At 70.2% G+C, this 41319-nt stretch carries 30 protein-coding genes and 1 pseudogene; 21 read left to right on the top strand and 10 right to left on the bottom strand.

Going from position 1 to position 41319, the window contains the following annotated elements:
• Nucleotides 1–201 precede the first annotated feature (201 nt).
• From ACLQ2O_RS41810 to ACLQ2O_RS41785, 6 genes are all read right to left on the bottom strand, one after another.
• Complete coding sequence (locus ACLQ2O_RS41810) at nt 202–855, bottom strand: hypothetical protein (protein ID WP_425843440.1); 654 nt, start codon at nt 853–855, stop codon at nt 202–204.
• Nucleotides 856–1299: 444 nt separating this feature from the next.
• Nucleotides 1300–4755, bottom strand: a complete 3456-nt coding sequence (locus tag ACLQ2O_RS41805; RefSeq protein ID WP_425843438.1) for a chromosome segregation ATPase — start codon at nt 4753–4755, stop codon at nt 1300–1302.
• Entirely contained in the window at nt 4752–5405 is a 654-nt protein-coding gene (locus ACLQ2O_RS41800) for a hypothetical protein (protein WP_425843436.1), read from the bottom strand. The genes ACLQ2O_RS41805 and ACLQ2O_RS41800 overlap by 4 nt, the downstream gene beginning before the upstream one ends.
• Complete coding sequence (locus tag ACLQ2O_RS41795; protein WP_425843434.1) at nt 5402–6178, bottom strand: hypothetical protein; 777 nt, start codon at nt 6176–6178, stop codon at nt 5402–5404. The genes ACLQ2O_RS41800 and ACLQ2O_RS41795 overlap by 4 nt, the downstream gene beginning before the upstream one ends.
• Entirely contained in the window at nt 6175–7365 is a 1191-nt protein-coding gene (locus tag ACLQ2O_RS41790) for a hypothetical protein (protein ID WP_425843432.1), read from the bottom strand. The genes ACLQ2O_RS41795 and ACLQ2O_RS41790 overlap by 4 nt, the downstream gene beginning before the upstream one ends.
• Nucleotides 7366–7484: 119 nt before the next feature.
• Entirely contained in the window at nt 7485–8510 is a 1026-nt protein-coding gene (locus tag ACLQ2O_RS41785) for a LacI family DNA-binding transcriptional regulator (RefSeq protein WP_425843430.1), read from the bottom strand.
• A gap of 112 nt (nt 8511–8622) precedes the next feature.
• Between ACLQ2O_RS41785 and ACLQ2O_RS41780 the strand changes: the two genes are divergently transcribed.
• The 6 genes from ACLQ2O_RS41780 to ACLQ2O_RS41755 all read left to right on the top strand — a co-directional run bounded on the left by ACLQ2O_RS41780 (nt 8623) and on the right by ACLQ2O_RS41755 (nt 16950).
• On the top strand, nt 8623–10233 hold the full coding sequence (locus ACLQ2O_RS41780; RefSeq protein WP_425843428.1) for a glycoside hydrolase family 13 protein: 1611 nt from the start codon (nt 8623–8625) through the stop codon (nt 10231–10233).
• Nucleotides 10234–10236: 3 nt separating this feature from the next.
• The gene (locus ACLQ2O_RS41775) at nt 10237–11592 is read left to right on the top strand and encodes an ABC transporter substrate-binding protein (protein WP_425843426.1); all 1356 of its coding nucleotides are present in this window, start codon (nt 10237–10239) and stop codon (nt 11590–11592) included.
• Nucleotides 11593–11595: 3 nt separating this feature from the next.
• Nucleotides 11596–12471 carry a carbohydrate ABC transporter permease gene (locus ACLQ2O_RS41770; protein ID WP_425843424.1) on the top strand — a complete coding sequence of 292 codons (876 nt, stop codon included), beginning with the start codon at nt 11596–11598 and terminating at the stop codon, nt 12469–12471.
• The gene (locus ACLQ2O_RS41765) at nt 12468–13343 is read left to right on the top strand and encodes a carbohydrate ABC transporter permease (protein ID WP_425843422.1); all 876 of its coding nucleotides are present in this window, start codon (nt 12468–12470) and stop codon (nt 13341–13343) included. The genes ACLQ2O_RS41770 and ACLQ2O_RS41765 overlap by 4 nt, the downstream gene beginning before the upstream one ends.
• Nucleotides 13344–13371: 28 nt before the next feature.
• A complete protein-coding gene (locus ACLQ2O_RS41760; protein ID WP_425843420.1) occupies nt 13372–15816 on the top strand; it encodes a carbohydrate-binding protein in 2445 nt (814 codons plus the stop codon).
• A gap of 156 nt (nt 15817–15972) precedes the next feature.
• Nucleotides 15973–16950 (top strand): GDSL-type esterase/lipase family protein, encoded by a 978-nt coding sequence (locus ACLQ2O_RS41755; protein ID WP_425843418.1) that lies wholly within the window; start codon nt 15973–15975, stop codon nt 16948–16950.
• A gap of 84 nt (nt 16951–17034) precedes the next feature.
• Here the strand turns inward: ACLQ2O_RS41755 and ACLQ2O_RS41750 are convergent, their stop codons facing one another.
• Both ACLQ2O_RS41750 and ACLQ2O_RS41745 read right to left on the bottom strand, forming a co-directional pair.
• Nucleotides 17035–18324, bottom strand: coding sequence for an SWIM zinc finger family protein (locus tag ACLQ2O_RS41750; protein ID WP_425843416.1), 1290 nt, complete (start codon nt 18322–18324; stop codon nt 17035–17037).
• Nucleotides 18321–21266 (bottom strand): DEAD/DEAH box helicase, encoded by a 2946-nt coding sequence (locus ACLQ2O_RS41745; RefSeq protein WP_425843414.1) that lies wholly within the window; start codon nt 21264–21266, stop codon nt 18321–18323. The genes ACLQ2O_RS41750 and ACLQ2O_RS41745 overlap by 4 nt, the downstream gene beginning before the upstream one ends.
• 67 nt (nt 21267–21333) lie before the next feature.
• Between ACLQ2O_RS41745 and ACLQ2O_RS41740 the strand changes: the two genes are divergently transcribed.
• Nucleotides 21334–22320 (top strand): zinc-binding dehydrogenase, encoded by a 987-nt coding sequence (locus tag ACLQ2O_RS41740; protein WP_425843412.1) that lies wholly within the window; start codon nt 21334–21336, stop codon nt 22318–22320.
• 45 nt (nt 22321–22365) lie between these two features.
• Complete coding sequence (locus ACLQ2O_RS41735; RefSeq protein ID WP_425843410.1) at nt 22366–22719, top strand: hypothetical protein; 354 nt, start codon at nt 22366–22368, stop codon at nt 22717–22719.
• 135 nt (nt 22720–22854) lie between these two features.
• On the opposite strand, the gene ACLQ2O_RS41730 is transcribed toward ACLQ2O_RS41735, so the two are convergent.
• Nucleotides 22855–24144: a diguanylate cyclase gene (locus ACLQ2O_RS41730; RefSeq protein WP_425843408.1), complete on the bottom strand. Its 1290-nt coding sequence runs from the start codon at nt 24142–24144 to the stop codon at nt 22855–22857.
• A 147-nt stretch (nt 24145–24291) separates the two neighbouring features.
• On the opposite strand from ACLQ2O_RS41730, the gene ACLQ2O_RS41725 reads away from it, so the two are divergent.
• Nucleotides 24292–24468 carry a DEAD/DEAH box helicase gene (locus ACLQ2O_RS41725; RefSeq protein ID WP_425843407.1) on the top strand — a complete coding sequence of 59 codons (177 nt, stop codon included), beginning with the start codon at nt 24292–24294 and terminating at the stop codon, nt 24466–24468.
• A gap of 81 nt (nt 24469–24549) precedes the next feature.
• Here ACLQ2O_RS41725 and ACLQ2O_RS41720 read toward each other — a convergent pair whose 3' ends face one another.
• Nucleotides 24550–25788, bottom strand: a complete 1239-nt coding sequence (locus ACLQ2O_RS41720) for an MFS transporter (protein WP_425843405.1) — start codon at nt 25786–25788, stop codon at nt 24550–24552.
• Nucleotides 25789–26179: 391 nt separating this feature from the next.
• Here ACLQ2O_RS41720 and ACLQ2O_RS41715 point away from each other — a divergent pair, with 391 nt between their 5' ends.
• The 12 genes and pseudogenes from ACLQ2O_RS41715 to ACLQ2O_RS41660 all read left to right on the top strand — a co-directional run bounded on the left by ACLQ2O_RS41715 (nt 26180) and on the right by ACLQ2O_RS41660 (nt 41246).
• A complete protein-coding gene (locus ACLQ2O_RS41715) occupies nt 26180–28756 on the top strand; it encodes an MXAN_6230/SCO0854 family RING domain-containing protein (RefSeq protein WP_425843403.1) in 2577 nt (858 codons plus the stop codon).
• A 422-nt stretch (nt 28757–29178) separates the two neighbouring features.
• Nucleotides 29179–29685, top strand: a complete 507-nt coding sequence (locus ACLQ2O_RS41710; protein WP_425843401.1) for a hypothetical protein — start codon at nt 29179–29181, stop codon at nt 29683–29685.
• Between the two features lie 928 nt (nt 29686–30613).
• A pseudogene (locus tag ACLQ2O_RS41705) lies at nt 30614–30688 on the top strand (hypothetical protein); the annotation flags it as partial.
• 159 nt (nt 30689–30847) lie between these two features.
• Nucleotides 30848–31549, top strand: a complete 702-nt coding sequence (locus ACLQ2O_RS41700; protein ID WP_425843444.1) for a hypothetical protein — start codon at nt 30848–30850, stop codon at nt 31547–31549.
• Nucleotides 31550–31959: 410 nt separating this feature from the next.
• On the top strand, nt 31960–33471 hold the full coding sequence (locus ACLQ2O_RS41695; protein ID WP_425843399.1) for an ABC transporter substrate-binding protein: 1512 nt from the start codon (nt 31960–31962) through the stop codon (nt 33469–33471).
• 2 nt (nt 33472–33473) lie between these two features.
• The gene (locus ACLQ2O_RS41690) at nt 33474–34415 is read left to right on the top strand and encodes an ABC transporter permease (protein WP_425843442.1); all 942 of its coding nucleotides are present in this window, start codon (nt 33474–33476) and stop codon (nt 34413–34415) included.
• Entirely contained in the window at nt 34412–35260 is an 849-nt protein-coding gene (locus ACLQ2O_RS41685; protein WP_425843397.1) for an ABC transporter permease, read from the top strand. Before ACLQ2O_RS41690 ends, ACLQ2O_RS41685 begins: the two co-directional genes overlap by 4 nt.
• Nucleotides 35257–36282 (top strand): ABC transporter ATP-binding protein, encoded by a 1026-nt coding sequence (locus tag ACLQ2O_RS41680; protein WP_425843395.1) that lies wholly within the window; start codon nt 35257–35259, stop codon nt 36280–36282. Before ACLQ2O_RS41685 ends, ACLQ2O_RS41680 begins: the two co-directional genes overlap by 4 nt.
• Nucleotides 36275–37153 carry an ATP-binding cassette domain-containing protein gene (locus tag ACLQ2O_RS41675; protein WP_425843393.1) on the top strand — a complete coding sequence of 293 codons (879 nt, stop codon included), beginning with the start codon at nt 36275–36277 and terminating at the stop codon, nt 37151–37153. The genes ACLQ2O_RS41680 and ACLQ2O_RS41675 overlap by 8 nt, the downstream gene beginning before the upstream one ends.
• Nucleotides 37150–38604, top strand: a complete 1455-nt coding sequence (locus ACLQ2O_RS41670; RefSeq protein ID WP_425843391.1) for an aldehyde dehydrogenase family protein — start codon at nt 37150–37152, stop codon at nt 38602–38604. Before ACLQ2O_RS41675 ends, ACLQ2O_RS41670 begins: the two co-directional genes overlap by 4 nt.
• Before the next feature lie 138 nt (nt 38605–38742).
• On the top strand, nt 38743–39552 hold the full coding sequence (locus ACLQ2O_RS41665; RefSeq protein ID WP_425843389.1) for an SDR family NAD(P)-dependent oxidoreductase: 810 nt from the start codon (nt 38743–38745) through the stop codon (nt 39550–39552).
• A gap of 320 nt (nt 39553–39872) precedes the next feature.
• Nucleotides 39873–41246 carry an amidase gene (locus ACLQ2O_RS41660; RefSeq protein ID WP_425843387.1) on the top strand — a complete coding sequence of 458 codons (1374 nt, stop codon included), beginning with the start codon at nt 39873–39875 and terminating at the stop codon, nt 41244–41246.
• Nucleotides 41247–41319: the final 73 nt, after the last annotated feature.

Here is a 41319-nt window from a genome sequence, read left to right as displayed (position 1 = left end):
ACCGGGAGGTCGTGGGAGAGTAGGACGTCGCCGGACATTCACACTGTTAAGGGCCACCCCATCGGGGTGGCCCTTAATATTTCCCCCACCGCTTGTTGGCGCCTAGCGCGGCGCTGCTGGTGGGTATGCGCGGGAACAGGCGATCACCATCGCCGATGGGAACCTTGAGCGGTCGACCTTTGGTCGGCCGCTTCTTTGCGTCTAGAGGTCTTCGGGGGTGATGCCGACGAGGGCGGCCGCGGCGCAGATGTGGACCGGGGAGAGGTCGATCGGGGCTACCGGGGCCTGGAGAAGAGTGCCGCGCTCGAACGGGGTCAGATCGATGTCGATCCCGTGGGCGCCGGCGACCATGCCGCGGACGTACGTCAGCCAGCCCATGGTCGGGATGCCGCGGCGGAAGAGGCCGGCGGCGGTCGCGAGCTCGGTGTCGGCGATGCTGGCCCACTCGGGTTCCCAGATGGTGACGACTGCCCGGAGGACCTGGGCGAAGCGCTCGTACTGGATGAGAGCGTCTTCATCGCTCCAGTGCAGGGTCAGCTGGTCTGACGCGGTGGTCAGAGTGCTGCCCATGGAGAGGTCGAAGAGCCAGGGGAGCTCGCCGGTGCTCTGGAGGTGGAGTCTGGTGGTGCTGGAACCATTGGAGAGGACCTTCGTGGTTGCCTCGACCATCTCCTCGAGGGGAGTGGTGCCGTCGGCTTCCAGTACGTGGTACCCCCAGCGCTCGTCCTGGGTCCAGGCATGAACGTCGGGGAAGGCTACGGCGACTGCGGTGAGTGTTCGGCCGACGCGGAGTGCACGCTGCTCGACGGACTCGTCGCGGTGGGACCACTGGGCGCGCAGAAGCCAGGATGCCATTCACGCCCTCCGATCGGTTACCGGCTGGAGTTGCCCCACGGACGGTACGCCGCGTGATGAGGGGTTGGCCAGATGTGAGCGGTGGAAGCGGGCGACATCCCCGTTCAGCAGACGCATCACAACTCCAGTGTGAACGATCCCCGGTGTGGACCAGACCACCGGGGTGCCTATTCCGCAGTATCCCGCCCTAACCTGCCCGGTCGATGGGGTGGTTCTGGTCGGGTGCCACTTGCGGTCGGCGGCGATGCGGCCGAGGAGGTTGCGGAGGTTGAGGCCGCTCCGGAGAAAGAAGGAGTGGGCGGGGCTGGGTGATCGAGAGCGTGGCGGGCGGGTCGCCGGAACCCTGGTGGTGGGGCGAGGTGGAGCCAGCGGGCGGTGGGGCGCCGGGAATCGTGGTGACGGAAGCGGGCGCATTCCGCCCGCAGGGACGCGCCGCGGGGCGGGTTACGGGGCGTCGAGGGTGGGGGTGGGGAGGTCGAGGGTGGGGGCTGGGCCTCGGTAGGAGTCGAGCCAGGTGCGGAGGAGTTCTACTCGGGCGGCGTAGTCCTCGTTGCCCTTGACGACCGGGGCCTGGTTGTAGGGCATGGTGTCGGAGCTGCGGCGGAGTTTGACGTAGAGGCGGGAGGACGCGAGGGCGTAGCGCTCCATGTCGTCCTGGAGGGCGCCGATGACGGTGATGTTGCGGTCTCGGCCGATCTGTTCGAAGAGGGCTACTGCTTCTCGGCGGTGCTGGGAGCCCAGGTTGCGGCCCAGTTCGTCGAGGATGAGGAGGAGGGGGCGGTCACTGCCGCCGGCCAGGGCTGCGGCGCAGACGAGCTTGACGGCCTTTTCGTCCATCTGGGCGGTGTTGCCCTTGACGTTGAAGGCGGAGAACGGGCCGCCTTCGGAGCGGCGCCACTTGGGGGTGACGGTCCAGCGCCAGGGCTTGTCGGGCTCGGACGGCGGGTCGGGCTCCGGGTACTCGAGCTTCGCGCCGTAGCCGCCGTACGCCTGGTCGAGGCGGTCGAACTCGTTCGAGACGAGTCGCAGGCGGGACTTGATGCCGTCGGCAAGGGACGCGCGGTGGGCGCGGGCGGTGCTCTCGGCCTCGCCGAGGCCTTCGCGGGCGCGTTCGAGGGCCGCGTTGCGCTCGGCGCGCTGGCTGGCGATCTGCTGTTGCTGGAGGCTGTCGAAGGTCTCGTGCTGCGCGAGGTGGCTGGCCAGCGTGCGCTGCAGCGCGGGGACCAGACCGACGCGGGTGCCGAGGGTGCCGGTCGACCAGCCGTCGGGACCGTTCAGGATCTCCCACAGCTCGCTGGGGATCTCCTCCCGGGAGCGCGCGTTCGGGAAGCAACGGCGGATCACGTCGTCGAGCTGCGTCGAGGTCTGGTGGTTCCAGTCGGCCGTCGTACGGCGCTGGGTGTCGGCGGGGAGAGCGAGCAGGAACTCGGACGCCTCGTCGGCGGTACCGCCCCAGGCCGTCGTACGGGAGACGAGGTCGAGGCCGGTCTGCTCCTCGAGCAGGATCAGGCGGCGGCCGCCGAGCTCGTCGAGCAGGCGGTCGTGCTCGCGGCGGGTGGCCTCGAGGTTCTTCAGGCGCTCGTCGCGGACCAGCTGCTGGCCGGCGGCGGCTTCCGCGGACTCCTTCGCGGCCTGGAGCTGGGGAGCGAGGACGTCGCGGTCGGTCTCGTGGCGGTCGTTCTCCTCGCGCAGGGCGAGCATCTGCTCCTGCAGGTCGGAGGCCGTGCCGAGCGCTCGGGCTGCTGCCGTACGGCGTTCGGCCTGCTGGACGCGGGATCGTGCCTGCTCCAGCGCGGCGGAGGCGGCGGCGCGTGCCTCGACGGCGGATTCGACGCGGCGGCGGGCCGCCTCGATGCGGGCGGTGCGCCCGGTGATCGGCTCGTCGTGCTGGCCGACGGAAATGACGCCGGCGGGGTCGTCGATGAGTTCCTTGGTGGCGCGTGAGGCGAGCGCGGTGAAGAAGGTGTCGAGTGCGAAGCGCTTGTCAGCAGATGAAGGGCTAGAGCTCTTCTTCCTGGGAGAGCCGTTGCCGGGGCGGTTGGCCAGGACGAGAAGGAAGCCGGGGTAGCCGGCTTCGGCGAGGGCCGAGGCGGCCAGGGTCGCGTCGTCGGCGTCGACGACCACGGCTTCGCTGTACGGCGAGAGACGCGGCTCCCACTCGGCGCGGTCCCCGGCCGGGAGCTCGGTGATGTCGGTGAGGGCCCCGCAGGCGATGCCGGCGTTCTCCAGGATCTGCTGCTGCGGCGCGGACACGGTCTGGCCGCTCTCGGCCTCGCGTAACTCACCGGAAGCCTGGTCGACCGCGAGGCGGGCCGCGTGGTCGCGGCCGATGTGCTCCTCCAGTACGGCGCGGGCCTCGTCCTGCTCGGTGAGCGCTACGTCCAGCTCGCGCCCGTCGGCCGAGCGGCCGGCGTCGACCAAGCGGCGGTGCTCCTGGCCGAGCCGTTCGAGCTGCTCGCGGACCGAGCGCTGCGCCAGGTCCAGCTCGCGGTCGCGCGCGTCGAGCTTGTCCCGCTCCTGGCGAGTCAGCTGTACGTCGCGGAGGAGGTTCTCCTCGCTGCCGAACGCGTCGATCTCGGTGTCAACAGCCTCGCGCCGGGCCTCCTGCTCGGCCACGCGCTCGTCCAGGCCGGCCAGCTCGTGCAGGATCTCCGTGTTTCGGGCGTCACCGTCGACGAGGTGGCGGGCGCATCGAGCGAGCCAGGACTCCTTGGCGGCGGCCAGGGCCGAGCGGGCCGCGGCGCGCTGCAGGATGCCGGCCTCGACGGTGGCCATCTCCTGCTCCCAGCGCTGCAGGTCTGCGGCGGCCTGCTTGGTCGCCTCGCGCTGCGTGTGCTCGGCGGAGCGGTGGGCCTGCTCCTGCTCGAGCTCGTGGTCGAGGCCGGTGAGGGTCGCGATCGCGTTGAAGATGCGGGCCGGGCCGAGCTCGTTCAGCGGTTCGGCGAGCAGGTTGGCGGTGGGGCTGGAGCGGACGGACGTCGACAGGAACGAGACGCAGCGCACCTGGCCGCCGTACAGGACCTGGGAGAGCTTGTTCGCGTGGTAGTCGGTGCGGCCGTTGGAGTGGGGGAGGGCTGCCCAGAGGGCGTCGGCGCCGGCGGCGCGTTCGGACTCCGTCGCGCCGTAGGGGACGTGCAGGCCGTTCTTCCAGCGGAGGTCGAGGTACGACGCTTTGCGGTTGATGCGGATCCAGACCGTGATCGCGGCGGACTCGATCTCGGCCAGGTCGGTCAGGTCGGGGTCGGAGAAGACGCCGACGATGTAGCCGCGGTCGACGTTCGACCAGTTGCCTTCCTGGCCGGCTGCTTCTGCGGTGAACAGGAGCTCGGCTGCGCCGGGGGCTCCGCTGGTGAGGCGCCACTGGTCGTCGGCGTGGAGGAGGGACAGGGCGGCGATCCAGGAGGACTTGCCGGCGCCGTTGGAGTCGACCGGGCCTTGGCCGGCGACCGTGACGAGGCCTTGGCCGACCATGGGGATGGGGTGGGTCGAGAGGCGGGAGAGGTCGACGACCTGTACGCCGAGCAGGACCTTCGAGCCGAGGATGTCGAAGGCGCCGTCGGACGGACCGTCGGCGGTTCGCCGGGTACTCGCCTTTGGCTTCGGGTCTGCCGACGCGCTCCCGTCCGGGGCCGGCTTCGTGTCTGCCGACTTGGTCGCGTCCGGAGCCGGCTTGGCATCGGCCGTCGCGCCGGCGGCCGGGTCCGCGGCCGTGCTCGGCTCCGCCTTCGCCGACTTGGTCGCGTCTGGAGCCGGCTTCGACTTGGTCCGCTTGGTCGCGGTTGTCGGTTCGGCGGTCGCGGTCGCTGTCTTGGCGTCCGTGAGGGGTGTCTTGGTGGCGGCCGGCGTGCCTTCCGGGGCGCCCGCGGATGGGCCCGGGGGTTTGGATGCTGCGGGGCTCATGCCGCTCCCTCTTCTTCGGTGATGCCTTTGCGGGCGCGGATGGCCTCCGCGATCGGGCTGGCCGGCGCGGCTGCGAGGATCAACTGGTCCTGCAATCGGCGGCGGGCAGCCGGTGTGAGTCGCTGGAGTTGTGGGCCGGGGATGTAGCTCGGTCCGCCGGAGTGGTCGCCGGACAGCTGGATCAGGCCGGCGGCGCGGAGGCGTTGCAGGGCGAGGCGTCGTTCCTCGCCGCTGATCTTGGTTGTTCGCAGCTCGTCGACGGTGGTCGGGCGGGCCGACTTCCAGCTGTCGCCGGTGAGGATTCCCTCGCTGCGGGGGATCGCGACCGAGTGCACGAGGACCAGGACCAGTACGGCGCGGTCGACGGCGGACAGGGGTTGCCAGCCTTGGGCGGTCAGGGTCGCGGCGACGTCGTCGGCGTAGCCGGAGGTCCAGTGGGTGCCGTCGACCTTGACCAGGACGCGGCCGATGAGGGTGAGCATCTTCTGGACTTGACGGCGCAGGGTGACGTCGCGGAGACCGGGGAGCTGGACCTCGGCGACCGGGTTCGCGGAGTACTGGACGGCGCTGAACGCCGCGAGCACCTCGTCGCGCGAGCGGTCGCTGAGATCGCGCAGGATGGGATCGAAGAGGGCGTGCTGCTCGGTCATTCGGCCTCCTCCGAGGACGGAGGGGAAGAAAGCACGTCGTCCTCCGAAGGAGGGGAGGAGAGCACGTCGTCCGGAGGGGAGGAAGGCGCGTCGTCCGGAGGTACAGGGGAGGAGAGCGCGTCGTCCGGAGGGGAGGAAGGCGCGTCGTCCGAAGGTGCAGGGGAAGAGAGCTCATCCTCCGAGGGCAGCGGATCGGCCGGGGTCTCCGGCGCACGCTCGACCAGTACGGCGGCCGGCGGGTCCGGGAGGACCCGGCAGATCTCGCGGAGGGTGGCCAGGTCGCTGGTACCCCAGGTGATGGTCCGAGGACCGAGCCTGACTTCGCCAACCTTCTCGTCCCACAACAGCCAACCCGTCGAGTGAAGCCGGCGAAGGCTGCCGATGATCAGGGTCAGGTCACTCGACTGCTCCGCGCGCCCGCGCATCCCCGCGTACACCGCCTTGACCTGCGCCAACGTTCCAACAACGCCAGGCCACGCAGACCCGTCGCGCTCCGTCCAGCAGCACGCCACGCAGATCGACAGCACCCGCGCTGTCTCGTTCGGCATCTCGACCGCGACCGGCGGCGCACCAAGCTCCTCCAGTACGCCGTGCCCAGCGCCGTCCGGCAACGTCGGCAGGACCCACACACCAGACCCGTCCGGCTCCACCGCCCGCGCCAACCCGGCCACCGCAGGCGTATCGACCGGCACCTTCAACGCCCCGCCCGACTGCACTTTCGCCCACCACAAGGCGTTGTAGACGCGCCCGTTCTCGACCACCTCAGATGTCATCGCGCCACCCGCCGAAACTCACCCTCGGTCGCCCAAGGCGTCCCCGCGGCAGGATCGATCCGCATCCCGTCCGACCACACCAACTCGTAGTCCAACTCATCATGCAGGTGCGCCGCGGTCAGCTCAGCCAGCACCCGTCGCGCGGTCACCCAGTCCCCGGCGTCGTCGACCACCGAAACGATGCTCACGCTGTCCCGCCCGGCCAGCACCCGCTCGGCCTCGGCCCGCAGATCCTCGCGATCCGTCGCGGCGGCCGACTCCGGCGCCTCGGTCTCCGCCGAGGGCCGCGGCGGCGCCATCCGCGCCGTACCGGTACGCCGCCCCGTCTCGACCGCTTCCAGCATCGTCTCGGGCGAAAAGTCCGGCGCGGCCGCGTCGAACAGCAGCCCATCCAGTACGCCGGCCAACACCTCCGTGTCACTCCCACGCGTAAAGGACAGCCACGTCTCGATCGGCAGCAACCCCAGCGCCCGCGTCGTACCGGCGCGTTCGACCAGGCGTCCAGCGGCGAGCTGCACCGCGTCGGCGTACGCCGCGAGCGCCATCCGTAGCTGGGTGCAGTCGCGGTGCAGCGTCGGCCAGCGCTCGAGCACGATCCGGTGCACCTTCTCGGCCTGCTCGATCAGCCGCTCGTTACCCCAGGCGAGCTGCGCGTTCTCACGCAGCTGGGCCGTCGTACTGGTCGAGACCAGGATGGCCAGCTCGTTGCCGAGCAGCCGGAAGACCTTGGTCAGCCGCAGGATCGAGGCCTGGCCCTCGTCCTCAGTGGCGCGCGGGTCGCTGACGCTGTGCGCCTCGAGCGTGAGCAGCTGGTGCAGCTCGCCCTGACCGCCCTGGACCGACATCCGGCGCAGGAACATCAGCATCACGTACGGCGCGAACGCCGCGCGGTGGCGGAGCTCGTTGGGCCGGTCGACGAGCTTGGTGATGGCGCCGTACTGCCGCAGCACCTCGAAGCGGCGGACCACCAGGTCGTGCGGGAAGGCGCGGCAGGCCTGCGTCGCCTGCTCGACGGTCATCCCGTCGCTGCCGGCCTCGGCGAACGCGTCCAGGATCGCCTGGTCGACGTCGAGCAGTTCCGGGTCGACGATCATCGCCCCGGCCTCGCGGGCGAGCACGGCGAACACCTGCCGGTAGACCCGAAGCACCGCGGCTTCCGCCTCGGCGTCCAGCAACGTGGCGTCCATCGCACCTCCTCCCGTCGGTCACCGCCCCGAATTCGGCGACCAGACAAGGGACTCTAGCGACCAGGACCCACAGACCGAAAACCGACCGACCGTGTTCCTGTGGACAACCGAAAAGGCAACTACACCGACCGCGGCGCGGCGGTCGATTCCCGCGTGATCAGCCGGACGTCCAGCGTGATCGGATCGGCCGGGTGCTCGGCGCGTTCGACCGCGGCCAGCAGCAGCCGTACGGCGATCGCCGCCTTCCGCGGGATGTCCTGCGCGATCGTGGTCAGCTTCGGCGTCACGTACCGGCTCAGGTCCAGGTCGTCGAAGCCGAGCACGGACACGTCGCCCGGAACCGAGCAGCCCGCCTCGGCCAGCCCCTCCATGATCCCGATCGCCAGGATGTCCGCGGTCGCGAAAACGGCTGTCGCGTCAGCATGCGCCGAAGCCAACCCGAGCCCCAGCGCCAACCCCGAAGCGTGATCCGTGGTCTCGACCGTCACCAGCCGCTCGGTCCATCGCAGCCCCGCCTCGGCAAAAGCCGCCCGGAACCCCTCGTACCGCTGATGCACCACACCCACGTCCGAGAACGCCGGCCCCGCGAACACGATCTCGCGGTGCCCCAGCGCGAGCAGATGCCGGGCAGCGAGCAGAGCACCCGTGTAGTCATCAGACCGTACGCCGGTAGTCAGCGGGTTGGCCGAGTAGCTGTCGATCGCCAGCAACGACACCTTGCCGACACCGGAAGCGACCAGCCGGTCGATCTCCTCGTCCAGGAACCCGAGCAGCACCGCGCCGTCCAGGCTCCACGACTGCAGCGCCTCGGCGACCTCGGCCGGCTGCGAGATCCCGCGCAGCAGCAGGTGGTACCCGCCCTTGCGCAGCTCGCGCTCGATCAGCCCGACGATCGCGACGTTGTGCGGGCTGATCATCAGACTGTCCTCGTCGGCGGCCGGGACGAGCAGGCCGATCAGCCGCGACGACTTGGCCGCGAGGCTGCGCGCGGACGCGCTCGGCACGTAGCCGCGCTCGGCGACGATGCGCTGGATCCGCTCGATCGTGTCCGGTGAGACGCGCGCCCGCTTGCCGTTCACCACGTTCGACACCGTCATCATGCTGACCCCGGCCTCGTCGGCGATGTCCTTCAGCGTGACCCGCACCGGATCTCCTCCCGACCTGTTGACAATCCCGATTCCCAGACTCTACGGTCCACCACAAGGTGGAGCGCTAAACCTATCATCAAACAAGGCGTTCCGGGACAGGGAGTGGACGATGGAGCCGAGCCTCGAGCCGGCGGTAGCGGCCTCGAAAGACTGGTGGCGCGATGCCGTGATCTACCAGATCTACCCGCGCAGCTTCGCCGACGGCAACGGTGACGGGACCGGCGACCTGGCCGGCGTACGGGCTCGCCTGCCGTACCTGAAGAGCCTCGGCGTCGACGCGCTCTGGTTCACCCCGTGGTACCTGTCGCCGCTGGCCGACGGCGGGTACGACGTCGCCGACTACCGGGTGATCGACCCGGCGTTCGGGACCGTCGAGCAGGCCGAGCAACTGATCGCCGCGGCTGAATCGTTAGGCATCCGAACGATTATCGACGTGGTCCCGAACCACATCTCCAGCGAGCACGTCTGGTTCCGCGCGGCGCTGGCGGACGAGCCAGGAGCCCGCGAGCGTTTCTGGTTCCGTGAGAGCGAGGAGCTGCCGACCGAGTGGGTCTCCAGCTTCTCCGGTGACACCTGGACCAGGACCAAGAACGCGGACGGTACGCCGGGGGACTGGTACCTGCACCTGTTCACCCCCGAGCAGCCCGACCTCAACTGGAACCACCCCGACGTGCACCGCGAGCACGAGGCCATCCTCCGCTTCTGGTTCGACCGCGGCGTCGCCGGCATCCGGATCGACTCGGCCACCATGCCGGTCAAGGACCCAGCCTTCCCGAACCTCCAGGACACCGAGCAGCACCCGTACGTCGACCGCGACGGCGTCCACGACATCTACCGGGAATGGCGCGCGGTCGCCGACGAGTACGACCCGCCAAGAGTCCTGGTCGGCGAGATCTGGCTGGCCGACCCCGAGCGCTTCGCCCGCTACCTGCGCCCGGACGAGATCCACACCGCGTTCAACTTCGATCTGATGGGCCGGCCCTGGGACGCCGCCGAGCTGCGCGACTCGATCGAGACCACGCTGGCCGCGCACGCGCCGGTCAACGCCCCCGCGACCTGGGTGCTGTCGAACCACGACGTCACCCGCCCGGTCACCCGCTACGGCCGTGAGGACACCTCGTTCTCCTTCGCCACCAAGCGGTTCGGCGTACCGACAGACCTCGAGCAAGGCACCAGAAGAGCCCGCGCCGCCGCGTTGCTGACCGCGGCCCTTCCGGGTTCGCTCTACCTCTACCAAGGCGACGAGCTCGGCCTCCCCGAGGTCGAGGACCTGCCGCGCGACGCCCTGCAGGACCCGATCTTCCACCGTTCGGCCGGTCAGGACCCCGGTCGCGACGGCTGCCGAGTTCCGTTGCCCTGGACAACGACCGGCGCGAGCTTCGGCTTCAACAGCCAGGGCTTCACGCCGTGGCTGCCGCAGCCTGCGGACTGGGCAACCAGGTCCGTGGAAGCGCAGGAGCATGACCCGGACTCGATGCTCCACCTCTACCGGGCAGCCCTGAAACTCCGGAACCAGCTGCCAAAACCCTTCGCCTGGCACGAGCTCAACCACCAGGACCTGATCGCCTTCACCCGCGGCGAGATCCTCTGCCTGGTCAACTTCGGACCCGCAGTCGCCCTGCCGCCCCAGTACGAAGTCCTGCTCGCCAGTACGACGGTCGCCGGCGAGCTCCCCACCGATGCCGCTGCCTGGCTCCGGCCGATCCCCTCAGGAGTTTGACCCATGAAGAAGCTGATCACCCCGCTCATCCTGGTGGGCCTGCTCGCCGCGACCGCCTGCAGCGAAAACAACCCCGAGCAAGCCGACACCGGCCCAACCACCCTGAAGGTCGCCCGCGACCCCGGCCTCGACAAGGGTGCGCTCGCCGCGTTCGACGAGCGGGTCGCGCAGTTCGAGAAGGCCAACCCGACCATCGACGTCCAGCCGCAGGAGTACAACTGGACGGCGACCACGTTCACCGCCCAGCTCGCCGGCGGCACGCTGCCCGACGTATACACCGTCCCGTTCACCGACGGCCGCGGCCTGATCGAACGCAAGCAGGTCGCCGACATCAGCGGTCTGGTCAGCAGCCTCCCGTACGGCGCGAAGTTCAGCCCGAACGTCGCCAAGTCGGGTCAGGGCGAGGACGGCAAGATGTGGGCCGTCCCGATCGCGGCGTACGGGCAGGCCTTGCACTACAACCGGACCCTGTTCAAGCAGGCCGGTCTGGACCCCGACAAGCCTCCGGCGACCTGGGACGAAGTACGAAGCGCCGCCCAGCAGATCGCCGAGAAGACCGGCAAGGCCGGCTATGCCCAGCTGACCAGCGACAACACCGGCGGCTGGATCCTCACCACGCTCGACTACGCCTTCGGTGGCCGCGCGGAGAAGATCGACGGCGACAAGGCCAGCGCCGAGATCGACACCCCGCAGATGGCCGAGGTGCTCCAGTTGCTGAAGGACATGCGCTGGACCGACAACTCCATGGGCGCCAACTTCCTCTACGACTGGGGCAGCATCAACCAGGCGTTCGCGGCCGGCCAGATCGGCATGTACGTCTCCGGCGGCGGCAACTACGGCTCGCTGTTCACGCAGAACGCGCTCAAGCCGGCCGACTACGGCGTGACCGTCGTACCGCTGAAGGACTCGCCGGACGCCGGTGTCCTCGGCGGTGGCACGCTGGCCACGGTCAGCGCGAAGGCCAACGAGGCGACGAAGGCCGCGGCGGTCAAGTGGATCGACTTCTACTACCTGAAGAAGCTGATCGACAAGGACTCCGCCGTGCTGGACGCGAAGACGACGGCCGCCTCCAAGCAACCGGTCGGGGCGCCGCAGTTGCCGGTCTTCGACAAGGCGACGTACGACGAGTCGCTCACTTGGGTGAAGGACTACGTCAACGTGCCGCTGGCGCAGATGGCGCCGTACACGGACAAGATGTTCGACCAGCCGCTGGTGACCGAGCCGTCCCGCTCGACCCAGGAGGTCTACAAGGTGCTCGACCCGGTGGTGCAGACGGTGCTGACCAAGAAGGACGCCGACATCGCCGACCTGCTGAAGAAGGCCGACGCCGAGGCGCAGGCCCTGCTGGACCGGAACTGACCGATGCGCACTTCCTCCAAAGGCGCGCTGGTCTTCCTGCTGCCGCTGCTGGTGGTCTTCGGGCTGTTCTCCTGGTTCCCGATCGGCCGGGCGGTGGTGATGAGCTTTCAGGAGACCAACCTGGTCACCCCGCCGACGTTCGTCGGGCTGCAGAACTTCCAGGACGTCCTGGCCGACCCCCTGCTGTGGACGGCGGTCAAGAACACCCTGTACTTCGCTCTGCTCGCCCTGCTCTTCGGGTACCCGGTCCCGCTGCTCGCAGCGGTGCTGATGAGTGAGGTACGCCGGTTCAAGGGGCTCTACAGCGCACTGGCCTACCTGCCCGTCGTCATCCCGCCGGTGGTCGCCGTACTGCTCTGGAAGTTCTTCTACGACGCATCGCCGACCGGAGTCTTCAACACCATCCTCGGCTGGGCCGGCCTCGGCCCGGTGGCGTGGCTGCAGGACTCCGGCTCGGCGATGCCCTCCCTGGTCCTGGAGGCGACCTGGGCGGCAGCGGGCGGCACGGTGATCATCTACCTGGCCGCACTGACCGGAGTCTCCACCGACCTGTACGAGGCGGCCGAGATCGACCGGGCGTCGATCTGGCGCAAGGTCTGGCACGTCACGCTCCCGCAGCTGCGGGGGATCCTGCTGATCACGTTCATCCTGCAGATCGTTGGTACCACCCAAGTGTTTCTCGAGCCGTTCCTGTTCACCGGCGGCGGCCCGGCCAACTCGACCACCACGATCCTGCTGCTGATCTACAACTACGCCTTCGCCAACAGCCTCGGCGGCGCGTACGGCTCGGCGACCGCGTTGAGCATCATGCTCGCGGTCGTGCTCGGCCTGCTGTCCGCGCTCTACTTCCGCCTGACCCGATCCTGGAGCACCTCATGAGCAGGGGCATCCTGTCCGACTCCGACTGGCGCCGGCCAGGCATCCGGCGTACGTCGTACGGCGTGCACGCGGTGCTGCTCCTGCTGCTGTTCCTGGTCGGTCTCGGCCCGATGCTGTGGCTCGCGAAGGGAGCCCTGACCTCGACGCAGGACACCCTGCGCGCACCGCTCGCGCTCTGGCCGAACGGGATCGACTGGGCCAACCTGTCGACCGCGTGGACCCGGGTCGAGATCGACAAGTACTTCTTCAACACCGTCGTCCTGGCGGCCGGCTCCTGGCTCGTCCAGTTGCTGGTGGCAACGACCGCCGGGTACGCGCTGGCGGTGCTCAGGCCGCGCTACGGCAAGATCCTGACCGGTGTCGTCCTGGCGACGCTGTTCGTCCCGTCGGTCGTGCTGCTGGTCCCGCTCTACCTCACGGTCGTCGACCCGCCGCTGCTGAAGGTGTCGCTGATCAACTCGTTCTGGGCGGTCTGGTTGCCGGCCGGGGCGAACGCGTTCAACATCCTGCTCGTGCAGCGGTTCTTCGCGAACCTGCCGCGCGAGGTGTTCGAGGCCGCGCGGGTCGACGGCGCCGGTCCGTACCGGCTGTTCTGGTCCGTCGTCCTGCCGATGTCGCGGCCGATCCTCGGGGTGGTCTCGGTGTTCGCCGTGATCGCCGCGTGGAAGGACTTCCTCTGGCCGCTGCTGGTCCTGCCCGATCCCGATCGTCAGCCGCTGTCGGTGCGGCTGCCCGCGTTGCAACGGTTCGTCGAGCTCGACGTGTTCCTGGCCGCGCTCGCGATCTCCACCGTCATCCCGGTCGCACTGTTCCTGGTGTTCCAGCGCCTCTTCCTGAAGTCCGGGGCGCTGGGCGGTGCCGTCAAGGGATGAACCACCCCACCCAGAGAAGGGCCCGCCCATGCCCAGATTCCGACTCGCCGCTGTTCTAACGCTCGTCCTGGCGGCACTGACCACCACTCCAGCCCACGCCGCCGCGCTCGAAGCCGAGAGCGCAGCACTGTCCGGCGGCGCGACAACCCAGACCGAGCACGCCGGCTACACCGGTACGGCGTACGTCGGTGGTTACACCGACGGCAACAAGGGGAACGCCGCAACGACCTTCACCGTGTCGTCGGCGCAAGCCGGAACCGGTACGGCGACCCTGCGCTACGCCAACGGCACCGGCGTCACGATGACGCTGTCCCTGTACGTCGGCGGGTCCAAGCTACGCCAGATCAACCTCCCCGCGACCGGCGGCTGGGCGAACTGGGGCACGTCGGCCGAATCCGTCCCACTCACAGCCGGTGCCAACACCATCGCCTACCGCTTCGACAGCTCCGACTCCGGCAACGTCAACGTCGACAACCTGAACGTCTCCGCGCCCGTCCCGCCCTCGGACGGCACCGGCCTCGAAGGCGGCTTCCTCTCCGGCGGCGCGAGCATCGGTACCGGCGTCAGCGGTTTCACCGGCAGCGGCTACGTCACCCTGAACAACCAAGGCAGCCGCGTCATCCGCACCGTCAAACTCAATGCCGCAGGCAACATCAACACCACCCTGCGCTACAACAACTCGACCGGTAGTCCCAAGACGCTCAGCGTCTACGCGAACGGCGTGAAGACCGGCCAGGTCTCGTTGCCCGCGGCCACCGGCTGGGCGACGACGCAACAGTCCCTGCCGCTCCGCAAGGGACTCAACCTGATCGGCTACCAGTACGACAACGGTGACAGCGGCAACGTTGCCCTCGACGACGTCACCGTCACGGGCGCGACCGCCCTCGCGACCCGTGGCGCGACCGTCGGCTACACCGAGTACGAGGCTGAGAACGGCAGCACGAACGGCACGGTCCTCGGCCCGGATCGCACGTACCGGACCATCCCGTCGGAGTCCTCCGGCCGCCGCGCGGTCCGGCTCGACAACGCCGGCAAGTACAACCAGTTCACACTCACCCAGCCGACCAACTCGCTGGTCGTGCGCTACTCGATCCCGGACAACGCGGCCGGGACCGGCAGCACCGCTCCGCTCGGGATCTACGCGGGCGGCACGAAGGTCAAGGACGTCACGCTCACCTCGGCGTACAGCTGGGTCTACGGGCTCTACCCGTTCCCGAACGACCCGGGACTCGGCAACGGCCACCGCTTCTACGACGAGGTCCGTACGACGCTGCCGAGCTACCCGGCCGGGACCGTGCTGAAGCTGCAGAACAACGGGTCGAGCCCGATCACCGTCGACCTGATCGACACCGAGGTCGTCGCGCCGGCGCTGACCGCACCGGCCGGCGCGCTCGACGTCACGGCGTACGGCGCGACCTCGGGCTCCGGCGACGACACCAACGCCTTCACCACAGCGATCAGCGCGGCCAAGTCGCAGGGCAAACCGCTCTGGGTCCCGGCCGGGACGTTCGACCTGACCAACCGGCTGACCGTCGACAACGTGACGATCCGCGGCGCCGGGATGTGGCACACCACGATCCGTGGCACCAACGGGCTCGGTGGGTTCGTCGGGGCCGGCAGCAACATCCAGCTGGCCGACTTCACCTTCGCGGGTGACGTCCGGTACCGCGATCCCGACGGCGTCGTCACCACGCACGCGGCGATGGAGGGCAACTTCGGCACCGGCTCGCTGATCCACAACCTTTGGGTCGAGCACGCGAAGGTCGGGCTCTGGGTCAACAACGCCGACGGGCTGTACATGGCCGGCGTACGGATCCGGAACACGTTCGCCGACGGCGTGAACCTGAACAACACCGTCAGCAACTCCCGCGTCGACCAGAGCGTGCTGCGCAACACCGGCGACGACGCGCTGGCGATGTGGTCGTTCAGCGCGTCGGTGACCAACAGCGCGTTCACGTTCAACACCGTCCAGTCGCCCGCCCTGGCCAACGGCGCCGCGATCTACGGCGGCAACGGGAACCGGATCGAGGACAACCTGGTCTCCGACACCGTCTACACGGCGTCCGGGATCACCGTCTCCACGTGGCACGGCGCCCAGCCGTTCGCCGGTACGACGGTCGTCCAGCGCAACACGATCACCCGGGCCGGCGGGTTCAACACCGACTGGAACAGCAGTCAGGGCGGGCTCTGGATCTACGCCGAGTCCCGCGACATGACGGCGCCGGTGCTGATCAAGGACGTCGACATCATCGACAGCACGTACCAGGGCATCCTGATGACCTGGCAGCGGCCCATCACCAACATCACCTTCGACCACGTGAAGGTGAGCGGCGCCGGGACGTACGGCATCGAGATCTTCAGCCCCGGCTCCGGCACCTTCAACCACGTCACCGTCTCCGGCACGGGCAGCGGCGGCCTCAACAACACCACCGGCTACACGCTCAACCGCGGCCCGGGAAACTCCGGCTTCTGAGTAGCCGCCGGCACCCGGGGCGGCCGTCCGTCCCGGGTGCCGGCGCGCACGTGATGGCACCGCGGTGCCTCGCCCGTCCCGGGGGACCGGGGCGGGTGCCGGCGCCTCGTTCGTGCCGGGGAGAATGGCCCGGTCGTCGTACCGAGGAGATGTGCTGTGACGTTCGTGCCGGGTGAAGTGGTCGCGCCGGGGGATCCGCGGATCCTGCTCGAAGGCCAGTGGGGACATCAGCCAGGGCTGGCGGTCACCGTCAACTCCGGGTCGCGGCTGTCGTTCGGGTTCAGCGGGACCGGCCTGCAGGTGCTGTTCGACACCGACGGGCTCGAGGTCGCGCCGCACCTGTGGGTCACCGTCGACGACGGCGAGCCGACGCTGCACCTGATCGAGCAGCCGGTGCTCGAGCTGAGCGTCGACGACGGCCGGCACACGGTCGAGCTCGTGGTGAAGGACGTCAACGAGTTCGTCAACCGGTGGGAGCCGCCGTTCGCGTGCGCGGTGAGCTTCGCCGGCCTGATCCTCGACGACCGGACGACGTTGCGGCTCGGCGCCCAGCCGGGCGGTCCGCGGTTCGAGTTCTACGGCGACTCGATCACGCAGGGCGTGCGCGCGCTGAGCGCCGATCCCGAGTCGGCGGGCGCTGACGGGACGAAGGCCTACGCGTACCTGACCGCCCGCGCGTTCGGCGCCACGTCGTACCAGGTCGGCTTCGGTCGCCAGGGCGTCATCAAGCCGGGCAACGGCGGCGTCCCGGCGGGTCCGGAGTCGTTCGGCTGGAACTTCGCCGGCTCCCGCGCGCTCCGGATCGCCGCTCCCGACCTGGTCGTACTCAACCTCGGCGTGAACGACGACTCGCTGAGCGCAGACCAGTACGCCGACTACGTCCGCGTCGTCCGGGCGGCGTACCCGGGCAGCACGATCGTTGCCGTGAGCCCGTTCAGCGGCAAGTACGCCGAGGAGATCGCGGCCGGGGTGAAGTCCCTCGACGATCCGGCGGTCCACTCCGTCCCGACGACCGGCTGGATCACCGAGGCCGACTGCACCGACGGCCTGCACCCGTCGGTCGTCGGTCACGCCAAGATCGCCGAGCGCCTCGTGCCGGTGCTGCGGGAGATCACGGGCCTGCGGCTGCGCTGAAGTTCCCGCTCACCCCTGAGGCCGTGGCTACGCTGGAGTTCCCGCTCACCCCTGATCACGCGGCTCGCCACGGCGTACGTCGACTCACGGTAGGTCGCGTGGATCCGCCGCCGGGGGACCGGCGAGCGTCCAGTCGCCGAAGTGCTCGGTGAACAGGTACCACAGCCCGTCCCGCCCGAGCCGCAGCTGCCGTCGCCCGGACGTCAGCCGGTTCTTCTCGACGCGCGGCCCATCGGCCCACGCCGGACCTCGGCTCGCGCCAGCCAGCCGGCCGCCGTCGTTCTCCAGCGCGGCCATCGCCGCCTCGCCCTCGGCCAACGCGCCAGGCGCCGGCGTGAACGACTCGACGGCAACCGCCAACCCACCCGCGCCACCCTCTCGCCACGCGACAGCCCAGCTCGTCAGCTTCCTCGACGAAACCCCGGCCCGGTGCGCGAGATCGGCCAGCGCCGCTCGGCCGAGCACCTCGGCCGCCCGCCGCGCGACGTCCTGCTTGAAGGTCAGCGACAACCCGCCGTCCCCGTCCCCGACAGCCAACTCCCAGGCCCGCCGCGCGGCGTCCGTCGCGAGCAGGACCAGATCCGGTCCCTCGATCCCCGACGACCGAGGCGGCGCCAACGCCAGCACCGCAGCCGGCACCCCCGCCTGCCCACCCGGTCGCAACGGCGTCGGCACCGGCCCCGGCGTCGCGGCAAAACCCTGCCGCGCCAGTACGCCGGAAGGCTTCACCTTCACCGTGCTCGGAGCCGACTTCCGCCGCGCCCGAAGCCCGGCAAGCAGCTCGTCCCGCCGCCGCCCACGCAGCAGCATCAACGCGAACGGATCATCGTCCAACGCGTCGGTGATCAGGTAGCAGACCGCCGCCGAATGCTTGCAGGGAACGGCAAAGTCCGGGCAGTTGCACGCGGTCCGCACCTCACCCGCACCCGGCAGCAGCTCCAGCCCAGCAGCCTGTACGTCGTCCACGAGCTCCGGCGGCAGCTCGCCGTCGAGCAACGCCGCGACCCGCCCGATCTGCGCCGACACCACGTCGAGCACCGCGTCCCACTCGGCATCCGTGAACGCTCTGACCTCCACAGTCACCCCGTACGGCGTGACGCGGCTGCCCTGCACCTCCGCCCGGACGACGCCCGGGGCAACCGTCAGCTCCAGCACGCTCCCGCGCCGCGCGTACGAGCGTCCGCGGCTCAGCCGGTTCGGATCGAGCCGAGCCCGGTGCTCCAGCGCCTCGAGCCAGGCCTTGCCCCACCACGTCGTACCGAATGGTCGTCGCGCGCCCGGTCCCTTGGCCGCGGGCAATCCGGCGTTCTCGCCGCCGCCGCGCCAGTTGCGCCACGGCGCGCGTTCGCGGGCCGGGGTCTCGTCGGTACTCACGGCGCCACTCCTCCGGTCGGCGTTTTCCCAACAGCAGAAGGGTTGTGGGCACTCGCCGACCCGGCCTTCACCGGCGCCGTCGTCAGCTCGACCAGCTCAGTCAGCTCCGTGTCCGACAGCTCGCTCAGCCACGCCTCGCCCGAGCCGATCACGGCATCCGCCAGGTCACGCTTGGCCGCGATCACCGTCGCGATCCGGTCCTCGAGCGTGTTCTCGGTGACGAGCCGGTGCACCTGCACCGGCTGGTCCTGCCCGATCCGGTACGCGCGGTCCGTCGCCTGATCTTCGACCGCCGGGTTCCACCAGCGGTCGTAGTGCACGACGTGGGTCGCCTTGGTCAGCGTCAGCCCGACGCCACCCGCCTTGAGCGACAGCAGGAACACCTGCTGCTCACCGGCCTGGAACTGCTCGACCATCTGCTCGCGCCGGCGGACGCCGATGCCGCCGTGCAGGAACAGCGACCCGATCTGCCGCGCCGCCAGGTGCGCCTCGATCAGGCGGCCCATTTCGACGTACTGGCTGAAGATCAGCACCGACTCGCCCTCGGCGAGGATGACGTCGAGCAGCTCGTCGAGCGCCGCGAGCTTGCCGGAGCGCCGGGGGAGCGGACCGGGCTCGTGCAGGAACTGCGCCGGGTGGTTGCAGACCTGCTTGAGCTGCGTGAGCAGGCTCAGCACCAGGCCGCGCCGCTCGATCCCCTTCGCCTGCTCGATCCTGGCCAGCGTCTCCCGGGCGACCGCCTGGTACAGCGTCGCCTGCTCGGTCGTCAGCGGTACGACGACGTCGTGCTCGGTCTTCGGCGGCAGCTCCGGCGCGATCCCGGGATCGATCTTGCGCCGCCGCAGCAGGAACGGCCGGGTCACTCGGGCGAGCCGGGCGGTCGCCTCGGCGTCGTGGTACCGCTCGACCGGTACGGCGAGGCTCTGGCGGAACCGCTCGAGCGTGCCGAGCAGGCCGGGCGCGGCCCAGTCCAGGATCGACCACAGCTCGGACAGCCGGTTCTCCACCGGCGTACCGGTGAGGGCGATTCTGGTTGCTCCTGGCAACGTCCTGAGCGCGCGGGCGGTTCGGGAGAGCGGGTTCTTCGCGTGCTGGGCCTCGTCGGCCACGACCAGGCCCCAGCGGAGCTCGCCGAGCACGCGATGGTCCTGCCGGACCACGCCGTACGTCGTGAGCACGACCTCGTCCTCACCGAGATCGCTCAACGACCGAGCCCCGCCGTGATAGCGCCGTACGGCGACAGCAGGCGCGAACTTCGCGAACTCGCGCTCCCACGTCCCGAGCAGCGTCGACGGGCAGACCACCAGCGTCGGCCCGCGGCCGCGCCCGGACAGGTGGAGGTGCAGCGCGATCACCTGGATCGTCTTGCCCAGGCCCATGTCGTCGGCCAAGCATCCGCCCAGGCCTAGCTCCGCGAGCTGTGCCATCCAGGCGACGCCGCGGCGCTGGTAGTCGCGCAACGTCGCGTGCAGTCCTGCGGGCTCGGCGAAGAGTTCGCCCTCGCCGGCGGACTCGTGCGCTGTCGGTCCGGACTCGTCCGTGGCCGGGGCCCGGTTGGCTCCTGGGCCCGTGCGCAGCCGGTCGACCATCGTCTCCAGCGAACCGCTCGGCTCGAACGCGACCAACTCGCCGTCCACCTCGACCCGCCCGGTGAGCGCCGCCGCGAGCGCCTCGGCCCCGGTCAGCTTGCGCGACGTACCCCGGCGGAGCTTGCGAACCAGGTCCTGGTCGATGCGCACCCAGCGGCCGCGCATCCGGATCATCGGGCGCTTCGCCTCGGCCAGCGCGGTGATCTCCTGCTCGGTCAGCTCCGACCCGTCCAGGGTCGGCCGCCACTTGAACGCCAGCAGGTCCTGCAGGTTGAAGTCCGGTCCACTCACCGCCGTCGGCGTCGGAGTCGCCTGTACCGAGCCGCGCACAGCCAGCTCGCCGGCGAAGAGCTCAGCCGGCCAGAGCACCTCGATGCCCGCGCCGTCGAGCGCCGTACTGTCTGCGGCCAGGTCGTCCAGCGCGTCGTCGTCGATGGTGATGTCAGCGGGCGCTGCGTCCTCCAGCGCGGCAGTCAGCGGCGGCCACACGCGTGCACCTCGCCGCAACGCCAGCAGGAGGTCCGTCTCGGCCCGCTCGCCCAGTGCGGCCAGTACGGCGGGAGGTGCGCTCCACACGTCGGCCACGTCCACCAGCAGGCTGGGGTCGACCCCACTCCGCAGCTGCAGCACAGCCCGGAAGTCCTCCAGGTGATCAGGCGGCTCGATCCGCAGCACCAGCCGCGCGCCGGCCTCCTCCGCCAGCGCCGTCTCACTCAGCCAGTCAGTCGGCCCGGTCAGCTCCCGCGGCTCCACCTCAGCGAACGCCGCCGCCCCAGCCCGTACGGCGACCGCCGCCGCGGGAGTCCGCACGAGGGTGTCGGCCAGCGCATCCCAGAACGCCCGCACCAGCTCGTCAGCACCCATCAGCCGCAACGGCTTGGAGCCCGCCACCGGCAGAGCATGCCCGTACGCCGGCATCGCGGCGGCCAGGTTCTTCAACCAGCCCCGATCCATCGGATCGAGCGGAGCCACCCGCCAGGCCCCGAACCCGGCCGAGCTCACCTCGGGCACGATCCGGCCGCGCCCGATCAGCCCGAACCCGGCCCACAGAGCGGCTGCCCACGCCCGCCGACTCCCGCTGCCCGCAACCGTGCCCCACCCCGCGGCCGCTCCGCCCGTCGCGCTGGACCCCGCCTCCCAGGTCCCGGCGCCCGCCGCGCTGACTTCGTCGACACTCAGGTACTCGATCGCTTCCTCGACCGTCAACAGCTGCGCCGGCACCATCACCCGCCGCACCCGGTCCCCGCGCGGCTGCACCAGCTCGATCCGCTCGTCCCCGTCCACGCCCTCGCCGTACAGCGCCAGCCGGCCCGCGCGCGGCGGGTCGGCAGGCAGGAAGACGACCTCGACCACGCACGCAGGCTACGCGGCCGCACCGACAACTTGACCTCAACCAACGTTCAGGTAGCACCGTGGCGTCATGACAACGACAATGCGCGCAGCAGTGGTGACCGCCTTCGGCGACGCCGACGTGATCCAGCTCCAGCACCTCCCGGCTCCCACACCCGGCCCCGGCGAGGTCCTCGTCGACGTCCAGCTCACCGACCTGATCTTCGTCGAGACCGCGATCCGCTCCGGGCAGCACGGCGGATTCTTCGACGTCACTCCGCCGTACGTCCCCGGCAGCTCCTTCGGCGGCGTCGTCCGCGCGGTCGGCGACGGCGTCACTGCCGACTGGATCGGCAAGACCGTGACCGGCCGGACCGCCTCCTTCGGCGCTCACGCCGAACAAGCCGTCGCCCCCGCGGAAGGTCTGCTCGAAGTCCCCGCCGGCCTCACCCTGGAGACCGCCGTCGCCGTCTCAGGCGACGGCTACACCGCCCTCATGCTCGAAGAGCTCGCCCCCGACCTGGCCGACAAGCACGTGCTCGTCACCGCGGCCGCCGGCGGCATGGGCATCCTCCTGGTTCAGCTCGCGCACCAGGCCGGCGCCCACGTCATCGCCGCCGCGCGAGGCGAGGCCAAGCTCGACCTGGTGAAGGCCCACCACGCCGACGTCGTGATCGACTACAGCCGACCGGGCTGGGAGAAGACGGTGCTGGAAGCAACCAACGGCGCCGGCGCGGGCATCGTCTTCGAAGGCGCCGGCGGCACCCTCGGCGCCACGGCCTTCACCGTGACCGCCGACCACGGCTGGTTCTCCGCCCACGGAGCCCCGAGCGGCGGCTTCGCGTCGTACGACGAAGCCGAGGCCGAGCGCCGCGACATCACCGTCAAGGGCATCCGCGACCTCCGCGTCGACACCACCACGACGACCGTCTCCGCGACCGAGGTCCTCACCCGCGCGGCCCGAGGCGAACTGGTCCCGGTCATCGACCGCGTCTACCCCCTCGACCAGCTCGCCGAGGCCCACCGCGCCATGACGTCTCGCGAGCTCGTCGGCAAGGCCCTGATCCGCGTCAGTTAGCCCATCGGCCCGAGGGGAACCGGGGGTGGTGAGGAGGTTCTACCGATGACTGTCGAACTGAACAAGAAGGCGTTCGACCACGCCAAGCACCTGATCAAGCAGGGGCAGCTCCAGCGCGACGAGCGGGACGACTGGAGCGAGCACGCGCCGAGCGCGGACCAGGAGAACGACTACCTGGACAAGCACGGCTGGGACGACTACGCCCAGTGGTACCTCGGTGTCGACACCTCGATGGGGGAGGAGACCAAGGGCCGCTACAAGTTCCCGTACGGCGACTTCCGGCGGGTGCACCGGTGCGGGGTGATCAGTGCCGAGTCGCGGGCCGCTCAGCAGAGCTACGGCGACATCACCGACGCCGTCGCGAAGCTGCACGAGCTGCTCGACGGGGACCACGCCTGACGCCAGGGCGTCGCAGCGGGCGGGGTTAGGGGCAGGGCCTTGGCGGGCATCTAGTAGGTAGGAGGTCCGCCGATGACCACACCTGTCCTGAGCCCTGTGCGTCGACGGCGCGCCGAGGCGCGCCGTCGACAGTGGTCAGTTGTCGATCGGCTGGTGGTCGACCGGCGGGTTGGGGCGGGCGGAGACGATCTGGTTGCGCCCGCCGCGCTTGGCGGTCAGCAGGGCGTTGTCGGCGGCCAGGATCAACTGGTCCATGGTGCCGGCGACGTCGGGGTAGACGGCGGCACCGAACGAGGCCGGGACACCGCTGATGATCGCGGTCCGGTTGGAGACGGTCTCCACCGAGACCGTCAGTGCGCTGAGCCGGTCACGGATCCGCTCGGCGACCTCCAGCACCTCCACCTCGGAGGCGCCGGGCAGCAGCACCGCCAGTTCGTCACCGCCGACGCGGGCGACCAGGTCACCCTGCCGCACCTCGGCGCGCACGCTCTCACCGACGGCCCGCAGCGCCCGGTCACCAGCCGGGTGCCCGTAGGTGTCGTTGATCTCCTTGAACTTGTCCAGGTCGAGCATCAGCAGACCGACGCGGCTGCGCAGGGACTCTGCCCGCGCCAGCTCGAGCGGTACGGCGTTGGCCCAGTACGACGGCGTCGCCAGCCCGGTCTTCACGTCGACACCGGCGGCGCGCTGGTACTGAGGCAGCAGCAGGTCGCGGTGCAGGGCGAGCACGGTCACCATCAGGACCGGCACGACCCACGGGTACGACGACTGGAGCGCGGCGATCGCGATGCCGAGGCCCAGTCCGGCGCAGATCACCAGCTGGTGGGACAGCTCGCCGAGCGCGTCCTTGGCCTTGGCCTCCGGGGAGGAGATCAGGATCGCGCCGACGACCAGCGCGTAGTTGACCAGCCACCAGGTCGCCGCGGCGGACAGGACGACCAGCAGGGACCAGAAGTCGGTCGGCACCCGCGGCTCGGTGAGCAGGCCACCGCCGCGCAGTACGGCGGCCGCCGCGGCGCTGGCCAGGATGCAGGTCGAGTTGGAGAAGATCTTGCGGTGCGCGATGGTCCGGCCGAAGACCCGGAACCACGAGTACAGGTACGACAGCACGATCAGCGGGATCACCAGCGACAGCGGCAGCAGCAGCAGGCTGGCGAAGAACCACAGGCACTTGAGGTTCGTGTGCGGGGACGTGTTGGCGGCCATCTCCCGGCGCCGCTCGATCCCGCGGGCGGACTCCAGGTGCAGCGTCGAGGCGACCGCCAGCACGGCGAACGCCGTCCACTCCGCGGAGGTGATCGGCCCACCGATGATCGATGCCCGTACCGCCAGCGCCGTGATCACGAACGCGACCACGTCGACCGCGATCACGTACCCCAGGGCGGTGGGCGGCAGCGACCACAGTTTCCATTGCCGGGGTGGCACCCAACCGCTCCGACCGATCAGAATCATCATTAGCCTCACACTGTTCAGCCTGAACGGTATTGAAGTCATCGTAGTGGCTTGCTCACTTCAGGTCACCCCCACCCCCGGGGGTAATCCTCAAACAGTTGTTCGGAAGGGTCGAGAATCATGGCTAAGACGACGCGCACCACGGGTCACAGCAACGACTGGTTCACCGGTGGCAGCAACGACTGGTTCGCTGGTGGGAGCAACGATTGGTTCACCGGTGGCAGCAACGACTGGCTCGTCGGCGGCAGCAACGACTGGTTTGCCGGAAATGTTCGTACGGCCAGCAACGACTGGTGACCGTCGGTAAATCTTTACTGCCCTCTTACATTCAAACCCCGGTGATTCCCGATCGCTATTCGAGTTTCACCGTACGGCGAATTACCGGGGATCTGCCGCCGCCCGGTGGGCGCGTGCCCAGGCCGCGCCCGCCGCGACCGCGGCCAGCGTGCCCGCGCCGCCCATCACGGCCAGCGCCCGCGGTGCACCGAGCGGTTCGGCGAGCCCGCCCGCGAGCAGGATGCCGAACCCTTGGCTGCTCTTGAGAGCAGTGCTGGCCACACCGAAGGCCTGCCCCCTTTGGTGGTCCGGCACAGCCTGGACGAAGGCGGCACTCGTGGGCAGGTGGTACGCCGACGCGAGACCTGACAGCGCCCACAACCCGACGGTGGGCAGCAGGCTGGGCTCGAGCGCGCACAGCACCAGTGGGACACACGCACCTGCCGCCAGCGGCCCGATCAGTTTCATCCTGCGCTCAGGCGAGATGAGGGTGATCAGCCACATGCCCAGCACGGCTCCGGCCGGGCTGGCGGCCAGCAGGAGGCCCGACGCCTCCTTGCCCTGGCCGATGGCGTCGGCGTACGGGACGGCGAGGCCCTCCACGGTGACGTAGAAGCCGGCGACGGCCGCCAGAGAGATCAGCGCGCGCAGCTTCGGCGTACGGAGGACCAGTGAGGTTCCTGCGACCAGGTCACTGAAGTAGCTGCGCCGTGCGTCCTCATCGGCGCCCTCCTTGGCCGGTACCGGACGACTCCGTACGCCGATGGCGATCAGCGCGGCCGACAGCAGGAACGTGCCGGAGTCGAGCAGCAGGCCGCCGGAGACGCCGACGGCGACGACGATCACACCGCCGGTCCCGAAGCCGAGCACCTGGCTGAACTGGACCACCATGTCGTTGGCGGCCTTGCCCAGGACGTAGTGGTCGCCCGGCAGCACGACCGGCAGCGTCGCGGCGCGGGCAGCGTTGAACGGTGAGCCGAACGCCTGCAGGCCAAGCAGCAGCACGATGACCGACCACAGGGGGAGTGCCTGGATCGCCATCGCCGCCACCACGACGGCCCTGGCCAGGTCTGTGACGATCATCACCTGACGGCGTGGGTAGCGATCGGCGAAACCGGCCAGCAGCGGGCCGAACACGAGGTCCGGGATGAAGGTCAGCGCGTAGGTGAGAGCGGTCAGTCCGGCCGACGCGGTGCGCTCGTAGACGAGGACCGACAGCGCCACCCGGGCCAACTGATCACCGGCGACGGACAGGATCCCCGCGAAGAACAACGCCCGGAACTCCGCGTGCCCGAAGACGTCCCGCCAGCGCGCACGCTCGACCTCCACCCCACCAACCATGCAGAGACCTTAACCACAACCAGTGCTGTCACACCTGCCCACTGTGACGAACAGGGGAATCCCTTCGCCGGCACCTGCCGTGGATCAAGGGTTTGCTCGCGGCGAATCAGTGCCACCTGGGTGGCCCGGGTGTCGTTGGGTTTGCCCGGTCCCTCTATTCTGGAGTTCTTCGGTACCGGGGTCTGGGCGGGGCGGCCCCGACCCTGGTACCGGAGTTCTTCTCCCGGGTGGAGCATCGCTCCCCGGACCCGCGAAAACTGTCGGTGGTGGGCGGTAGCGTTCTTCGTGCCAGGGGCGGCTCCTGGGCGTGCTTCCTTCTCCTTTCCAAGGCCTGGTAGCGCGTCCGCTCTCCGCCCCTGGCACTCCTTTCCGTTCGATGCCGGGAGGTCCGATGCCGGAGGCGCTGGCCGCGGTGCTGCTGCGCCGCCGACGGCTGGTCGACGGCGACCTCCTCACCCCAGCGGTCCGCCGCTCGGCCTGGCAGTGGCTGAAGCGTCCACTGACCACCCAGGCCGGCCTCGGCGCCTTGCAGGCCGACCTGATCCAGCGCGGCTTCCTGATGTCCGTCCCCCTCTACCGGTACGCCGCCGGCCTCAACCCGTTGGCCCTGACCGGTTTCGGCCGCGACCTGCTCGCCCTGCTCGACCAGGAGTCCGGAGCGGACGCCCAGCACGTCCCGCTGTTCCGCGGCTTCCCGGAGAGCGTGCCGGGCAATACCGAGACCTTCTACGTCAACCGCGTGTTCGCCCGCCTTCTGCAGGAGCCCGAGCAGCCGTGCGTGCTGTGCGGTGAGGTCGGCAAGGTGCACCCGGTGTCGCCGTGCGCGCATCTGGTCTGCCGGGCTTGCTGGGACGGCTCCGACTTCAGCGCGTGCCCGTTGTGCCTGCGGCGGATCGACCCGGAGGACCCGTTCCTCGAGCCGTCGTTCGATGAGGTGTCGGGCTCCTTCAGTCCGGTCGACGGCGATCGCCTCCGCCTGCTCGGCCTCGCACCTTCCAGCGCCGCCCGGACCACCGCGGCCGACCTCCTGGCGCGCCGATCCCCCTTGTCCGTGGTCGATCGCACCGACCTCGCCGTACTGCTGCAGCACGCCGACCCGACCTGGCTCCCACCAGTCATCCCGGTCCGCGAAACCCGAGCGGTCGTCATCGCCCAGCTCATGCAGCGGCACCCGTCAGTCGTCGACCTGCTCGAAACCGCCACCGACGCACTCCGACTCCTGTACGTCCTGATGGACGCCGACCCCGGCCTCCGCACTCCACCCGTACGCCGCCGCTCGCTCCCACGCGCTCTCCGCCGCGTGATCCTCTCCCACCTCGATCGTCTACCACTGGAAGCGCTCGTCGAAGACCTCCACCGCCACGAACGCGCCTGGAAACGCCTCGCCGAAAACCTCCACCCCTTCGAGCACGCAACCCGCTACCCATCGGCCGCGACAGCCTTCGCCCTGATCCGCCGCACAGTGCTGGACCCAGCAACACCGGCCCACCGCGCGGTCCTGTCGGAGGTCGCCAGCCACCCCTGGATCCGCCTGGAGCCCACGCCCGCAGCCGGCGTACGGCTTGCGGCCAGCACGTTCGCCAGCCGGGTCGAGGGCGCCTTCGCGGCAGACCGTCCAGTCGCAGCGCTCGATCTCCTGCGTCAGCGTCCGGGCGAGCTCGTGCGCCGTCTCGTGCACCTCGCACGGGTTGTCCCGCCGGACGCGCACGGCGTACTGGTCGAAGCTCTCGGCACCGCCGTCTCCGACGTCTCGCCCGTCGTCCTCACCGCCGCGCTCGGCCAGATCCGCACCCCACCAGGCGATCTGCGCCTGTTCTTCCCCCGCGGCGGCACGACGAAAGTCTGGACCACCGTCGACGAACGCGACCCCCTTCCCGCCCCGCTCGCCGCCGCGCTGGCCGGCCTCCTCGTCGCCGAGCTGTTGCGCAGGGCAAGCGCTTTGCCGCGCCTGCGTCGCGCGTTCCTCGACGAGGACCTCAACCTCCTCGCCGCCCCCGGCTCCGAACGCGCCACCTCGTCGACGTTGCTGCGGATGACCCGGGGGAGTGCCCAGCCGATCCCGATCGACGACGAGCTCCGCCTCTTCCTGCACTGGCAGGAGCCGCCCAACCAGCGCGTCGACCTCGACCTGTCCGTCGCGGTCTTCGACACCGAGTGGCGCTTCGTTGGCCTCTGCGACTACACCCGCCTGCGCTTCGACCAGGACGCCCTGGTCCACTCCGGCGACCTCACCTCCGCGCCCGGCCCGCTCGGCGCGACCGAGTTCGTCGACCTCGACCTCACCGCCGTACGCCGAGTCGGCGGTCGCTACCTGCTGCCCGTCGTCTTCAGCTACAACAACGTCCCCTTCGACCGCCTGCGCCGCGGCTTCACCGGCGTGATGCGTCGCCCATCGGGCCTGTTCGACCCCACCGCCGTCGAGGACCGCTTCGACCTGTCCGGCCCGGCGAAGATCCTGATGCCGTTCGGCGTCGACCTGCAGACCGAGGAGCTGCGCTGGTACGACGTCAACCTCAGCGCCGCCGGGTACCGCCACAGCATCGCCAAGTACGCCGGCCGGCTCGCCCTGATGTCAGCCGCTCTCGAAGAGGTCCACGGCTCCGGCGACCGCGTCTCCCTCTGGGAGATCGCCTGCTGGCACGCCGCGGCCCGTACCGACGAGGTCGTGGTCCGCTGCGCCGACGGTTCCGTCGTCGGCTACGTCCGCACCCCCGACGAAGACACCACCACCTTTGCCCGCCGCCTCACCACCCGCCGCGAACCCGACCGCGTCTGGGACTCCGACGCCGCCCACCGCGCCGACTTCGTCGCCGTCGTCTCCGCCGACAACCTCACCCCACCCCCAGGCGCCACGGTCTACGCCCTGCACCCCCGCCTGCTCGACCCCACCACCCACAACCTCATCGCGGCCCCAGCCCTGCTGTCCCCCTTGACCCCCGACACCAGGGCCCGCCTCACCACCCACTGACCGCCCGCCCCGCGAGCACCCCAGCCGCCGCCGGAGCGACCCAGCAAGCCCAACGGCCCCGGTCGTCCGTCGGCCACCCCGCCCGGTGGCCCATTTGGCCCGGGCGTCCTCCGGCCGGGTTGTCCTCCGGGCGGTCGTACACCCGGACCCGGTCGCTCACCGCCCAGTCACCCACCCCACCCCGGCGCGCACCCCCAGCGGCGGCCGTCCCCAAGTCGGTGGAAGGGCAAGCGAGCGACGCACTCACGTCCCACCCAAGTCGGCGGAAGCGCCGAGCGAAGCCACTCCCACTCCACCCCCAGTCCGTGGTTGCAGCCCGTCAAAGTTGCCGAAGCCTCACATTCCGATGACGTGCCGCGGCGCAGCGGCGACGGACGCGGGGGAGCGGAGTACAAAGGAAGTGTCGGCGAAGGGAGCCAACCATGACCCATGACGTGGTGGTACTCATCGAGCGTGAGATGAGTGAGGGCGACGCCGTACGGGTCGCCGCCCTGCACGCGAGACACGACGACGCAGTGAACTACCACCTGCTCGTCTCCAGCCATCCGACCGAAGGAATCGCCGGTCCGATGGCGTTGCTCGGGAGCAGCTTCGCGGACGTCGCCGGCCTGTCCGGCGGTGCGGTGCACAATCGCGCCCAGTCCGGTACGGCGACCGCGCTCGCGGACCCGCAGTACGACCTCGCCTCGGTGATCGAGCACAGCTCACGCCGCCTCCGCGGCCGCAACCCCGGCGCGGTCAACGTGTCGATCACGCACGGCGAGATCCTGCTCGCGCTCCGCACCCTGGTGAACAGCACCAACAGCCAGGAGGTGATCGTCGTCGCCTGGCCCGAAACCGCGGCCCGCTTCGTCTGCTCCGACTGGACCACCCGAGTCCGCAAGGAGCTCAAGGTCCCCCGAGTCCGCGTAGTGGAACACGACACCTAACCGGCGCCGGGTCCGCAGGCCGACGCCCCGGTCTGGCTCGCCCCGGGCCCCGGACTCGGCCCCGTCCGGGGCCAGCCGGGGCTGGTCTCCGCCCCCGGTCTCTCCGCTGGGTCCGCCCAAGCCCGGTCTCTGCCCCCAGCCCCTCCCGCTGAGTCCGCCCAAACCCGGTCTCCGCCCCGGACCCTCCGCCGGTCCGCGCCCAGGCTGGTCTGGCTGGCTCGCGCCCAGGCTGGTCTCCGCCCCCGGCCGTCGGTCCGCGCCTAAGCTGGTCTCGCCGGTCCGCGCCCAGGCTGGTCTGGCTGGCTCGCGCCCAGGCTGGTCTCCGCCCCCGGCCGTCGGTCCGCGCCCAGGCTGGTCTCGCCGGTCCGCGCCCAGGCTGGTCTCCGCCCCCAGTCCCTTCCGCCCGGCCCCCGCCCCAGACCGGGGTCGGCCCTGACCTCTCCCACCCGGCTCTCCCACCCGGCCCTCCCGCCGGTGCCGCCCGGCCTCGGCCCCGCCCAGACCGGGGCCCGCCCCGACCTCCCACCCGGCCCGGCCCCCGTCCGGCCCAGGCCGGGGGGTCCGCCCCAACCCGGCCAGCCCGGCCCGACCCGCCCGGTCGGCCCGGCCGGCCCGCCCAGCCCGCCCAGCCCGCCCAGCCTCGGCCCGGCCCGGCCCGCCCCGGCCCCGCCCCGCCCCCGCCCCGCCCCCGCCCCGGCACCGCCCGGCCCGCGGCCCGACTCTCGGCCCGAGGCCCCGGCCGCCCAGCTCCCGGCCCCACTCTGCCCGCCGGCTAGCGCCATTCGTGATGACTGCTGCGGATTTTGACGACTGCTCCGATGGACGGCGTCAGTCGTGGAACAAGGAAGCAGTCGGCTGTCCACAGGCAGGCAAATCGGCGCGCCTGGGGCAGCGGGACGGCGGCATGTTAAAGGTGTGAACGAGACTTGTGGTGGTCGCCGCCGGGCGCGGCGGCTGGTTCGGGCGAGGTGATGCCATCGAAGCGGGCTATTCGGACGCGGAGATCGCTCAGCGAGTTCGCGCCGGGCGGTGGGTGAGGCTCTGCCGCGGCGCGTACGCCGAGACTGATGCCGGCGTACGGTCCATGCCGACGTGGGAGAGGGAAGCCTGGGTCCACTCCCGGGTCGCCAGAGCGTACTTCCGGCGGCTCGGCGGTCGAGCAGTGATCAGCCATCAGTCGGCGCTGATCCTCCACGGGCTCGAGATCAGCGATCTGGATCTACGCCGAGTTCACCTCACCAACCTGCGCGGCCCCGGGCGTTCGGGGCGGCACGTGTGTCAGCACGTCGCCGAGCCGGCGATCGGCGCCGTCACCGTGATCGGTGAGGTCCAGGTGACACCGGCGCCGAGGGCCGTGGTGGAGTCCATCCTGTCCACGTCCTACCCGGTCGCGGTGTCGGTGGTGGACGCAGCCTTGCGCGCCCGCCTGGCCACCACCGACGAACTGCTCGAGCTCGTACGACGCTTCGGCCGGCGCCACGGCGTACGGGCAGCCCTGCGGGCCGTCGCCTTCGGGGACGGCCGGGCGGAGTCGGTCGGTGAGTCGCGGATGCGCGTCCTGCTGGCGGTCCTCGGCCTGCCGGCACCGATCCCGCAGGCGGTCATCACCGACCGTTCCGGCGAGTTCGTGGCCCGCGTCGACTTCCTCCTCGCGGAGTGGGACGTCGTGGTGGAGTTCGACGGCACCGGCAAGTACGCCGACCGGGACGCGCTGGTCGCGGAGAAGCTCCGCGAGGACCGGATCCGCGATCTCGGCTACCAGGTCGTCCGCGCGACCTGGTCCGACCTGTCCACACCGGCCGCCTTTGCCGCCCGCCTCCACCGTGCCGTCAACCGAGCCGGCCCCGCCCGACACCGCAGCTGACCCAACAACCGCAGCATCACGACTGCCCCGGCCCACGCCGACTGTCCCGGTGTACGACGACTGCTCCGGTCCACGCCGACTGTCCCGGTGTACGACGCCTGCTCCGGCCCACGCCGACGGCCCCCCGTGTACGACGACTGCTCCGGTTCGTGACGACTGACGCGTATTTCGACGACTGACGCGGTACAACGCGCCACTCGTCGTACAAGGCAGCAGTCATCACGCAACGCGTCGGTCGGCAGCAAGCACGGCGCACGCCGGCGAGGACCGCGGCCAATGCTTGCTTGACAGGTGCTGATGGTCGGACGAACCTAGTGAACCGGTTTGCCCGAGGGCGTGGCTCCAGGTCTGCTGCTCGCCGGGCGGCAGACTAGGGGCCACACTCTCCGACCAAGTTCAGGAGTTCTTGCGTGAAGTCCTACCTCAGCCCCGTGGTCGCGCTGCTCGGATCGGCCGCGTTGCTGGCCGTCGCGGGCTGCTCGGCCGGTTCCGGCTCGTCCTCGGGGTCGGGCTCGCCCGGCGCGGACGACGCGCTCGCGATCGGGCTGGTCGCCGAGCCGGCCAGTCTGGACTTCACCACCACCGACGGTGCCGCGATCCCGCAGGCGCTGCTCGGCAACGTGTACAACGGGCTGGTCAAACAGGACGAGAGCGGCAAGATCGTCCCGGACCTGGCGAAGTCCTGGAAGGTGTCGGCCGACCGGAAGACCTACAGCTTCACCCTGGTCGACACCGCGAAGTTCACCAACGGCCAGGCGTTCACGGCCGACGACGCGGTGTTCAGCATCGACCGGGTGAAGACCAAGTGGACGACCTCGCTGAAGGCCGCGATGGACGTGGTGCAGACCGCGAAGGCCGTCTCGCCGACCGAGTTGCAGGTCACGCTGGCCAAGCCGAGCAACGACTGGTTGTTCCGGATGACGACGCGGATCGGCGCGATGTTCTCCAAGACCGGGGTCGACAAGCTCGCCACCGAGCCGGTCGGCACCGGCCCGTACAAGCTCGGCGGCTGGAAGCGCGGCGACTCGATCGTGCTGCAGCGCAACGACGCCTACTGGGGGACCAAGCCGCACTTCGGCCAGGTCACGCTGAAGTACTTCAAGGACCCGACCGCGCTGAACAACGCGCTGCTCACCGGCACGATCAACGTGATCGGCACGGTCCAGGCGCCCGAGGCGCTGAGCCAGTTCACCAGCAACGACAAGTACCAGGTGATCGAGGGCACGACGAACGGCGAGGTGCTGCTGTCGTTCAACAACTCCCGCGCGCCGCTGAACGACCTCCGCGTCCGGCAGGCGATCCGTTCCGCGATCGACCACAAGGCGCTGCTCGACACCTGCTGGGCCGGCCGCGGCAAGCTGATCGGCTCGATGGTCCCGCCGACCGATCCCTGGTACGAGGACCTGACCGGCGTCGCGCCGTACGACCTGAGCAAGGCGAAGTCGTTGCTGCAGGCAGCAGGTGCCACCGGCAAGACACTTCGATTGCGCTTGCCAACGTTGCCGTACGCAACCTCCTGCGGCCAGGTCGTGAAGAGCCAGCTGGAGCAGGCCGGGCTGAAGGTGCAGATCGACCAGCTCGAGTTCCCGGCCGCGTGGCTGACCGCCGTACTGAAGAACGCCGACTACGACCTGTCGATCATCGCGCACGTCGAGCCGCGCGACCTCGGTGCGGTCTTCAACGCGAAGTACTACACCCGGTACGACGACCCGACGCTGCAGGCCGCGCTCGCCGCGGCCGACGCCGGTGACGAGGCGACGCAGGTGAGCGAGATGAAGAAGGCGGCCCGGCGGCTGTCGGAGCAGGCGGCGGGCGACTGGCTGTTCCTGATCCCGAACCTGATGGTCGCCGACAAGGACGTGAAGGGCCTGCCGCAGAACGCGATCACCGAGTCGCTCGACCTGTCGACGCTGTCGCGATGATCCTGCGCCTGGTCGAGCGCACCGTTGTGCTCTTGGTCAGCCTCGCGGTCAGCTCGGTGCTGGTGTTCGCGTTCCTGGCCGTGCTGCCCGGCGATCCCGCGCGGGTCGCGCTCGGCGTCAACGCCTCCGACGAGGCGGTCGCCGAGCTGCGCCGGCAGTTCGGGCTCGACCGTCCGCTGCCGACCCAGTACGTCGACTGGCTGACGGGGCTGCTGCACGGCGACTTCGGTACGTCGTACATCTCGAAGGCCGAGATCGGGCCGCAGCTCACCGACCGGTTCCAGGTCACGTTGTGGCTGGTCGTGGTCGGGATGGTGATCGCGCTGCTCGTCGCCGCGCCGGCCGGGACGGTGATGGCGGCGCGGCACCGCAAGCTCTCCGGGCTCGCGCTGTCCGCGGTGTCGCAGGTCGGCGTCGCCGTACCGGCGTTCCTGGCCGGGATCCTGCTGATCATGCTGTTCGCGGTGAAGCTCGGCTGGCTGCCCGCGAACGGGTGGACGCCGCCGGCCGAGGACCCGGGGATGTTCCTGCGCCAGCTGGCGTTGCCGGCGCTGTCGCTCGGCCTGGTGCAAGGTGCCGTGCTGACGCGGTACGTGCGCAGCGCCGTACTGGAGGTGCTGCGTGAGGACTACCTGCGGACCGCGCGGGCCAAGGGGCTGCGACCGTTGCGCGCGTTGTGGCGGCACGGGCTGCGCAACGCTGCGGTGCCGGTCGTGACGGTGCTCGGTCTGCAGCTCGCGACGCTGCTGATCGGCGCGGTCGTGGTCGAGCGGGTCTTCGTCATCCCGGGCCTCGGCAGCCTGCTGCTCGACGGGGTGTCGAACCGCGACCTGCTCGTCGTCCAGGCCGTGGTGATGGTGCTCGTGGTCGCCGTACTGGTGGTCAACTTCCTGGTCGACCTGCTGTACGTCGCGCTCGATCCGCGGCTGCGGGTGAGCCGATGAGTGCCTTGACCGGCTCTGCTGTCCAGCGTCGCCGCTGGAACCCGAGCCTGCTCGTCGGCGGCTTCATCGTCCTGCTGATCGTGCTACTTGCCCTGGTCTCCTTCGTCTGGACCCCGTACGACGCGACGCTGGTCGACCCGGCCGGGCGACTGGCATCGCCGTCCTGGTCGCACTGGCTCGGCACCGACAAGTTCGGCCGGGACATCTTCAGCCAGCTCATGGTCGGCTCCCGTACGACGCTCTTCGTCGGGCTGGTCGCGGTCGGCGTCGCGGCGGTGATCGGCGTACCGCTCGGCATCCTCGCGGCGATGACGCGCCGCTGGTCGAGCGAGCTGGTCATGCGCGCCAACGATCTGTTGCTGGCCTTTCCCGCGTTGCTGCTGGCAATCATGTTCGGCGCCGTCTTCGGCGCGAGCACGTTGACGGCGATGGTTGCCATCGGCATCGCCACCATCCCGAGCTTCGTGCGCGTGATCCGGAGTGGTGGGCTGCAGGTGATGCGCACCGAGTACGTGCTCGCCGCCCGCGCCGCCGGGCGTCGCCCGCTGCCGATCGCCGTACGGCACGTGCTGCCGAACGTGGTCAGCCTGATCACCGTGCAGGCCTCGGTCTCCTTCGCCATCGCCGTACTGGCCGAGGCAGCGCTGTCCTTCCTCGGCTACGGCACACCGCCACCGACGCCGTCGTGGGGCCGAATGCTGCAGGAGTCGCAGGAGTTCCTCTTCTCCGCACCACGCCTGGCGGTCTTCCCAGGCCTGGCGATCGCCCTTGCTGTCCTCGGCTTCAACCTTTTGGGCGACGGCCTGAGAGACCATTTCGACCCCAAGTTGGAGGACCGCCGATGACTTCCCCAGCACCGGAGGTCATCAGTGAGACGACCACCCCAGCCGTACTCACCGTGCAAGGCCTCACCGTCTCCGTCCGCGACCTGCAACTGGTCAGCGACGTCGACCTCACGGTCGGCCCGGGGGAGCGGGTCGGGCTGATCGGCGAGTCCGGTTCCGGCAAGTCCCTGACCGCTCTCAGCTTGCTCGGTCTCCTCCCCGAGGACGTGACGGCGACCGGCTCCGTACGCCTCGCCGGCATCGACCACGACCTGATCGGCGCCAACGAACGCCGGATGTCCCGCATCCGCGGCAACCACCTGGCGATGGTCTTCCAGGAACCGATGACCGCGCTCAACCCCACCATGCGCATCGCCGACCAGGTCGCCGAGACGATGCTCATCCACCGCACCCGCTCCAACCGCCGTACCGCCCGAGCAGCCGCCGTCGACCTCCTCGAACGCGTCGAGCTGACCGGCGTCGCCCGCGCCTACCCCCACCAACTCTCCGGTGGCCAACGGCAACGAGTAGTCCTCACCATTGCCCTGGCCAACGATCCCACCCTCCTCATCTGCGACGAACCAACCACCGCCCTCGACGTCACCGTCCAGGCGATGGTCCTCGACCTCATCCTCCGCGGCGTCACCGCCCGCGACGCGGCCCTCCTCTTCATCACCCACGACCTGGCCGTGGTCGCGACGATCTGCCAACGAGTCCTCGTCATGTACGGCGGCCGAGTGGTCGAGTCCGGTCCCGTCCACCAGGTCTTCACCGCCCCCCGCCACCGCTACACCGAAGGCCTCCTCGCCGCCTCCGACCTCGAATTCGCCGACTCAGGCCCCGTCAGCACCCTCGAACCGGCCCGCCGCCGCCTCCCCACCACCCAAGGCACCGTCCCCGCCGCCGGCCACTTCCCCGACGGCTGCGTCTTCCGCACCCGCTGCCCCCAAGCCACCGACCTCTGCACCACCCCACCCCCTTGGACCGGCACCCCCACCACAGGCCACGCCTGCCACCACCCCGCCGGAGCCCCCGATGCCTGAGCTCACCCGGCTTCCGCGCCCGTCCGACACGGCCCGCCCCGAGCCCCTCATCAAAGTCACCGACGTCACCCGCGACTACCCCCGCCCCCGCACCTCCCTCTTCAAACGTGCCGAGGTAGTCCACGCCCTCCGCGGCGTCAGCCTCGACGTTCACCCCGGCGAACGCTTCGGCATCGTCGGCGAGTCCGGCTGCGGCAAGTCCACCCTGCTCCGCATCATCGCCGCCCTCGACCGTCCGACCTCCGGCAAGGTAGTTGTCGACGGCAAGGACATCACCCACCTCCCCGAGCGCCGCCTGCGCTTCCTCCGCGAGAACCTCCAGCTCGTCTTCCAGGACCCGATGAGCTCCCTCGACCCCCGCATGCGCGTCCGCGACATCATCGCCGAACCGCTCGTCGTCCAAGGCCATCCCAGCTCGTCAGCCCGCGTGAAAGAACTCCTCGACGCCGTAGGCCTCTCCGCCGACGCCGGCGACCGCTTCCCGCACCAGTTCTCCGGCGGCCAGCGCCAGCGCATCTCGATCGCCCGAGCCCTCGCCCCCAACCCCAAGATCCTCGTCGCCGACGAACCGGTCAGCGCCCTCGACGTCTCCGTCCGCGCCCAGGTCCTGAACCTGATCTCCGACCTCGTCGACGAACTGGATCTCACCCTCGTCTTCGTCTCCCACGACCTCTCCGTCGTGAAGCACGTCTGCGACCGCGTAGCCGTCATGCACGCCGGCGAGATCGTCGAGACCGGCACCACCGGCGAGGTGTACGCCGCCCCCCGCCACCCGTACACCCGCCGCCTGGTCGCCGCCATCCCCACTCTCCCCAAGGCCCTCTCCGGCGCAACTCCTCAAGACCTCATCCCGAAGGGTGCCCGCCCATGACCATCGAACTCCAGTTCCCCTCCGGCCTCCCGATCGGTGATTCCTGGGTCGAAACCCCCACCACCGCCCCCGTCCACTTCCCGTACGACGGCTCAATCGTCGCCCAAGCCCCCGTCGGCACCACCGCCCTCGCCCACCAGGCCCTCGAGAACGCGCTCTCCATCCGTTCCCAGGTGGCCCACCTCCCGTCCCATACCCGCAGGTCAGCCCTCCAGGGAGCGCTCTCCACCGTCTCCACCAAGCGCGAGGAGTTCATCGATCTCCTCATCCTCGAAACCGGCAAACCCCGCGTCGACTGCGAGGTCGAGCTCGACCGCACCCTCCTCACGTTGCAGACCGCCGCCGAGGAGGTCGCCCGCCTCCACGGCGAGACCGTCCCGCTCGACCTCCTCCCCAGCGGCGAGAACCTGATCGGCTTCTGGGTCCGCAAACCGATCGGCGTAGTCGTCGGCATCACCGGCTTCAACTACCCGCTCCTCCTCGCCGCCCACAAGATCGCCCCAGCGCTCGCCGCCGGCTGCCCGGTCATCGTCAAACCCGCACCCCAGACCCCGCTCGCGACCCTCTACCTCGTCCACCTCGTACGAGAAGCCCTGACAGCCGCAGGCGCCCCCGCGTCGGCCGTACAGCTGCTCACCGGGGGAGTGGACGTCGGCTCCACGCTCACCACCGACCGCCGCATCGGCGCGGTCTCCTTCACCGGCTCAGCCGCAGTAGGTCACCAGATCGCCCGCGACGCAGCCCCCACCAAGGTCCTCTTGGAGCTCGGCTCCAACTCCGCCCTGGTCGTCGCCGAGGACGCCGACCTCGCCGCGGCCGCCGACGCCGTCGTCCGCGGCGGCTACTACGCCTCCGGCCAGGCCTGCATCAGCGTCCAACGCGTCATCGTCGTCGAATCCGTCCGCGCCGCCTTCCTCGCCGAACTCACCCCACGCCTCGACGCCGTCAAGGTCGGAGACCCTCGCGAGAGCGCGACCCGCGTCTCCGCCCTCATCGACGAGCGCTCCACCACCCGCGTCAACCGCTGGATCGACGAAGCCGTCACCGCCGGCGCCACCCTCGCCCACCAGACCCAGGGCAACGATCCACGCATCATCGGCCCCACCGTCCTTCTCGACCTCCCACACGGCCAGCAGGCCTGGGACGAGGAGATCTTCGGCCCGGTCATCGCGATCCGCTCCGTCCCCGACATCGAGACCGCGTTCGAGGTCGTCAACGACACCCGCTACGGCCTGCACGCCGCCGTCTACACGTCGTCCCTGTCCACCGCCTTCGCCGCGATCGACCAGCTCGACGTCGGGGGAGTGGTCGTCAACGAGGTCCCCGGCTTCCGCAGCGACGTCATGCCGTACGGCGGGGTGAAGGACTCCGGCACCGGCCGCGAAGGTCCCCGCTTCGCCATCGAAGAGCTCACCACCACCCGCATGGCCATCATCCGCCCCAACCCTTGACCCGCCCGGACAGCCCGAACACCTCGCCCACCTGACCATCCGACCCGAACACCCTGCCCCACCCGACCGTCCGACCTGAAACCCCGCCCCACCCGAGCCGTACATCCCGACCCACCCACCGATCCCCGGGAGGTCCCCGTGCCGCACGACTACGCGAACCTGTTCCGCCTCGACGGCCGGCACGCCCTGGTCGTCGGCGCCGGCAGCGGCATCGGCCGCGAGGCCGCCCTCGCCCTGGCCGCCCACGGAGCCCACGTCACCTGCGCCGACCGCGACCTCCCCGCCGTACAGCAGACCGTTGCTCTCAGCAACGCTGGCCGCGACACCTCCGATGCCCAAGGCAACGCCGCGCTCACGCCGTACGAACTGAACATCCTCGACGAGCAGGCGATCACCACCGCCGCCCAAACCCTCGCCCCCGTCGACATCCTCGTCTTCACCGCCGCCACGAACGTCCGCAAACGCATCCTCGACTACACCGGCGAGGAGTTCGACCGCGTCGTCGCGCTCAACCTGCGCGCCTCCTTCGACCTGATCCGTGCCTTCGGCAAGCAAATGTCCGAGCGCGGCCGCGGCAGCATCATCGGCTTCAGCTCCATCCGCGCCACCACCGTCGAGCCAGGCCAATCGGTGTACGCGGCAACCAAAGCCGGCCTCGTCCAGCTCCTCCGCACCGCCGCCGCCGAGCTCGGCCCCCACGGCGTCCGCGTCAACGCCATCGCCCCCGGCGTCGTCGAAACCCCACTCACCGAGCAGATCAAAGCCAACCAGCCCTGGTACGACGCGTACGCCGCCAAGAGCGCCCTCAACCGCTGGGCCACCCCCGACGAACTCGCCGGCGCCGTCGTCTACCTAGCCTCCGACGCCGCCAGCTTCGTCACCGGCTCGGTCCTCCACGTAGACGCCGGCTGGACCGCCATCGACGGCCGCTTCACCCCACCCAACTGATCATCCCGCCCACCTGTTCATCCCGCCCACCTGTTCGCCCCGCCCACCTGTTCGCCCCGCCCACCAGATCACCCCACCCACCAGTCCACCCCACCCATCTGTTCGCCCGGCCCACCCGATCGCCCCGCCCACCAGATCGCCCCACCCATCTGTTCGCCCGGCCCATTTGTTCACCCACCCACCCACCCACCCAGCCCGCCCCGCTGATCCAGCCCACTCCGCTTTCCTTCCCTCCGGCCGCCGCGGCCTCAGCCCCAGCAACCTCCCCGGCCGCATGGGCGCCCACCCCGACCACCGCTTCGTCGTACTGGAGACAGCAGATGAGCCTCGCCGATCTGACCGCTATCGAACTGGTCGCGGAGTACCGCGCCGGCGACCTCTCGCCCGTGCAGGTGATCGACGACGTGCTGGCCCGCGTCGACGAACTCGAACCCCGCCTTCAAGCGACCTACGCGCTCGACCCCGACCGAGCCCGCCAGGCAGCCCGCGACTCCGAGGCCCGCTACCAGCGCCAGGAACCGACCGGCCCCCTCGACGGCGTACCGGTCACCGTCAAGGAAAACATCGCCACCCAAGGCACCCCCGTCCCGCAAGGCACCGCAGCCACCGAACTCATTCCAGCCACAGAAGACCACCCCGCAGCAGCCCGCCTCCGCGAGGCCGGCGCGGTGATCTTCAGCAAGACGACCATGTCCGAGTACGGCATGCTCTCGTCCGGCGTATCAACCTTCCACCACCTGGCCCGCAACCCCTGGGACCTCACCAAAACCCCCGGCGGCTCGAGCGCCGGCGCCGCCGCGGCGGCCGCCGCCGGCTACGGCCCGATCCACCTCGGTACCGACATCGGCGGCTCGATCCGCCTCCCCGCCGGCTGGTGCGGCGTCATCGGCCTCAAGCCGACCCACGGCCGAGTAGCCGTCGGAAACCCCTACCCAGGTAGAGCAATCGGCCCGATCACCCGTACGGCGTCCGACGCGGCCCTCACCCTCCAGGTCATCTCCGGCCCCGACCGCCGAGACCATACTTCCCTCCCACCCTTCACCGACGACCCCCGTCCACTCACGATGCAAGGCACCAAGATCGCCCTGCTCCTGGACGCCGGCCCAGGCCTCCCCGTCGACCCCGAAATCACCGCGGCTGTCACCAAAGCAGCCCAGACCCTCGAGGCCGTCGGCGCCATCATCACCGAGATCCCGCCGATCATCACCCGAGAGATGCTCGACGGCCTCGACCGCTTCTGGCGCGTCCGCTCCGCCTACGACCTGGCCGCCCTTCCCGCGAACCGCCGCGCCAAGGTCCTCCCCGCCATCCGCGAGTGGACCAGCACCGCCGACTCCCTCACCCCGTACGACGTCTTCCACGGCCACACCCAGATGCAGTCGATGTCCACGGCAGTCGACCAGGCCTTCGCCGCGTACGACTTCATCCTCTCGCCGACGTCCCCCATCCCGGCCTTCCCCGCCGACCAGGCCTACCCCACCAACAACCCCCTCCAGCCCTTCGAACACATCGCCTTCACCGTCCCGTACAACATGTCCACCCACCCCGCCACCACCGTCAACTGCGGCCACACCCAGACAGGCCTCCCCATCGGCCTGCAGATAGCGGCCCCCCGCTTCCAAGACCTCCGCGCCCTGGCCCTGGCGGCGTACCTGGAGACGACTCTCCCGACCAACCCCTGGCCGACCTTCTAGGGCGTGTCTGCTAAATCCGGGCGGCGCTGTCGTTGATGATTGGTTGGTGCTTCGTTCTGGTGTGATTTCTGAT

This window comes from Kribbella sp. DT2, assembly GCF_049844575.1.
In the GTDB taxonomy this organism is placed as follows: domain Bacteria; phylum Actinomycetota; class Actinomycetes; order Propionibacteriales; family Kribbellaceae; genus Kribbella.
The sequence above is the reverse complement of the archived record's forward strand: the minus strand, read 5'-3'. Positions and strand labels throughout refer to the sequence as shown.

Coding starts and splice junctions, on each gene's coding strand:
- ACLQ2O_RS41810 (WP_425843440.1), bottom strand. CDS start 855: ATGGCATCCTGGCTTCTGCGCGCCCAGTGGTCCCACCGCGACGAGTCC.
- ACLQ2O_RS41805 (WP_425843438.1), bottom strand. CDS start 4,755: ATGAGCCCCGCAGCATCCAAACCCCCGGGCCCATCCGCGGGCGCCCCG.
- ACLQ2O_RS41800 (WP_425843436.1), bottom strand. CDS start 5,405: ATGACCGAGCAGCACGCCCTCTTCGATCCCATCCTGCGCGATCTCAGC.
- ACLQ2O_RS41795 (WP_425843434.1), bottom strand. CDS start 6,178: ATGACATCTGAGGTGGTCGAGAACGGGCGCGTCTACAACGCCTTGTGG.
- ACLQ2O_RS41790 (WP_425843432.1), bottom strand. CDS start 7,365: ATGGACGCCACGTTGCTGGACGCCGAGGCGGAAGCCGCGGTGCTTCGG.
- ACLQ2O_RS41780 (WP_425843428.1), top strand. CDS start 8,623: ATGGAGCCGAGCCTCGAGCCGGCGGTAGCGGCCTCGAAAGACTGGTGG.
- ACLQ2O_RS41775 (WP_425843426.1), top strand. CDS start 10,237: ATGAAGAAGCTGATCACCCCGCTCATCCTGGTGGGCCTGCTCGCCGCG.
- ACLQ2O_RS41770 (WP_425843424.1), top strand. CDS start 11,596: ATGCGCACTTCCTCCAAAGGCGCGCTGGTCTTCCTGCTGCCGCTGCTG.
- ACLQ2O_RS41765 (WP_425843422.1), top strand. CDS start 12,468: ATGAGCAGGGGCATCCTGTCCGACTCCGACTGGCGCCGGCCAGGCATC.
- ACLQ2O_RS41760 (WP_425843420.1), top strand. CDS start 13,372: ATGCCCAGATTCCGACTCGCCGCTGTTCTAACGCTCGTCCTGGCGGCA.
- ACLQ2O_RS41740 (WP_425843412.1), top strand. CDS start 21,334: ATGACAACGACAATGCGCGCAGCAGTGGTGACCGCCTTCGGCGACGCC.
- ACLQ2O_RS41735 (WP_425843410.1), top strand. CDS start 22,366: ATGACTGTCGAACTGAACAAGAAGGCGTTCGACCACGCCAAGCACCTG.
- ACLQ2O_RS41725 (WP_425843407.1), top strand. CDS start 24,292: ATGGCTAAGACGACGCGCACCACGGGTCACAGCAACGACTGGTTCACC.
- ACLQ2O_RS41720 (WP_425843405.1), bottom strand. CDS start 25,788: ATGGTTGGTGGGGTGGAGGTCGAGCGTGCGCGCTGGCGGGACGTCTTC.
- ACLQ2O_RS41715 (WP_425843403.1), top strand. CDS start 26,180: ATGCCGGAGGCGCTGGCCGCGGTGCTGCTGCGCCGCCGACGGCTGGTC.
- ACLQ2O_RS41710 (WP_425843401.1), top strand. CDS start 29,179: ATGACCCATGACGTGGTGGTACTCATCGAGCGTGAGATGAGTGAGGGC.
- ACLQ2O_RS41685 (WP_425843397.1), top strand. CDS start 34,412: ATGAGTGCCTTGACCGGCTCTGCTGTCCAGCGTCGCCGCTGGAACCCG.
- ACLQ2O_RS41680 (WP_425843395.1), top strand. CDS start 35,257: ATGACTTCCCCAGCACCGGAGGTCATCAGTGAGACGACCACCCCAGCC.
- ACLQ2O_RS41675 (WP_425843393.1), top strand. CDS start 36,275: ATGCCTGAGCTCACCCGGCTTCCGCGCCCGTCCGACACGGCCCGCCCC.
- ACLQ2O_RS41670 (WP_425843391.1), top strand. CDS start 37,150: ATGACCATCGAACTCCAGTTCCCCTCCGGCCTCCCGATCGGTGATTCC.
- ACLQ2O_RS41660 (WP_425843387.1), top strand. CDS start 39,873: ATGAGCCTCGCCGATCTGACCGCTATCGAACTGGTCGCGGAGTACCGC.